Origin of the sequence: Streptomyces sp. NPDC001728, from assembly GCF_040297565.1 — a bacterium.
GTDB lineage: Bacteria > Actinomycetota > Actinomycetes > Streptomycetales > Streptomycetaceae > Streptomyces.
In genome coordinates, this window is record NZ_JBEOZK010000018.1 from 55,009 (window position 1) to 111,320 (window position 56,312).

At 73.2% G+C, this 56,312-nt stretch carries 49 protein-coding genes and 4 pseudogenes (2 of these 53 only partly in view); 33 read left to right on the plus strand and 20 right to left on the minus strand.

Annotated elements, in window-relative coordinates:
* The 13 genes in view from ABT154_RS24620 to ABT154_RS24680 are tightly spaced (at most 48 nt apart) and all read left to right on the plus strand, a layout consistent with a single transcriptional unit that may run on beyond the window.
* Window positions 1–866, plus strand: the 3' portion of a protein-coding gene (locus tag ABT154_RS24620) for an ABC transporter ATP-binding protein (RefSeq protein ID WP_351859090.1). It extends 151 nt beyond the left edge of the window; the window shows 866 of its 1,017 coding nt (coding positions 152–1,017); its start codon lies off the left edge, out of view; it ends in the stop codon at window positions 864–866.
* Complete coding sequence (locus ABT154_RS24625) at window positions 863–1,627, plus strand: MlaE family ABC transporter permease (protein ID WP_209493641.1); 765 nt, start codon at window positions 863–865, stop codon at window positions 1,625–1,627. Before ABT154_RS24620 ends, ABT154_RS24625 begins: the two co-directional genes overlap by 4 nt.
* Before the next feature lie 5 nt (window positions 1,628–1,632).
* On the plus strand, window positions 1,633–2,439 hold the full coding sequence (locus tag ABT154_RS24630) for an MlaE family ABC transporter permease (protein ID WP_056555096.1): 807 nt from the start codon (window positions 1,633–1,635) through the stop codon (window positions 2,437–2,439).
* Between the two features lies 1 nt (window position 2,440).
* Window positions 2,441–3,694, plus strand: a complete 1,254-nt coding sequence (locus ABT154_RS24635) for an MCE family protein (protein ID WP_351859093.1) — start codon at window positions 2,441–2,443, stop codon at window positions 3,692–3,694.
* Complete coding sequence (locus ABT154_RS24640; RefSeq protein ID WP_351859095.1) at window positions 3,691–4,746, plus strand: MCE family protein; 1,056 nt, start codon at window positions 3,691–3,693, stop codon at window positions 4,744–4,746. The genes ABT154_RS24635 and ABT154_RS24640 overlap by 4 nt, the downstream gene beginning before the upstream one ends.
* Window positions 4,743–5,789 carry an MCE family protein gene (locus ABT154_RS24645; RefSeq protein WP_351859097.1) on the plus strand — a complete coding sequence of 349 codons (1,047 nt, stop codon included), beginning with the start codon at window positions 4,743–4,745 and terminating at the stop codon, window positions 5,787–5,789. Before ABT154_RS24640 ends, ABT154_RS24645 begins: the two co-directional genes overlap by 4 nt.
* Complete coding sequence (locus ABT154_RS24650; RefSeq protein ID WP_332433938.1) at window positions 5,786–6,811, plus strand: MCE family protein; 1,026 nt, start codon at window positions 5,786–5,788, stop codon at window positions 6,809–6,811. The genes ABT154_RS24645 and ABT154_RS24650 overlap by 4 nt, the downstream gene beginning before the upstream one ends.
* Window positions 6,808–8,046: an MCE family protein gene (locus ABT154_RS24655; RefSeq protein WP_351859100.1), complete on the plus strand. Its 1,239-nt coding sequence runs from the start codon at window positions 6,808–6,810 to the stop codon at window positions 8,044–8,046. The genes ABT154_RS24650 and ABT154_RS24655 overlap by 4 nt, the downstream gene beginning before the upstream one ends.
* Window positions 8,043–9,317: an MCE family protein gene (locus tag ABT154_RS24660; RefSeq protein ID WP_351859102.1), complete on the plus strand. Its 1,275-nt coding sequence runs from the start codon at window positions 8,043–8,045 to the stop codon at window positions 9,315–9,317. The genes ABT154_RS24655 and ABT154_RS24660 overlap by 4 nt, the downstream gene beginning before the upstream one ends.
* On the plus strand, window positions 9,314–9,829 hold the full coding sequence (locus ABT154_RS24665) for a hypothetical protein (RefSeq protein WP_351859104.1): 516 nt from the start codon (window positions 9,314–9,316) through the stop codon (window positions 9,827–9,829). Before ABT154_RS24660 ends, ABT154_RS24665 begins: the two co-directional genes overlap by 4 nt.
* Window positions 9,826–10,521, plus strand: a complete 696-nt coding sequence (locus ABT154_RS24670) for a hypothetical protein (protein WP_351859105.1) — start codon at window positions 9,826–9,828, stop codon at window positions 10,519–10,521. The genes ABT154_RS24665 and ABT154_RS24670 overlap by 4 nt, the downstream gene beginning before the upstream one ends.
* A gap of 26 nt (window positions 10,522–10,547) precedes the next feature.
* Complete coding sequence (locus ABT154_RS24675; protein WP_351859107.1) at window positions 10,548–11,090, plus strand: Rv1363c family protein; 543 nt, start codon at window positions 10,548–10,550, stop codon at window positions 11,088–11,090.
* Between the two features lie 48 nt (window positions 11,091–11,138).
* A complete protein-coding gene (locus tag ABT154_RS24680) occupies window positions 11,139–11,936 on the plus strand; it encodes a hypothetical protein (protein ID WP_351859109.1) in 798 nt (265 codons plus the stop codon).
* A 66-nt stretch (window positions 11,937–12,002) separates the two neighbouring features.
* Here the strand turns inward: ABT154_RS24680 and ABT154_RS24685 are convergent, their stop codons facing one another.
* Together ABT154_RS24685 and ABT154_RS24690 are read right to left on the minus strand one after the other, a co-directional pair.
* A complete protein-coding gene (locus ABT154_RS24685; protein ID WP_351859111.1) occupies window positions 12,003–12,773 on the minus strand; it encodes a putative protein N(5)-glutamine methyltransferase in 771 nt (256 codons plus the stop codon).
* Window positions 12,766–13,248: a glutathione peroxidase gene (locus tag ABT154_RS24690; RefSeq protein WP_317875930.1), complete on the minus strand. Its 483-nt coding sequence runs from the start codon at window positions 13,246–13,248 to the stop codon at window positions 12,766–12,768. Before ABT154_RS24690 ends, ABT154_RS24685 begins: the two co-directional genes overlap by 8 nt.
* A gap of 36 nt (window positions 13,249–13,284) precedes the next feature.
* On the opposite strand from ABT154_RS24690, the gene ABT154_RS24695 reads away from it, so the two are divergent.
* The gene (locus ABT154_RS24695; RefSeq protein WP_351859113.1) at window positions 13,285–13,509 is read left to right on the plus strand and encodes a DUF6011 domain-containing protein; all 225 of its coding nucleotides are present in this window, start codon (window positions 13,285–13,287) and stop codon (window positions 13,507–13,509) included.
* Window positions 13,510–13,559: 50 nt separating this feature from the next.
* Entirely contained in the window at window positions 13,560–14,351 is a 792-nt protein-coding gene (locus ABT154_RS24700) for a DUF2785 domain-containing protein (protein WP_351859114.1), read from the plus strand.
* A gap of 42 nt (window positions 14,352–14,393) precedes the next feature.
* Here ABT154_RS24700 and ABT154_RS24705 read toward each other — a convergent pair whose 3' ends face one another.
* Together ABT154_RS24705 and ABT154_RS24710 are read right to left on the minus strand one after the other, a co-directional pair.
* A complete protein-coding gene (locus ABT154_RS24705; protein WP_351859116.1) occupies window positions 14,394–15,257 on the minus strand; it encodes an acyl-CoA thioesterase in 864 nt (287 codons plus the stop codon).
* A 13-nt stretch (window positions 15,258–15,270) separates the two neighbouring features.
* Window positions 15,271–17,844 (minus strand): DEAD/DEAH box helicase, encoded by a 2,574-nt coding sequence (locus ABT154_RS24710; RefSeq protein WP_351859118.1) that lies wholly within the window; start codon window positions 17,842–17,844, stop codon window positions 15,271–15,273.
* Window positions 17,845–17,914: 70 nt separating this feature from the next.
* Between ABT154_RS24710 and ABT154_RS24715 the strand changes: the two genes are divergently transcribed.
* A complete protein-coding gene (locus ABT154_RS24715) occupies window positions 17,915–18,706 on the plus strand; it encodes a metal-dependent hydrolase (protein ID WP_351859120.1) in 792 nt (263 codons plus the stop codon).
* An 81-nt stretch (window positions 18,707–18,787) separates the two neighbouring features.
* On the opposite strand, the gene ABT154_RS24720 is transcribed toward ABT154_RS24715, so the two are convergent.
* Entirely contained in the window at window positions 18,788–20,569 is a 1,782-nt protein-coding gene (locus ABT154_RS24720; RefSeq protein ID WP_351859122.1) for an ABC transporter ATP-binding protein, read from the minus strand.
* Window positions 20,566–22,371: an ABC transporter transmembrane domain-containing protein gene (locus ABT154_RS24725; protein WP_351859123.1), complete on the minus strand. Its 1,806-nt coding sequence runs from the start codon at window positions 22,369–22,371 to the stop codon at window positions 20,566–20,568. Before ABT154_RS24725 ends, ABT154_RS24720 begins: the two co-directional genes overlap by 4 nt.
* A gap of 193 nt (window positions 22,372–22,564) precedes the next feature.
* Between ABT154_RS24725 and ABT154_RS24730 the strand changes: the two genes are divergently transcribed.
* Window positions 22,565–24,172 carry a peptide-N4-asparagine amidase gene (locus ABT154_RS24730; protein ID WP_351859125.1) on the plus strand — a complete coding sequence of 536 codons (1,608 nt, stop codon included), beginning with the start codon at window positions 22,565–22,567 and terminating at the stop codon, window positions 24,170–24,172.
* Between the two features lie 46 nt (window positions 24,173–24,218).
* On the opposite strand, the gene ABT154_RS24735 is transcribed toward ABT154_RS24730, so the two are convergent.
* The 3 genes from ABT154_RS24735 to ABT154_RS24745 all read right to left on the minus strand — a co-directional run bounded on the left by ABT154_RS24735 (window position 24,219) and on the right by ABT154_RS24745 (window position 29,384).
* Entirely contained in the window at window positions 24,219–25,643 is a 1,425-nt protein-coding gene (locus ABT154_RS24735; protein WP_351859127.1) for a Gfo/Idh/MocA family protein, read from the minus strand.
* Between the two features lie 257 nt (window positions 25,644–25,900).
* Complete coding sequence (locus ABT154_RS24740; protein ID WP_351859128.1) at window positions 25,901–28,825, minus strand: FAD-binding and (Fe-S)-binding domain-containing protein; 2,925 nt, start codon at window positions 28,823–28,825, stop codon at window positions 25,901–25,903.
* Between the two features lie 79 nt (window positions 28,826–28,904).
* Window positions 28,905–29,384, minus strand: coding sequence for a MarR family winged helix-turn-helix transcriptional regulator (locus tag ABT154_RS24745; RefSeq protein ID WP_351859130.1), 480 nt, complete (start codon window positions 29,382–29,384; stop codon window positions 28,905–28,907).
* 90 nt (window positions 29,385–29,474) lie between these two features.
* Between ABT154_RS24745 and ABT154_RS24750 the strand changes: the two genes are divergently transcribed.
* Together ABT154_RS24750 and mltG are read left to right on the plus strand one after the other, a co-directional pair.
* Entirely contained in the window at window positions 29,475–31,343 is a 1,869-nt protein-coding gene (locus ABT154_RS24750; protein WP_351859252.1) for an ABC transporter ATP-binding protein, read from the plus strand.
* A 287-nt stretch (window positions 31,344–31,630) separates the two neighbouring features.
* The gene (mltG, locus tag ABT154_RS24755; protein WP_351859132.1) at window positions 31,631–32,533 is read left to right on the plus strand and encodes an endolytic transglycosylase MltG; all 903 of its coding nucleotides are present in this window, start codon (window positions 31,631–31,633) and stop codon (window positions 32,531–32,533) included.
* A gap of 12 nt (window positions 32,534–32,545) precedes the next feature.
* Here the strand turns inward: mltG and ABT154_RS24760 are convergent, their stop codons facing one another.
* Window positions 32,546–33,712, minus strand: coding sequence for an NAD(P)-binding domain-containing protein (locus ABT154_RS24760; protein WP_351859253.1), 1,167 nt, complete (start codon window positions 33,710–33,712; stop codon window positions 32,546–32,548).
* Window positions 33,713–33,815: 103 nt separating this feature from the next.
* A pseudogene (locus ABT154_RS24765) lies at window positions 33,816–34,258 on the minus strand (alkanesulfonate monooxygenase); the annotation flags it as partial.
* A gap of 465 nt (window positions 34,259–34,723) precedes the next feature.
* Between ABT154_RS24765 and ABT154_RS24770 the strand changes: the two are divergent.
* Together ABT154_RS24770 and ABT154_RS24775 are read left to right on the plus strand one after the other, a co-directional pair.
* Window positions 34,724–35,272 carry a nitrobindin family protein gene (locus tag ABT154_RS24770; protein ID WP_351859134.1) on the plus strand — a complete coding sequence of 183 codons (549 nt, stop codon included), beginning with the start codon at window positions 34,724–34,726 and terminating at the stop codon, window positions 35,270–35,272.
* Between the two features lie 4 nt (window positions 35,273–35,276).
* Window positions 35,277–37,436 carry a prolyl oligopeptidase family serine peptidase gene (locus ABT154_RS24775; protein ID WP_351859136.1) on the plus strand — a complete coding sequence of 720 codons (2,160 nt, stop codon included), beginning with the start codon at window positions 35,277–35,279 and terminating at the stop codon, window positions 37,434–37,436.
* Here ABT154_RS24775 and ABT154_RS24780 read toward each other — a convergent pair.
* Window positions 37,384–38,367 carry a helix-turn-helix transcriptional regulator gene (locus ABT154_RS24780; protein ID WP_351859138.1) on the minus strand — a complete coding sequence of 328 codons (984 nt, stop codon included), beginning with the start codon at window positions 38,365–38,367 and terminating at the stop codon, window positions 37,384–37,386. The genes ABT154_RS24775 and ABT154_RS24780 overlap by 53 nt on opposite strands.
* A 148-nt stretch (window positions 38,368–38,515) precedes the next feature.
* Between ABT154_RS24780 and ABT154_RS24785 the strand changes: the two genes are divergently transcribed.
* Together ABT154_RS24785 and ABT154_RS24790 are read left to right on the plus strand one after the other, a co-directional pair.
* Entirely contained in the window at window positions 38,516–39,928 is a 1,413-nt protein-coding gene (locus ABT154_RS24785) for an aminopeptidase P family protein (RefSeq protein WP_351859255.1), read from the plus strand.
* Window positions 39,929–40,122: 194 nt separating this feature from the next.
* The gene (locus ABT154_RS24790; protein ID WP_351859140.1) at window positions 40,123–40,617 is read left to right on the plus strand and encodes a nuclear transport factor 2 family protein; all 495 of its coding nucleotides are present in this window, start codon (window positions 40,123–40,125) and stop codon (window positions 40,615–40,617) included.
* Here the strand turns inward: ABT154_RS24790 and ABT154_RS24795 are convergent.
* A complete protein-coding gene (locus ABT154_RS24795) occupies window positions 40,540–41,076 on the minus strand; it encodes a hypothetical protein (RefSeq protein ID WP_351859141.1) in 537 nt (178 codons plus the stop codon). The genes ABT154_RS24790 and ABT154_RS24795 overlap by 78 nt on opposite strands.
* Window positions 41,072–41,643: pseudogene (locus tag ABT154_RS24800) on the minus strand (ATP-binding cassette domain-containing protein); the annotation flags it as partial. The gene ABT154_RS24795 and the pseudogene ABT154_RS24800, both read right to left, overlap by 5 nt.
* Window positions 41,644–41,850: 207 nt before the next feature.
* Here ABT154_RS24800 and ABT154_RS24805 point away from each other — a divergent pair.
* The 3 genes from ABT154_RS24805 (at window position 41,851) to ABT154_RS24815 (ending at window position 44,336) form a co-directional block, all read left to right on the plus strand.
* On the plus strand, window positions 41,851–43,032 hold the full coding sequence (locus tag ABT154_RS24805) for a sensor histidine kinase (RefSeq protein ID WP_351859143.1): 1,182 nt from the start codon (window positions 41,851–41,853) through the stop codon (window positions 43,030–43,032).
* Window positions 43,029–43,691, plus strand: a complete 663-nt coding sequence (locus ABT154_RS24810) for a response regulator (RefSeq protein ID WP_351859145.1) — start codon at window positions 43,029–43,031, stop codon at window positions 43,689–43,691. Before ABT154_RS24805 ends, ABT154_RS24810 begins: the two co-directional genes overlap by 4 nt.
* Window positions 43,692–43,925: 234 nt before the next feature.
* Window positions 43,926–44,336, plus strand: a complete 411-nt coding sequence (locus ABT154_RS24815; protein ID WP_351859147.1) for an STAS domain-containing protein — start codon at window positions 43,926–43,928, stop codon at window positions 44,334–44,336.
* Here the strand turns inward: ABT154_RS24815 and ABT154_RS24820 are convergent.
* Window positions 44,276–44,861, minus strand: a pseudogene (locus ABT154_RS24820) (response regulator); the annotation flags it as partial. The gene ABT154_RS24815 and the pseudogene ABT154_RS24820 overlap by 61 nt on opposite strands.
* Before the next feature lie 88 nt (window positions 44,862–44,949).
* On the opposite strand from ABT154_RS24820, the pseudogene ABT154_RS24825 reads away from it, so the two are divergent.
* From ABT154_RS24825 to ABT154_RS24835, 3 genes and pseudogenes are all read left to right on the plus strand, one after another.
* A pseudogene (locus tag ABT154_RS24825) lies at window positions 44,950–45,102 on the plus strand (hypothetical protein); the annotation flags it as partial.
* 643 nt (window positions 45,103–45,745) lie between these two features.
* Window positions 45,746–46,423, plus strand: coding sequence for an FtsX-like permease family protein (locus ABT154_RS24830; RefSeq protein ID WP_351859149.1), 678 nt, complete (start codon window positions 45,746–45,748; stop codon window positions 46,421–46,423).
* A 172-nt stretch (window positions 46,424–46,595) separates the two neighbouring features.
* A complete protein-coding gene (locus ABT154_RS24835; RefSeq protein ID WP_351859151.1) occupies window positions 46,596–47,015 on the plus strand; it encodes a hypothetical protein in 420 nt (139 codons plus the stop codon).
* 42 nt (window positions 47,016–47,057) lie between these two features.
* Here ABT154_RS24835 and ABT154_RS24840 read toward each other — a convergent pair whose 3' ends face one another.
* Together ABT154_RS24840 and ABT154_RS24845 are read right to left on the minus strand one after the other, a co-directional pair.
* Entirely contained in the window at window positions 47,058–47,828 is a 771-nt protein-coding gene (locus ABT154_RS24840; protein WP_351859153.1) for a hypothetical protein, read from the minus strand.
* Window positions 47,829–48,001: 173 nt separating this feature from the next.
* On the minus strand, window positions 48,002–48,655 hold the full coding sequence (locus ABT154_RS24845) for a class I SAM-dependent DNA methyltransferase (protein WP_351859155.1): 654 nt from the start codon (window positions 48,653–48,655) through the stop codon (window positions 48,002–48,004).
* Between the two features lie 87 nt (window positions 48,656–48,742).
* On the opposite strand from ABT154_RS24845, the gene ABT154_RS24850 reads away from it, so the two are divergent.
* Window positions 48,743–49,369: an isochorismatase family protein gene (locus ABT154_RS24850; RefSeq protein ID WP_351859156.1), complete on the plus strand. Its 627-nt coding sequence runs from the start codon at window positions 48,743–48,745 to the stop codon at window positions 49,367–49,369.
* Here ABT154_RS24850 and ABT154_RS24855 read toward each other — a convergent pair.
* Window positions 49,335–49,994 carry a TetR/AcrR family transcriptional regulator gene (locus ABT154_RS24855; RefSeq protein WP_351859158.1) on the minus strand — a complete coding sequence of 220 codons (660 nt, stop codon included), beginning with the start codon at window positions 49,992–49,994 and terminating at the stop codon, window positions 49,335–49,337. The two genes, ABT154_RS24850 and ABT154_RS24855, sit on opposite strands and share 35 nt — an antisense overlap.
* A 215-nt stretch (window positions 49,995–50,209) precedes the next feature.
* On the opposite strand from ABT154_RS24855, the gene ABT154_RS24860 reads away from it, so the two are divergent.
* On the plus strand, window positions 50,210–52,849 hold the full coding sequence (locus ABT154_RS24860) for an NB-ARC domain-containing protein (protein ID WP_351859160.1): 2,640 nt from the start codon (window positions 50,210–50,212) through the stop codon (window positions 52,847–52,849).
* A gap of 34 nt (window positions 52,850–52,883) precedes the next feature.
* Here the strand turns inward: ABT154_RS24860 and ABT154_RS24865 are convergent, their stop codons facing one another.
* Window positions 52,884–54,716, minus strand: coding sequence for a hypothetical protein (locus tag ABT154_RS24865; protein WP_351859257.1), 1,833 nt, complete (start codon window positions 54,714–54,716; stop codon window positions 52,884–52,886).
* Window positions 54,717–55,038: 322 nt separating this feature from the next.
* Between ABT154_RS24865 and ABT154_RS24870 the strand changes: the two genes are divergently transcribed.
* Both ABT154_RS24870 and ABT154_RS24875 read left to right on the plus strand, forming a co-directional pair.
* Window positions 55,039–55,425 (plus strand): STAS domain-containing protein, encoded by a 387-nt coding sequence (locus tag ABT154_RS24870; protein WP_351859162.1) that lies wholly within the window; start codon window positions 55,039–55,041, stop codon window positions 55,423–55,425.
* Window positions 55,426–55,528: 103 nt separating this feature from the next.
* Window positions 55,529–55,954: an ArsR/SmtB family transcription factor gene (locus ABT154_RS24875; protein WP_351859164.1), complete on the plus strand. Its 426-nt coding sequence runs from the start codon at window positions 55,529–55,531 to the stop codon at window positions 55,952–55,954.
* Between the two features lie 113 nt (window positions 55,955–56,067).
* Here the strand turns inward: ABT154_RS24875 and ABT154_RS24880 are convergent, their stop codons facing one another.
* Window positions 56,068–56,312, minus strand: partial view of a carboxymuconolactone decarboxylase family protein gene (locus ABT154_RS24880; protein WP_351859166.1) — the 3' portion only. The gene runs 298 nt beyond the window's last position; the window shows 245 of its 543 coding nt (coding positions 299–543); the start codon falls outside the window, past its right edge — the gene reads right to left on this strand; the stop codon is at window positions 56,068–56,070.

The following is a 56,312-nucleotide window of genomic DNA, read 5'->3' on the forward strand; positions in this document are numbered from 1 at the left end:
TCGGGCTGCTGAAGCCCCAGCAGGGCCGTGTCCTCATCAACGGGGTCGACATGGTCAGCAGCCCCGAACGGGACATCTACGAGACCCGGAAGCTCTTCGGCCTCATGTTCCAGGACGGAGCCCTCTTCGGCTCCATGACCCTGTTCGACAACATCGCCTTCCCGCTGCGCGAGCACACCCGCAAGCGGGAGTCGGAGATCCGCCGCATCGTCATGGAGCGCATCGAGCTCGTCGGCCTCCTCGGCGCGGAGGGCAAGCTGCCCGGCGAGATCAGCGGAGGCATGCGCAAGCGCGCCGGACTGGCCCGCGCGCTCGTCCTCGACCCGCAGATCGTCCTGTGCGACGAGCCGGACTCCGGGCTCGACCCGGTCCGCACCGCGTACCTCTCCCAGCTGCTGATCGACCTGAACGCGCGGATCGACGCGACGATGCTGATCGTCACCCACAACCTCGACATCGCCGCCACCGTCCCCGACAACATGGGGATGTTCTTCCGGCGCAACCTGGTCAGCTTCGGACCGCGCGAAGTCCTCCTCACCAGCGACGAGCCGGTGGTCACCCAGTTCCTCGCCGGCCGCCGCGAAGGACCGATCGGCATGTCCGAGGAGAAGGACGCCGCCCAGCTCGCCGCCGAGCTGGACAACCCCGCCGGCCACCCGGTCGCGCCCCGCGTCATCGTCCCGCAGCTGCAACCCTCGCCCGGCCTCCCGCCACGCGCGGCGGTCGGCCGCCGCCGGGAGCGCGTCCTCGGCATGCTCGACCGGCTGCCGCCCGCCGCCCAGGCCGCCATCCGCGACACCTACGCGAAGGACGACGCGGCGTACACCCTGCCCCAGCGGGCGCGGACCACGGGGAGCGCCTCGTGATCACCGGCGCGCTGCGGCAGACCGGCCGCCTCTTCGCCCTGGCCGCCGAGGTGAGCCGGGCCGTTTTCCGACGGCCTTTCCAGTTCCGGGAGTTCGTCGAGCAGTTCTGGTTCGTCGCGAGCGTCACGATCCTCCCGGCCGCGCTCGTCTCCATCCCCTTCGGCGCGGTGATCGCGCTCCAGGTCGGCTCGCTCACCCAGCAGCTCGGCGCCCAGTCGTTCACCGGCGGAGCCAGCGTCCTCGCCGTCATCCAGCAGGCCAGCCCGCTCATCGTCGCCCTGCTCATCGCCGGGGCCGGCGGCTCCGCCATCTGCGCCGACCTCGGCTCCCGCAAGATCAGGGAGGAGCTGGACGCGATGGAGGTCATGGGCGTCTCGCCCGTGCAGCGACTGGTCGTCCCGCGCGTCCTCGCCACCATGGCGGTCGCCGTCCTCCTCAACGGCATGGTCTCCGTCGTCGGCACGCTGGGCGGCTACTTCTTCAACATCATCCTGCAGGGCGGCACCCCGGGCGCGTACCTCTCCAGCTTCTCCGCCCTCGCCCAGCTGCCCGACCTCTACATCAGCGAACTCAAGGCCCTGATCTTCGGGTTCATCGCGGGCATCGTCGCCGCCTACCGCGGGCTCAACCCCCGCGGCGGCCCCAAGGGGGTCGGCGACGCCGTCAACCAGTCCGTCGTCATCACCTTCATGCTGCTGTTCTTCGTGAACATGGTGCTGACGGGCATCTACCTGCAGATCGTCCCGCCGAAGGGAGGCTGAGCGCGATGGCCTCCCCGTTCGTCTGGCTCGACCGGTCCGGTGACCAGCTCCTCTTCTACGTCCGCGCCCTGCTGTGGATCCCGCGCACCCTGCGCCGCTACCTCAAGGAGGTCCAACGGCTCCTCGCCGAGGTCGCCTTCGGCTCCGGCGGCCTCGGAGTCATCGGCGGCACCATCGGCGTGATGATCGCGATGACCCTGTTCACCGGAACCGTCGTCGGCCTCCAGGGCCACGCCGCCCTCGAACAGATCGGCACCGCCGCCTTCACCGGCTTCGTGTCCGCCTACTTCAACACCCGCGAGATCGCCCCGCTCGTCGCCGGGCTCGCCCTGTCCGCGACCGTCGGCGCCGGATTCACCGCCCAGCTCGGCGCCATGCGGATCAACGAGGAGGTCGACGCCCTCGAAGGTATGGGCATCCGCTCCATGCCGTACCTGGTCACCACCCGCATCATCGCGGGCGTCGTCGCCATCGTCCCGCTGTACGCGATCGGCCTCCTCTCCTCCTACCTGGCCTCCCGCTATGTGACGGTGCTGTTCAACGGCCAGTCCCAGGGCACGTACGACCACTACTTCAACCTCTTCCTCTCCCCGACGGACGTCCTCCTCTCGGTGCTCAAAGTGCTGATCTTCAGCGTGATGGTGATCATCGCCCACTGCTACTACGGCTTCCGAGCCTCCGGCGGCCCCGCCGGCGTCGGCATCGCCGTCGGCCGCTCCGTGCGCAACGCCATCGTGCTGATCAGCGTCACCGACTTCTTCCTGTCGCTGGCCCTCTGGGGCGCGACCACGACCGTGAAGGTGGCGGGGTGACATGAGCGACTCCCGTGCCGAGACCCTGCGCCGCAGGTTCGCCGGCGTCGTCTTCCTGCTGGTGCCCGCCCTGCTCGCCTGGCTGGCGGTGGCCGTCTACGACAAGAGCTTCACCGCGTCGGACCCGATCGTCGTCGAGACCGGCAGCATCGGAAACGAGATGCACCTCGGCGCCGAGGTGAAACTGCGCGGCGTCGTCATCGGCGAGGTCCGCGCGATCGACGCCGTCGACGGCGGGGCCCGCCTCACCCTCGCCATGCGCCCCGGGACCCTGGACCACGTCCCCTCCGACGTCCGCGCCCAGATGCTGCCCACCACGCTCTTCGGCGAACGCTTCGTGGCCCTCGTACCGCCCGAAAGCCCCTCGGCCGCACGGCTGGGCCCCGGCGCGGTCATCCCCGAGGACCGCTCCAGCAACGCCATCGAACTCCAGCAGGTCCTGGACAACGTCCTGCCGCTGCTCTCCGCCGTCCAGCCGCAGAAACTGTCGGCGACGCTGTCGGCCGTCTCGCGGGCCCTGGAGGGACGCGGCGACCAGCTCGGCACGACCCTCGCTCAACTCGACGCGCACCTCCGCGAGTTCAACCCCCATCTGCCCGCCCTCACCCGCGATCTGAAAGAACTCGTGAAGGTCAGCCACCTCTACGCCGACGCCGCCCCGGACATCGTCACGGCGCTCACCGACTTCACCACCACCAGCGGCACCCTCGCCGCCCAGGAGGAGCAGCTCGCCGGCACCCTCGGCGCCACCACCCGCACGGCCCAGGACCTCACCGCCTTCCTGCGGCAGAACAAGGACAACATCATCCGGCTCAGCGCCACGAGCAGGCCCACCCTGCAACTGCTCGCCGAGTACTCCCCGTCCTTCCCCTGCACCCTGCGGACCCTCGCCCAGTTCGTGCCCGCCATGGACAAGGCGCTCGGCAAGGGCACCGACCGCCCCGGACTCCACGTCGACGTCACCACCGTGCCCTCGCGCGGCGCCTACGTGCCCGGCCGCGACACCCCCTCCTACGGATCGGGCGGCGGCCCCCGCTGCTACCCCGTGCCCTACCTCGGCGTCCCCGCCGCACCCGCCGCACGGGCCTCCGCCGCGGCCGACCAGCAGCTCGGCCCCGCCAACTCCCCGCAGGAGAACGACCTCGTCAACGAACTCCTCGCCCCCGCGGCGAAGAAGCGGCCCGGCGACCTGCCGGACTGGAGCAGCCTGCTCGCCGGACCCGCGTTCCGCGGTGCGGAGGTGACCCTGCGATGACGACACGGCCCACCCACACCCGACGGCGCGGCCTGACCGGGACCGTGCTGAAGTCCCTCGCGTTCGTCCTGGTCACGGCGCTCGCCACCACCGTGCTCGGCTTCAGCATCGCCAACACCGGCGTCGGCTCCGACACCCGCTCCTACAAGGCGCTGTTCACCGATGTCACCGGGCTCGTCAAGGGCGACTCCGTGCGCATCGCGGGCGTCAAGGTCGGCGAGGTGACCGACGTCCGCGTCGTCGAACGGCGCACCGCCCAGGTCACCTTCTCGGTCCGCGAGGACCGGGAGCTGCCCAGGTCGGCCACCGCCGCCGTCAAGTACCTCAACATGGTCGGGCAGCGCTACGTCTCCCTCGGCCGGGGCAGCGGCGAGGTCACCGGCGCCCTCCGCAGCGGGGACACCATCCCGCTGGACCGCACCACCCCGGCACTCGACCTGACCCTTCTCTTCAACGGCTTCAAGCCGCTGTTCGAGGGGCTCTCGCCGGCCGACGTGAACGACCTCGCGGGCTCGCTCGTACAGGTCCTCCAGGGCGAGAGCGGAACCGTCGACAGCCTCCTGAAGCACATCGGCTCCCTCACCAAGACGGTCGCCGCGAAGGACAAGGTGGTCGGCGAGGTCGTCACCCACCTCAACACCGTCCTCACCACCCTCAACACCCGCGAGGCCGGCTTCAAGGACCTCGTCGTCACCCTCCAGAAGCTCGTCACCGGCTTCAACACCGACCGCAAACCCCTCGGCGAGGCGGTCAAGGCCGTCGGTGACCTCACCACGACGACCGCCGGGCTGTTCCAGGAGGGACGCGCCCCGCTCAAGAAGGACATCCGCGAACTCGGCCGGCTCTCCGGCACCCTCGGCGACCACACCCCCCGCATCGAGGCGTTCCTCGCCAACACCCCCGGCAAGATGACCGCCCTGGCCCGGCTGTCCTCGTACGGCTCGTGGTTCAACCTCTACCTCTGCGAGGCGCGCGTGAGCGGCGTGGGTACCTCCGACGGCTCGAAGCCGCCGACCGGGATCGCCGTGACCGAAGCGAGGTGCCGCGGATGAGCCCCCGCCTGTTCAAGCCGGTCAAGGAACGCAATCCCGTCGGCGTCGCCGTCGTCGGACTGCTCCTCATCGCCCTCGTGGCCACCCTCGCGTACAACGTGGAACGGCTCCCCCTCGTCGGCGGCGACACCGCCTACAGCGCCGACTTCACCGAGGCCGCCGGACTCGACACCGGCGACGAGGTGCGCATCGCCGGCGTCAAGGTCGGCAAGGTCACCGGCGTCGCCCTCGACGGGCCCAAGGTCAAGGTGACCTTCGAGGTCGGCGACGCCTGGATCGGCGACCGGTCCACCGCCGCCATCGCCATCAAGACCCTGCTCGGCGAGAAGTACCTGGCGCTCGACCCGCTGGGCTCGGCGCCGCAGGACCCAGGGACCCGCATCCCGCAGACCCGCACGACCTCTCCGTACGACGTCACCCAGGCCTTCCAGGACCTCAGCGGCACCGTCGACGCCATCGACACCGCGAAGCTCGCGGAGAGCTTCGAGACCATCTCCGACACCTTCAAGAACTCCCCGCCGCACGTGCGCAACGCCGCCACCGGCCTGTCCGAACTGTCGAAGACCGTCTCCAAGCGCGACACCGAACTCGCCCGGCTCCTGGAGAACAGCAAGAAGTTCACCAAGACCCTGGAGGACAAGAAGTCCAGCTTCGAGATCCTCCTGGAGGACGGCGGCTCGCTGCTCGGGGAGCTGAGGAAGCGCCGCGACGCCATCCGCGCCCTGCTCAAGGGCAGCCGGGACCTGGGCACCGAACTCAGCGGCCTCGTCGGCGACAACGACCGGCAGCTCGGCCCCACCCTGAAGGCCCTCAGCCGCGTCACCGGCGTCCTGGAGAAGAACAGCGGCCAGCTCGACAAGACGCTCGCGCTCATCGGCCCCTACTACCGGCTCGTCGGCAACACCCTCGGCAACGGCCGCTGGTTCGACAGCTACCTCTGCGGCGTCGTGCCCCGCACCTACGTGCCCGAAGCCTCGCAGCCCAAGACCGGATGCATGCCGCCGCGGACCAAGGCGACGGCCAAGGGGAGCGGTGAACGATGAACAGAGCCAGAAAGCCCCTCGTCGCCGGCCTCGCCCTCGTGGTGCTCGCCGCCTGCGGTCTCGTCGCCGTACGCGTCCTCGGCGACGACGGCACCCGCGTCACCGCCTGGTTCGACCGGGCCGTGGGCATCTACGCCGGATCCGACCTGCGCGTCCTCGGCGTACGGGTCGGGGAGGTCGAGTCCGTGGAGCCGCAGGGCACCCGGGTGCGCGTCCGGCTCCGCCTCGACGAAGGCGTACGCGTCCCCGCCGACGCGCGGGCCCTCGTCGTCGCCCCCAGCATCGTCGCCGACCGCTACGTCCAGCTCACCCCCGCCTACAGCACGGGACCCGCCCTCGCGGACGGCGCCGAGCTGCCCGCCTCCCGCAACCGCACCCCCGTCGAGATCGACCAGCTGTACGCCTCCATCACCGAACTCGGCGAGGCGCTCGGCCCCGATGGTGCCAACTCCACGGGAGCCCTCTCCGAACTCCTCGACACCGGCGCGAAGAACCTCAAGGGAAACGGCACCGCCATCGGCACCTCCATCGAGGAGTTCGGCAAGGCCGCCAAGACCCTCGACGGCAGCAGCGAGAAGCTGTTCACCACCCTCAGCCAGCTCCAGACCTTCACCACCATGCTCAAGAACAAGGACGGCGACGTCCGCACCGCGCAGGAACGCCTGGACGAGGTCGTCGGCTACTTCGCCGAGAACAAGGACGACCTCGCCGGCGCCCTCAAGGAACTCGGCAAGGCCCTCGCCCAGGTCAAGACCTTCATCAAGGACAACCGCGGCGAACTGAAGAAGAACATCGACCGGCTCGTCCCCCTCACACAGACCCTCGTCGACCAGCGCGCCTCCCTCGCCGAAGCGCTCGACGTGGCCCCGCTCGCCGCCGGGAACGTCGTCAACGTCTACAACCCGGACACCCGCACCCTCGACGGCCGCGCCAACCTCAACGAGATCAGCGCGGGCGGACCCCTGCTCCCGCTGCCGATGAGCGGCGCCGCCTCGACCAGTACCGGAAAGGGGGAGCGGTGAGACGCGCCACCCTGCCCTCCGGGAAGGCCGCCGGGGCCGGCGCCGTCGGAGTGATCGCGCTCGGCCTCGGCCTCGCCGTCGTCCTCGGCGCGCTCCCCGCCAACCCCTTCCGCTTCGACGGCATCGAGGACCTGCCGCTCCCCGGCGGCGCCGACCTCGGCTCCCACCCCTACACGGTGACCGCCGAACTCGACGACGTACTGAGCCTCGTGCCCCAGTCCGCGGTCAAGATCAACGACGTCGCCGTCGGCCGCGTCACCGCCATCGAACTGGGCGACGGCACCTGGTCCGCCCGCGTCACCCTGAAGATCAACGGCGACGTACGGCTGCCCGCCGACGCCGGCGCCCGCCTGGAGCAGTCCAGCCTCCTCGGCGAGAAGTACATCCAGCTCGTCGCCCCCCGGAAGGGCGACGGCGCGCGCCTCGCCGACGGCGGCGTCATCCCGCTGGCCCGCACCAGCCGCAACACCGAGGTCGAGGAGGTGTTCGGCGCGCTGTCCCTGCTGCTCAACGGCGGCGGCGTCAACCAGCTCAAGACCATCACCCGGGAACTCAACGCGGCCCTCGGCGGCCGGGAACCCGAGGTCCGCTCCATGCTCGACCGGGTCAACACCCTGGTGACGACCCTGGACGCGCACCGCGGCGACATCACCCGCGCCCTCGACGGCGTCAACCGGCTCTCCGCCACCCTCGCCGGCCGCAAGAAGGACGTCGACACCGTCCTCACCGGCCTCTCACCCGGCCTCAAGACCCTGGAGAACCAGCGGGGCTCCCTGCTCACCATGCTCCGCGCCCTGGACACCCTGTCCGGGGTCGCCGTCACCACCATCGACGCCAGCAAGAAGGACATGGTCGCCGACCTCAAGGCCCTCGCGCCGACCCTGACCGCCCTCGCGGACGCTGGCGCCGACCTGCCCGACTCCCTCCAGGTGCTGCTCACCTACCCCTTCACCGACGAGGTGATGAAGGGCATCAAGGGCGACTACCTCAACACCTATCTGCACCTCGCCGCCACGCCGGGGACCGAGGTCATCCCGCCCCTGGTCCCCAAGGCCGACCCCACGCCCGCCCCGACGACGCCCGCCCCCGAGGGCCGGCAGCGGCCCGCGACGGGCGGAGCCGCCCGGAGCCCGGAATCGGCCCTGCCGCTGCCCGCCGTCCCGTCGGGCAGCCCCTCCGGATCCGGTACGACCGGCCGGGCCACCCCCTCGAAGGACGGAGGCGAGAGCCGGTGATCACCCGTACCGTACGGCTGAAGAACCTCGCGTTCCTCGTCATCGCCGTGCTCGTCCTCGGCTTCGTCGGCGTCCGCTACGCCGACCTCGGCCGCTACGCCGGCGTCGCCGACCACTACACCGTCCGGGTCCATCTCGCCCGTACCGGAGGCCTGTTCACCCACTCCGACGTCACCTACCGGGGCGTCTCCGTGGGACGCGTCGGCGCCATCGACCTCACCGCCGACGGCGTCGTCGCCGAACTGCGCATCAAGAACTCGGCCCCCCTGATCCCCGCCGACGCGCGGGCCGTGGTCGCCGGACTCTCCGCCGTCGGCGAGCAGTACATCGACCTGCGCCCCGAGAGCGACGGCGCCCCCTACCTCGCCGACGGCGCCCGCATCGAGCTGGCCGACACCGAGGTGCCGGCACCCGTCACCGACGTCCTCGCCAGCATGAACGGCCTCGCCACCTCCGTACCGCTGGAATCCCTGCGCACGGTCGTCGACGAGTTCGGCAAGGCCTTCGAAGGACACGGCGACGACCTGCAGGTCCTCCTCGACAGCGGCAGCCGCTTCGTCGAGGCCGCCGACACCTCCCTGCCCGCCACCACCCGGCTCATCGACGACGGGGAGGTCGTCCTGCGCACCCAGGCCGACGAGAGCCGCGCCATCCGGGACTTCGCCACCGGCGCGCGCGACCTCGCCGCCACCCTCAAGGGCTCCGACGCCGACCTGCGCCGCCTCCTCGCCGTCGCACCCGACGCGACGGGTCAGGTCAGCGGCCTCCTGCGCGATCTCGACCCGAGCCTGAGCGTCGTCCTCGCCAACCTCCTCACCACCTCGGAGCTCGCCGTCACCCGGCAGCGCGGCATGGAGGAACTGCTCGTGAAGTACCCGGCCGCGGTCTCCGCCGGAGCCACCGCCGTCGACGGAGGACGGGTGAACTTCGGCATGGCCGTCACCTTCTTCAAGCCCCTGCCCTGCACCTCCGGATACGGAGGTACGCGCTACCGCAACGGACTCGACCTCGGGACCGCGCCCGCCCTCAACACCCGTGCCTCCTGCACGGGTTCGGCCGCCGCCGGAGTGAACGTACGCGGCTCGGCGCACGCGCCGGAGAGCGGCCCGGTACCCGAACCGGCCCGCCCCGGCTCCCTTCCCTCGGGCGGCGCCCGCACCACGGCCGGCGACCGGGCCACGCTGCCCGGCGCCCTCGCCCTGCCGGGCCAGAACGGCGGGCCGACGGACATGGCCGGGCTCCTCGGCCTGAACACCGGGAGCACTCGATGAAGCGGGCCCGGATCCTCGCCGCCGCCGCCCTCGCCGTCTCCCTGGGCTTCTGCGGGACCGGCGCGTGGACCTACGCGCAGGCCCGCACCGACCGGGAACTCGCCTTCGGCCACGAGCGGGACACCGCGCTCGCCGAGGGACGGAACCGCGTCACCGTCCTGAACACGCTCGACGCCTCGACCCGCGAGCGCGCGGAAGCGGGCATCCGGGCCTGGCGCGAGGCCTCCACCGGCCCGCTGCGCACCGAACTCGGCCGCACCGAGCCCGCGGTGGGCGCCTCCGCGCGCGCCACGGTCACCGAGGCCGCGCTCACGGCGCTCGACACCAGAGCCGGTACGGCGAAGCTCATCGCGACCGTACGCGTCGACGTCACCCCGCGCGGAGCCGCCGCCGCGACCACCGACCGCAAGCGCCTGGAGGCCGTCCTGACGCGCACCGGCGAGAACACGTGGAGGGTGGCGGCGCTGACGGCGGTCCCCGTCGCCGGGGCCCAGGAGAGCGAGGACGAGTGACGCGACTGCCGCGCGGGACGACCGACCGGACCCTTGAGACGGACGAGGAGCCGACGCCCGCCACGACCGACGAGGCCTCCGGCACCCCGGACCAGGCTTCCGAGACACCTCACCAGGCCTCCGGCACCGCCGACGACCCGACCGGAGCCACGGACGACGCCCCCGCGCGCGGCAACGGCCGATTCGCCCTCACCGGCAAGTGGCGCCGCGCCGCCCTCGCCACCGGCGTCGTCGCCCTGCTCATCGGCGGGAGCGCCTTCTTCTACGGCGCCCACCAGCTCCGGTCCACCCCCTCGGCACGCAACCAGGCGCTCACCGACGCGGCGGCCACCGCCCGTGTCGGCGGCGACGTCGGAGAGGGCCTCGCCCGGATCTTCTCCTACACCCCCGCGCGAACCGACGCCGCGGAACGCTCCGCGAGCAACGTGCTGGCGGGACGCGCCGCCCGGCAGTACGAGGAGCTGTTCGCCCGGATCCGCGCGAGTCTGGTCGAGCAGAAGCTCACCCTCAGCACCCAGGCCGTCCGCACCGGAGTGATCGAACTCGACGGGAACACCGCGCGCCTGCTCGTGTTCCTCGACCAGACCTCGCGGCGGGACAAGGCCGCCGCCACCTCCGCCGCGGCCCAGCTCACCGTCACCGCGGAGTTCCGGGGCGACCGGTGGCTGATCGTCGACATCAAGGCCCGCTGAGCATGAGCGGGAGACGGGAGCACCCCATGACACGCGCGGTCCGCACCCCGGCGGGCATCCGCCCGGCCCTGGCCGTGGCCCTCGTGCTCACCCTCGTCGCGGGCGGGTTCGCGGCCTGGGCCGGCCGGGACTGGTACGCCGCGGCGCACGACGACTCCGCCGCGTACGCCCTGCAACGCGACCGGGCGCTCGAAGCGGGGGAGCAGGCCGTACAGAACCTCAACACGCTCGACCACCGGCGCGTGGACCAGGGGATCGACCTCTGGGAGTCCTCCACGACCGGCGAGCTGCACAAGCAACTGGTCGAAGGACGGACCGAGTTCACCAACCAGGTCAGGACGGCGAAGACGGTGACCACGGCGCGGGTGCTGTCCGGGGCCGTCACGGAGCTCGACGACCGCGCGGGACGGGCCCGGCTGCTCGTCGCCCTGCGGATCACGGTCACCACGCCCGACAGCAAGAGCACGGAGAAGGACAGCCGGATGCTGGGCGAACTCACCCGCGCCGACGGCCAGTGGAAGCTCAGTGGTCTGGGGCAGGCCCCCGTGGGCGGCACGTCGACCGGTTGATTCCGGCCGCACCGCGAGAGCCGCCCGCCCCCGAAAGGACACCGCACGATGCCGACACCCCGCCACCACCTCAACCGCCAGCGCCGCCGCCAGGCCCTCGCAGACCAGTCGGCCGCCGCACCCGCCGCCACCCAAGCCGTGTCCGAGGACGCCGCTTCCCGGCCGTCGGCCGGTGGCAGGTCCCGTACGGTGCTCCTCGCCGAGCCCGCCCCCCGGACCCGCACCCGCCCGTCGGTCGCCCCCGCACAGGCCACGGCCGACGAGCCGAAGCGGGACACCGCCACGGGCACGCGCCCCCGTCCCCTCGTCCCGCTCGTCGTCCTGTGCGTCCTGACGCTCCTCCTCGGCGGCTTCGCCGGACTGGCGTACAGCAGGGCGGAGGCGCTCCGCGACGACCCGGTGCGCGGCAACACGGCCCTCACCGACCTGGCCCGTACCAGCGAGATCAAGGGGCAGACCGCCGCGGCCGTGGCCGCGCTCTTCTCCTACGACCACGCCGACCCGGCCCCCTTCGAACGGGCCGGGAAGACCCTCCTCACCGGGAAGGCCGTCGCCCAGCACCGGACGCTGCTCGGCGGGGTCCTCGCCAAGGCCGCCCAGCGGAAGCCGGTGATCACCACCGTGGTCACGGACAGCGCGGTCGAGCGGATCGACGGCGACCGCGCCCGGGTCCTGGTCTACGCCGACCAGAGCAGCGTCAGTACGGCCGGGACCGGCAAGGCCGCCGGAGGGAAGCAGCCGAAGGCGCAGGACCAGGGGGTCTACGCGGGAGCCATGTTCGCCGTGGACGTCGTGCTCCGCGACGGGCGCTGGCTCATCGAGAACATCGACACCTTCGGCCGCTGATCCGCCGGGAGAGCCGAGAGGGCGGGGAGAGCGGGGAGGGGGCCGGGACGGGACCGAGGTGTCCCGTCACCCCCGCCAGGTCGCGACGAGCACCGTCGCGTACTTCTCCTCGCAGCCGACGATCCGGGCCTCCAGGCCGTACGCGGAGACCGCCTCAAGCGCCGGACCGGTCTGCCGCTCGCTCGTCTCGACCAGCAGGTGTCCGCCCGGCGCCAGCCAACGCGGCGCCTCGGCGGCCACCCGGCGCAGCACGTCCAGTCCGTCCGGGCCGCCGTCCAGGGCGACCAGCGGCTCGTGCTCGCGCGCCTCGGGCGGCAGCAGACCGACCTCCTCGGTCGGCACGTACGGCACATTGGCGACGAGGACCTCGACCCGGCCCCGCAGACCCCCGGGCAGCGCGGCGAAGAGGTCGCCCCCGTACACCCGGCCGCCGCGCGGCTCGACGTTCCGCCGGGCGCAGCGCACCGCCGCCGGCTCGATGTCCGAGGCGTGCACCTCCGCGCCCTCGATCCGGTCGAGGAACACCGCGCCCGCCGCGCCGGAGCCGCAGCACAGGTCGAGGCAGACGGCGCCCGGCCGGGCCAGACCCACCGCGTGCTCGACGAGGAACTCCGTACGCCGCCGGGGGACGAACACCCCGGCGTCGACCTCGATCCGCAGCCCGGCGAACTCCGCCCAGCCCACGACGTGCTCCAGCGGCAGGCCCGAGGCCCGCCTCTCGACCATCAGGTCGAGTTCGTCGGCGTCGGCCGACGCCGCCAGCAGCATCTCCGCCTCTTCCTCGGCGAAGACACAGCCCGCGGCGCGCAGCCGCTCGACGACGCCTATGTCAGACAAGCTGGGCCTCGATCGCGGACACGACCTCGGGGGCGTCGGGCTCGGTGCGCGGCCGGAAGCGGGTGACCAGGCCGTCGCGGCCGATCAGGAACTTCTCGAAGTTCCACTGCACGTCACCGGCTTCGCCGTCGGCGTCGGCGACCTTCACCAGCTCCGCGTAGAGCGGGTGGCGGGCCTCGCCGTTGACGTCCGTCTTCTCCAGGAGAGGGAAGGACACGCCGTACGTCGTCGAGCAGAACGTCCGGATCTCCTCGGCGCTGCCGGGCTCCTGGCCCGCGAACTGGTTGCAGGGCACTCCGAGCACGGTGAAGCCGCGCTCGCCGTACTCCTTCTGCAGCCGCTCCAGACCCACGTACTGCGGGGTGAGGCCGCACTTGGAGGCGACGTTCACGACGAGGACCGCGCGGTCCCGGTAGTCGGCGAGGGAGACCGGCTCTCCGGTCAGGGTCTTCAGGGGGATGTCGTACAGGCTCATGGACAGCTCCTCGGGGGAATAGGGTTTGATCTCAGCATGGGAGACGAACCACTGGCAATCCCGATCGATTCCGCGCCCGGTGCGGCAGCCCGCCCGGTGCGCTGCCGGCTCTGCGGGCGGCCCCTCACGGGGGCCGGCTCCCGTCGCACCGGCCTCGGCCCGACCTGCGACGCCAAACTGCACCCGCCGGCCCCGGACATCCGGACCCGCCGCCACGAGGTCGAACAGGACACCCTCCCGGGCATCGACCAGACCTCGTAGCGGACATAATTCGCGGGCGCGCGGCAGGGACGGCGACCTAGTCTGCCGTCATGATCGACTGGAAGAGCGTCGAGGCCGCCGACTGTGCCGTGCCCGCCGACCCGCCCATGGACGACCTCGTCCGTGAACTGTCCCGCGCCCTGGCGGACCCCGATCCCCGGATCCGGGACGGCGAGCCCTACGGCGTGCTCGACACCTGGATCGCGCGCGGGACGATCCCGGCGCCCCGGCGGCTGGAGCTGGGCGACGAGATGGCCGCCCGGTTCACCGACCCGCGGGTCGAGGCCCGCACCTTCGCGCCCCTCGTGCTCGACATGCTGGTGTCGGCGGGGGACTTCAGGGCCGGCTGGGTGGACGCGTTCGAGCGCTGGTACCCGGCGGAGCGGGATCTGCGCGGCCACGACGGGACGCTCGGCTGGCTGCACGCGGTGGCGCACGGCGCGGATCTGCTCGGCACCTTCGGCCGCCACTCCGAGGTGGCGCCGGTGCGGATGCTGGACCTCGCCGCCGCGCGGCTGACGGCGCCCACCGACCACGTCTACGACCAGCTGGAGGACGACCGCCTGGCACGGGCGGTCGCCCGGGTCCTCACCCGCGCCGACCTCAGCGAGCGCGACTCCGTCGACTGGCTCGACCCGATCGCCGACCGCTTCGGCGCCGACCGGGTCAGCACCCCCGTGCCCGCGCACCTCAGCAACGCCCTGCGCACCCTGCGCCTGCTGTACGTCCTCGCCGACCGGGGCGTGCGCCCCACCAGCGAGCTGCCCCCGGAACCCCTCCACCACCGCGAGGCGGTCAAGTCCGGCGTCGCCGCCGTCCTCGACCGGATCGTCAAGCGCTGACCGAAGCGGGACCGTGACCGTCCGTCCCCGCCCCGGCGCCGCTCACAGCTTGCGGAACAGGCCCTCCTGGACCACCGACACCAGCAGCCGGCCCTCGCGGTCGTAGATCCGGCCCCGCGCGAGTCCCCGGCCGCCCGTGGCGATCGGGGACTCCTGGTCGTACAGGAACCACTCGTCGGCGCGGAACGGCCGGTGGAACCACATCGCGTGGTCCAGCGAGGCCATGTCGAAGCCGCGCGGCCCCCACAGCGGCTCGACGGGGATCCGTACCGCGTCGAGCAGCGTCATGTCAGAGGCGTACGTCAGGGCGCAGGTGTGGACCAGCGGGTCGTCGCCCAGCGGCCCCACGGCCCGCATCCACACCGCGGAGCGCGGGTCCGCGCCCTTGACCTCGTCCTTGGTCCAGCGCAGCCGCTCCACGTACCGGATGTCGAAGGGCTGGCGGCGGGCCATCCGCTCCAGCGCCTCCGGCAGCGCCCCGAGGTGGTCGCGGATCTCGTCCGCGAGCCTCGGCAGGCTCTCCGGGTCCGTCATGTGCCTCGGCGGCAGCTGGTGCTCGAAGGCACCCTCCTCCGGCAGGTGGAAGGAGGCCGTCAGGTTGAAGATCGTCCGGCCCTCCTGCACCGCCGTGACCCGCCGGGTCGTGAACGTGCGCCCGTCCCGAATCCGCTCGACCTGGTAGACGATCGGCACCCCCGGTCGGCCCGGCCGCAGGAAGTAGGCGTGCAGCGAGTGCACCGGCCGGTCGCCGTCCGTGGTGCGGCCGGCCGCCACCAGGGCCTGCCCGGCGACCTGCCCGCCGAACACCCGCTGCAATGACTCCTGCGGGCTCCGCCCACGGAAGATGTCGACCTCGATCCGCTCCAGGTCGAGCAGGTCGACCAGGCTCTCGGCGGGATTGGTCACGGCGCGTACTCCTCTACAGCTGTCCGACGGCCGTCACACGGAGCACCGCGCGGCCCTCCTCGTCGGAGGCCGAGAGATCCACCTCCGCGCTGATGCCCCAGTCATGGTCGCCGTTCGGGTCGGCGAAGGTCTGCCGGACGCGCCACAGCCCGTGCGCCGCGTCCTCCTCGATGCTGAGCAGCTTCGGGCCGCGCGCGTCCGGACCGGTACCGAGGTCGTCGTACTCGTCCCAGTACGCGTCCATCGCCTCGCCCCACGCGTCGGCGTCCCAGCCGGCCTCGCCGTCCAGCTCGCCCAGCGCGGACAGGTTGTCGAGCGCGGCCAGCTCCACCCGGCGGAACATCGCGTTGCGCACGAGGACCCGGAAGGCGCGGGCGTTGGCCGTGACCGGCTTGACCTGGTCGGCCTTCTCCTGGGCCTCCTCGGCGGTCTGCACCTCCGGGTTGGCCAGCTGCTCCCACTCGTCGAGCAGCGAGGAGTCCACCTGGCGCACCATCTCGCCCAGCCAGGCGATCAGGTCCTCCAGGTCCTCGGTCTTGAGGTCGTCGGGGATGGTGTGGTCGAGCGCCTTGTACGCGCTCGCGAGATAGCGCAGCACGATGCCCTCGGTCCGCGCCAGCTCGTACCAGGAGGTGAACTCGGTGAAGGTCAGCGCCCGTTCGTACATGTCACGGATGACCGACTTCGGCGACACCGGGTGGTCACCGACCCACGGGTGCGACTTCCGGTAGACGTCGTAGGCGTGCCAGAGCAGCTCACCCAGCGGCTTCGGGTACGAGATCTCCTGGAGCCGCTCCATCCGCTCCTCGTACTCGACGCCGTCCGCCTTCATCTGCCCGACGGCCTCGCCACGCGCCTTGTTCTGCATGGCGGCGAGGATCTGGCGCGGGTCGTCGAGCGTCGACTCGACGACGGACACCATGTCCAGGGCGTACGAGGGGGACTCCGGGTCGAGCAGGTCGAAGGCGGCGAGCGCGAACGTCGACAGCGGCTGGTTCAGAGCGAAGTCCTGCTGGAGGTCGACCGTCAGCCGGATCGTGCGGCCCTCGGCGTCCGGGGTGTCCAGCTGCTCCACCACACCGCCGTCGAGCAGCGAGCGGTAGATCGCGATGGCCCGGCGGATGTGCCGCAGCTGGGCCTTGCGCGGCTCGTGGTTGTCCTCCAGGAGCTTGCGCATCGCGTCGAAGGCGTTGCCCGGCCGTGCGATCACCGAGAGCAGCATGATGTTGGTGACCTTGAAGCGGGAGGTCAGCGGCTCGGGCTCGGCGGAGATCAGCCGCTCGAAGGTGGTGTCGCTCCAGGCGACGAAGCCCTCGGGGGCCTTCTTGCGGACCACCTTGCGGCGCTTCTTCGGGTCGTCGCCGGCCTTGGCGAGCGCCTTCTCGTTCTCGATGACGTGCTCGGGGGCCTGCGCCACCACATAGCCGGCGGTGTCGAAGCCCGCCCGGCCCGCCCGGCCCGCGATCTGGTGGAACTCACGGGCCCGCAGGGTGCGCACCCGGTTGCCGTCGTACTTGGTCAGGGCGGTGAAGAGCACCGTACGGATCGGCACGTTCACGCCGACGCCGAGCGTGTCCGTCCCGCAGATCACCTTCAGCAGACCGGCCTGCGCCAGCTTCTCGACGAGCCGCCGGTACTTCGGCAGCATGCCCGCGTGGTGCACGCCGATGCCGTGGCGGACGTAACGCGAGAGGTTCTGGCCGAACTTGGTGGTGAAGCGGAAGTTGCCGATCAGCTCGGCGATCTTGTCCTTCTCCTCGCGCGTGCACATGTTGATGCTCATCAGCGACTGCGCCCGCTCGACCGCCTGCGCCTGCGTGAAGTGCACGATGTAGACCGGTGCCTGCTTGGTCTCCAGGAGCTCGGTCAGCGTCTCCGTGATGGGGGTCAGCACGTACTCGTACGAGAGCGGCACCGGCCGGGTCGCCGAGCGGACCACCGAGGTCGGCTTGCCCGTGCGCCGGGTCAGGTCCTTCTCGAACATCGACATGTCGCCGAGCGTCGCCGACATGAGAACGAACTGCGCCTGGGGGAGTTCCAGGATCGGGATCTGCCACGCCCAGCCGCGGTCCTGCTCGGCGTAGAAGTGGAACTCGTCCATGACGACCTGGCCGATGTCGGCGTACTTGCCGTCCCGCAGCGCGATGGAGGCCAGCACCTCCGCCGTGCAGCAGATCACCGGGGCGTCCGCGTTCACGGAGGCGTCGCCGGTCAGCATGCCGACGTTCTCGGTGCCGAAGAGCTTGCACAGGTCGAAGAACTTCTCCGACACCAGCGCCTTGATCGGCGCGGTGTAGAAGGTCACCTGGTCGTTCGCGAGCGCGGTGAAGTGCGCCCCCGCCGCGACCAGCGACTTTCCCGATCCGGTGGGCGTGGAAAGGATCACGTTGGCCCCGGAGACGACCTCGATCAGCGCCTCTTCCTGGGCCGGGTAGAGCGTGATGCCCCGGTCCTCGGCCCAGGAGGAGAAGGCCTCGAAGAGGGCGTCGGGGTCGGCGGTCGGCGGCAGCTGATCGATAAGGGTCACGCCCCCATCTTGCCCGCATTCCGCTCGGATGAGGGAACCGGCCACCGGATCGAAGATCACGAACGATAGGCTCGTCCGTCGACCGGTCGTCAACTGAGCGCCGGCACGGGAGAAACGGGGCGGGCCAACCATGATGGGACCGGCGCATTCGCTGTCCGGAGCGGCGGCCTGGCTGGGTGTCGGAGCGGCGGCGGCTGCCTTCGACCACCCGATGCCCTGGCCGGTTCTCGTCGTCGGCGCGCTCATCTGCGCGGGCGCCGCCCTCGCCCCGGACCTGGACCACAAGTCGGCGACCATCTCGCGCGCCTTCGGCCCGGTCTCCAAGGGCCTGTGCGAGATCGTCGACAAGCTGTCGTACGCCGTCTACAAGGCGACCCGCTCCTCGGCCGACCCCCGCAGGTCCGGCGGCCACCGGACCCTCACCCACACCTGGCTCTGGGCGGTCCTGATCGGCGGCGGTGCCTCCGTCGCGGCCGTCACCGGCGGTCGCTGGGCGGTCCTGGCGATCCTCTTCGTCCATCTGGTGCTGGCCGTGGAAGGCCTGCTGTGGCGGGCCGCCCGGATGTCCAGCGACGTGCTCGTGTGGCTGCTCGGCGCCACCAGCGCCTGGATCCTCGCGGGCGTCCTCGACAAGCCCGGCAACGGCTCCGACTGGTTCTTCACCGGCCCCGGCCAGGAGTACCTGTGGCTGGGCCTGCCGATCGTGCTCGGCGCGCTCGTCCACGACATCGGCGACGCCCTGACCGTCTCGGGCTGCCCGATCCTCTGGCCCATCCCGGTCGGCCGCAGGCGCTGGTACCCGATCGGCCCGCCGAAGGGCATGCGCTTCCGGGCGGGCAGCTGGGTCGAGCTGAAGGTCCTGATGCCCGTGTTCATGCTCCTGGGCGGGGTGGGCGGGGCCTCCGCGCTCGGGGTCTTCTAGAGATGCGGCACAGGAAGGGGGCCCGCACCGGACATCCGGTGCGGGCCCCCTTCCTCGTACGCCCTCTTGGGCCCTCGTACGTCAGCCGTGCCAGGACCGCCACAGCGCCGCGTACGCCCCGTCCGCGGCGACCAGCTCCTCGTGGCTGCCCAGCTCGCTGATCCTGCCCTCCTCGACCACCGCGATCAGATCGGCGTCGTGCGCGGTGTGCAGCCGGTGCGCGATGGCCACGACCGTCCGCCCGTCCAGGACCCGGGCCAGCGAGCGTTCCAGGTGCCGGGCCGCGCGCGGGTCGAGCAGCGAGGTCGCCTCGTCCAGGACCAGGGTGTGCGGGTCCGCGAGGACCAGCCGGGCCAGCGCGATCTGCTGGGCCTGCGCCGGGGTCAGCGACCGGCCGCCCGAACCGACCTCCGTGTCCAGGCCCTCGTCGAGGCCCCGGGCCCAGACCTCCGCGTCCACCGCCGTGAGCGCGGCCCACAGCTCGGTGTCGGTGGCGCCGGTCCTGGCCAGGAGGAGGTTGTCGCGGAGCGAGCCCACGAAGACATGGTGCTCCTGGTTGACCAGGGCCACGTGCTCGCGGACCCGCTCGGCGGGCATCCGGGCCAGTTCGGCGGCGCCGAGGGTGACCGTGCCCGTCCTCGGGGCGTAGATCCCCGCGAGCAGCCGGCCGAGGGTGGACTTGCCCGCGCCGGACGGGCCGACCAGGGCGAGCCGGGTGCCCGGAGCCACCGTCAGGGTCACCTCGTGCAGCACGTCGGCGCCCTCGCGGTAGCCGAACCGGACCTCGTCCGCGCGGACCGCCCGGCCCTCCGGCCGTACCTCCGCGTCGCCCGCCTCCGGCTCGATGTCCCGGACGCCGACGAGCCGGGCCAGCGACACCTGCGCGACCTGGAGCTCGTCGTACCAGCGCAGCACGATCCCGATCGGGTCGACCAGCATCTGCGAGAGCAGCGCGCCCGTGGTCAGCTGCCCCACGTCGATCCAGCCCTGGAGCACGAACACCCCGCCGAACAGCAGCACCGCGCACAGCACCGTCGTATGGGTGAGGTTGACGACGGGGAAGAGCACCGAGCGCAGGAACAACGTGTACCTTTCCCACGCCACCCATTCCGAGATCCGGCGGTCCGAGAGCGCGATCCGGCGGGCGCCGAGGCGGTGGCTCTCCACCGTGCGGCCCGCGTCGACCGTCTCGGCGAGCGCGGCGGCCACCGCCGCGTATCCCGCGGACTCCGAGCGGTAGGCGGACGGCGCCCGCTTGAAGTACCACCGGGCGCCCACGATCAGCAGAGGCGCGGCGAGCAGCGCGGCCAGCGCCAGCGGCGGCGCCGTCACGGCGAGGCCGCCGAGCAGCAGCCCCGCCCAGACGACGCCGATGGCCAGCTGCGGCACGGCCTCGCGCATCGCGTTGGAGAGCCGGTCGACGTCCGTGGTGATCCGGGAGAGCAGATCGCCGGTCCCGGCCCGTTCGAGCACGCCCGGCGGCAGTCCGACCGCGCGGACGAGGAAGTCCTCGCGCAGGTCCGCGAGCATCTCCTCACCCAGCATCGCCCCGCGCAGCCGGACCAGCCGCACGAACACGGTCTGGACGAGCAGGGCGACCGCGAACAGCGCGACCGTACGCTCCAGATGGAGGTCACGCGCCCCGTCCGCGAGGCCGTCCACCACCGATCCCAGCAGGTACGGGCCGGCCATCGAGGCGATCACGGAGACCGCGTTCACCCCGATGAGCAGAGCGAACGCCCGGCGGTGCCGGCGCAGCAGCTCGCGGACGTAGCCGCGGACGGTGGCGGCCCTCGCGACGGGCAGCGTCGTCGCCGTCTTCGGGGCCGCCGGGTCGTACTCCGGAGGCACCAGGCCGATCATGCCGATTCCCCTTCCAGTGCTTCGAGTTCGCCCGCGCCGCGGGCCGCGGTGGCGAGCTCCTCCTCGGTCTCGCGGGTGACGACGGCGCGGTAGCGGGGCTCCGCGGCGAGCAGCGCCCGGTGGGTGCCGACGGCGACCGCCTGCCCCTCGTGCACCAGGACCACCCGGTCGGCGCGGTCCAGGAGCAGCGGCGAGGAGGCGAGGACCACGGTGGTCCTGGTCCTGCGCAGCTCCCTGATGCCGGTGGCGACGGCGGCCTCGGTGTGGGCGTCGACCGCCGAGGTGGGTTCGTCGAGGACGAGCACCTCCGGGTCGGCCACCAGGGACCGGGCGAGCGCGAGACGCTGGCGCTGGCCGCCGGAAAGCGACCGGCCGCGCTCGGTGATGCGGGTGCGCATAGGGTCCCCGTCGGTGTCCACGGAGGCCTGGGCGAGGGCGTCGAGGACGTCCTCGCACCGGGCGGCGGCGAGCGCCGCCCCAGCCGTGACGCCGCCCGAGGCGGGCACGTCGAGCAGTTCGCGCAGGGTGCCCGAGAGCAGCACCGGGTCCTTGTCCTGGACGAGGACGACGGTACGGGCGTCCGTCAGCGGCAGTTCGTCGAGCGGCACCCCACCGAGCAGCACCGAGGTGTGGTCGGCGTCCGGTTCGGCGGGGTGCCCGCCGAGCCGGTCCGCGAGCCTTCCGGCCACGTCCGGATCGCCGCAGACCACGGCCGTGAGGAGGCCGGCCGGGGCACGCAGCCCGGTCAGCGGGTCGTACAGGTCGCCGCTCGCCTTCCGCTCCCCGTCCCCGATCGTGGCGGTGCTCGTACGGCCGAGGGCGAGCACCCGGGCGGCCCGCTTCGCGGAGGGCCGAGAGAAGGAGTACGCCATCGCGATCTCCTCGAAGTTGCGCAGAGCGTGATGGGTGAGGGCCACGGCGCTGTAGACCGTGACCAGCTCGCCGACCCCGATCCGCCCGTCGAGCGCGAGCCGGGTCCCGTACGCCACCACGCCGATCATCAGCAGGCCCGGCAGCACGACCTGGACGGCGGCGATCAGCGCCCACATCCGGGCGCTGTGCACGGCCGCCGCGCGGACCTCCTGGGAGGCGGCGCGGTAGCGGCCGAGGAACAGCTCCTCGCCGCCGATGCCGCGCAGCACCCGGAGCCCGGCGACGGTGTCGGAGGCCAGCTCGGTGGCCTTGCCCGCCTTCTCGCGCTGGACGTCCGCCCGGCGGGTCGCGCGGGGGAGCAGCGGCAGCACGGCGAGCGCGATGACGGGGAGGCCGACGGCGACCAGGATTCCCAGGGCCGGCTGGTAGACGACGAGGCCCACACAGATGACCACCAGGACGACGGCTGCCGCGGCGAAGCGGGACAGGGCCTCGACGAACCACCCGATCTTCTCGACGTCGCCGGTGGAGACGGCCACCACCTCGCCCGCGGCGACCCGCCGGGTCAGCACGGAGCCCAGTTCGGCGGTCTTGCGGGAGAGGAGCTGCTGCACCCGGGCGGCGGCGGTGATCCAGTTGGTGATGGCGGTGCGGTGCAGCATCACGTCGCCGAGGGAGATGGCGGCCCCGAGCGCCACGAGCAGCACCCCGGCGAGCGCGAGCCGTCCGCCGTCGCGGTCGACGACGGCCTGGACGGCGATGCCGATGCCGAGCGGAAGACCGGCGATGCCCAGATGGTGCAGCAGCCCCCAGAGCAGGGACTTCACCTGCCCGCCGAGCTGCTGACGGCCGAGCCAGACGAGGAACCGGCTGCCCGAACGGACATCGGGGACCCCTGGGTCGGCATAGGGAAGATCTCGAATCTGCATGGCGTCCCAGGGTCTCCGGGTCTCGTCTGGGGGAACGCGCGCCGGGGGTGTGCGACGGCGGTGTGGAAACCGTGCAAGGTTCGCGGTTTCCTCGGGGACCGGCAATCGATTTTCCCCAAGAGGGAACAGATCGCGCCATGTCCGCTCATCGTCCTCTGGACCGCGCCGCACGACCGCGCTTCACTTCCGCCCCATGAGATCACTCAAGATCATGAGCATGCTCGGCGGCCTGGTCCTCGCCGCCGGGGCCCTGCTCGGCGCGCACCCGGCCGCCGCCGAGGGCCCGAACGGCCCGACGCCCCCGGCCGAGTTCACCAGCGACTGGCACGACCCGGTCACCGCCGCCCCGCCCGTCGGCGCCCCCGGAACCCGTAGCTGCGAGGTCACCCTCGCCGCCGCACAGTTCCGCGACTTCACCCCCTACCAGGGGAGTTACACCCCGCCCAAGGAGTGCGGCACCCGCTGGAACAAGGTCGTCCTCCGTCTGGAAGGAAAGGTGAAGGGCCGCCAGTACGACCGGCTCGGCCACCTCTCCGTCGGCGGCGTGGAGATCCTCCGCACCTCCACGCCCCAGCCCTCGCCCGACGGCATCGCCTGGTCGGTCGAGAAGGACGTCACCCGCTACCGCGACACCCTCAGCCGTCCGGGGCCCGTCGAGATGCTCATCGGCAATGTCGTGAACGAGACCTACACCGGGGTCATCGACGTCCGCGTCACCCTCACCTTCCACACCGCCCAGGGCCGGGTGAGGCCCGCCGCCGGCACCCCCGACCGGGTCGTCCCGCTCACCGGCTCCACCCTCATCACCCCGCGCAACACCGAACGCGTCCTCGCCGAGGTGTACGCCACCGGCTCCGGCGGCGGCTGCGAGGAGTACTGGTACCTCTCCGTCCCCGACGCCGCCCCCTACTCCTGCCGGGCGACCGGCGGACCGCACCGGGAGGTCCGCGTCTCCGTCGACGGACGTCTCGCCGGCATCGCCGCCCCCTTCCCCACCGTCTGGACCGGCGGCTGGTCCAACCCCTTTCTCTGGTACGTCACCCCCGGGCCGCGCGCCTTCGACGTCCAGCCGATCGTCTACGACCTGACCCCGTTCGCCGCGCTCCTCAACGACGGGAACGCCCACCGCGTGGAGGTCGCCGTCGCCGGGGTCCCGGCGGACCTCGCCGGCTGGTCCACCCCGACCAACGTGCTGCTCTGGCAGGACGAGGGCAGCGAGGTCGTCACCGGCGGCCTCGACCGCCACGAGGAGAGCGACCCGAGCAACTCGTCCGTGTACACGGCGGGTTCGCCGCACCGGGTCGACACGGCGGCGAGCCACCGGCTCACCGTCGGGGGCCACCTGAACACCTCGCACGGCCGGGTCGACACCACCGTGAGCCGGACCGTCACCAGTGACTCCGTCCACCGCTGGGGCCCGGACGAGAACCCGGACGCGTTCACCGCGCGCTGGACCGACCGGGAGACCGTGACCTCGGGCAGGACCGTCACCCGCACCGACCGGACGTACACCATGGACGGCGAGACCACGATCGGCGCCGGTGACCGGCTGCGGACGGTCCTCACCCTCGGGGACCGCGCCGACACCGCCGTCGTGCGCGACGGGCGACGCCTCTCCTGGTCGCGGCTCGACGACACGTACACCGGGGACGCGACGTACACCACGGGCGTACCGCGCGACCAGCGGCACGCGGTCGGCACCACCACCGAGCGCTACCGGCTGTACGGCTCGGCGGGCTGCTACGACCGGAGCCTGACGGCCGTTCAGGGGACGCTCACCGAGGACCTGCGGCGCTGCTGAACACGATGGTGCCCGGCCCCCGGCGGGGAGCCGGGCACCGCACACCTCAGGCGGGCCGCGCCGAGTCCATCCCCGCGCGGGCCTTGCGCCACTCGCCCCGGGTGAAGTCGGGGATCTCCTGCGGCGCGCCCTTCGCCTTGATCGAGGCGTGGCTGAGCGGCACCGGAGCCGTCCAGGTGGCCGCGTCGTAGACGTCGAAGTCCGGTACGAGCCCCAGTTGCACGCACTGCATCAGGCGGTAGACCATGATGTAGTCCATGCCGCCGTGGCCGCCCGGCGGGTTGGCGTGGTCCTTCCACAGCCAGTGGTCGAACTCGCCGGCGTACGCCGAGAAGTCACCCCACTGGTCGTTCCGGTGGTCGGGCTCGATGTAGATCCGCTCCGGATAGTCCTCGAACACGCCCCGCGTGCCGCCCAGGCTGTTGATCCTGCTGTACGGGTGCGGGGTGGAGACGTCGTGCTCCAGGCGGATCACCCGGCCCATGGCCGTCTGGACCAGACTGATCGTCCGGTCGCTCTCGATATATGTCTCCTTCCAGCTCGGGTCGCCGGACGGCATGTGCTCCGCCCGGTACTCGGCGAGGCCGAGCGCCGGGGTGCCGAAGCTGCTGATGCTCACCACCCGGTCGCCCCGGTTGACGTCCATGTAGTTGGCGACCGGACCGAAGCCGTGGTTGGGGTACAGGTCCCCGCGCAGCCTGGTGTGCCAGAGGCGGCGCCACGGGCCCTCGTAGTACGTGGGGGAGAACATCAGCCCCCGCAGGTCGTGGTTGTACGCCCCCGCCCCGTGCAGCAGCCGGCCGAACTTCCCGGCGTGCGCCATCCGCAGCACCCGCAGCTCGTTCCGGCCGTAGCAGCAGTTCTCCAGCTGCATGCAGTGGCGGCGGGTCTGCTCCGAGAGGTCCACCAGCTCCCACAGCTCTTCGAGCCGCATCGCGATCGGACACTCCACGCCGACGTGCTTGCCGTTCAGCATCGCGGCCCGCGCGATGGCGAAGTGACTGTCCCAGGGGGTGGCCACATGGACGAAGTCGATGTCGGAGCGGGCGCAGAGGTTCTCGTAGTCCTCCTCGCCGTGGGTGTACACGGCGGGCGCGGGCTGCCCCGCGGCGACGACCTTCGCGGCGGCACGCTCGGCCTTCTCGCGCACCGGGTCGCAGACGGCGACCACCCGCACCCACGGGAGGGCGAGATAGAGGCCGATCATGCCGTTGCCCCGGTTGCCGAGGCCGATCAGTCCGACACGGACGGTGGAACGGCCCTCGAAGGGCACCCCGGCCATGGTGGCACCCCGGCGGCTGGGGACGGTGGCCGATCCGGCGGCGGTCTCCGGTGGCGCCGCCGGGGCCGCCGCGGCGGCGGTCTGGGCGTCGATGCCGCCGAGGGCGCCGATACCGAGGCCCGTGCCGGCCGCGGCGGTGCTCCTGAGGACCTTGCGGCGGCTCGGGACGTGCGGACTCTGCTCGTTCATGGAACCTCCCGGACGGTGTGCACGGCTGTTTCATGAATCCCGCACAGGACCCTGGCCCTGGTGTCCGACGGCGCGCAAGGGCGCCGACAGGACTCTCGTGACGGGTAGTTGGACTTTACTGTTCCGGATCTCCCGTCGAGCCGTAGCGAACGCCGACCGTCACCCGAACATACGAAGGGCTCCTCACCGGCCGGGGTGAGGAGCCCTTCGTCCTGGGCTTTGTGACGTACGGTCAGGGCTGAGCCGCTGACGTACGGTCAGGGGCGCGTCGCGCGCTCCAGGGCCAGCAGCACCGATCCGTACGTGCGGCCCGTCGCCCGGTCCATCCCGATCTCGCACATCCGGTTGGCCGAGAGATGCGCGTCGAACGGGCGGGAGGTGACCTCGGCCGCCTCCCTGGCCGTCGCCGACTCCGTCAGCTCCGGGTGCAGCATCCCCCGGTCACCCGCGAAGGCGCAGCAGCCGGCGTCGACGGGTACGACGACCTCCTCCGCGCAGGCCCCGGCCAGCTCGGTCAGCCGGTCCTCGTCGCCCAGATGCCGCATCGAGCAGGTCGGATGGACCACGGCGGACGCGACCCGGCGGCGTACGTCGAGCCGCGGGAGCAGCTCGTCCGCCGCCCACACCAGCGAGTCCAGCACGGTCAGCTCGGCGTGCAGCTCCCGGTTGTCCGCCGTCAGGTACGGCACCACCTCGTGCGCGATGCCGAGCGTGCACGAGGAGGCGTCCACCACCAGCGGCAGCTTGCCGCCGGCCGTCCAGCCCCAGGCCGCCTCGACGATCCGGTTGGCCATCACCTCGTTGCCCCGCTGGTACCCCTTGGAGTGCCAGATCGTCGCGCAGCAGGTTCCGGCCACGTCCTCGGGGATCCACACCGGCCGCCCGGCCCGCGCCGACACCGCGACCACGGCCTCGGGCAGCGAAGGGCCCGGCTCGCCCTCCGGACCGCCGAAGATGCGGTTCACACAGGCCGGGTAGTAGACGGCGGAGGCCGAAGGCCGGTGCGTGCGGGGCAGCCGCCGCGCCGCCGCCCCGGGGATCTCCGGCAGCCACTCCGGTACCAGGTCGGGGCGGACGGCCCTGCGGGCCAGGCCCGTCACCGATTCCAGGACCCGGTCGCCGATCCGGTCGGCGGCGCCGACCGCGAGCCGGGCGGCGGCCTCCACCGCCCGGAAGTTCTTCGCGGCCAGGGCGGCGACCCGCTCCTCGCGCGGCGAGTGCCGCTCGTACCGGAACTCCTTCATCAGCGCCCCGGTGTCGATGCCCACCGGGCAGGCCAGCTTGCAGGTGGAGTCCCCGGCGCAGGTGTCGACGGCGTCGTAGCCGTACGACTCCAGGAGGCGGGCCTCGACGGGGGAGCGGTCGGCCTGCCGCATCATCTCCCGGCGCAGCACGATCCGCTGGCGCGGAGTGGTCGTCAGGTCATGGCTGGGGCAGGTCGGTTCGCAGAAGCCGCACTCGATGCAGGGATCGGCGATCGGCTCCACCGCCGGGATCGTCTTCAGACCGCGCAGATGGGCCTGCGGGTCCCGGTCGAGGACGATCCTCGGGGCGAGCACCCCGCCGGGGTCGATCGCCTCCTTGACCCGCCACATCAGCTCGGTCGCCTTCGTGCCCCACTCCAGCTCCAGGAAGGGAGCGATGTTGCGCCCGGTGGCGTGCTCCGCCTTCAGCGAGCCGTCGAAGCGCTCCACGGTCACCTTGCAGAACTCGTCCATGAAGGCCGCGTACCGCTCGACGTCGGAGGGGTCGGCCGCGTCGAAGGCCAGCAGGAAGTGGAGGTTGCCGTGCGCGGCGTGACCGGCCACGGCCGCGTCGAATCCGTGCCGCGACTGGAGTTCGAGCAGGGTCGCGCAGGCCTCCGCCAGGCGGGCGGGGGGCACCGCGAAGTCCTCGGTGATCAGGGTGGTGCCGGAGGGCCGCGAACCGCCGACGGCCGTCACGAAGGCCTTGCGGGCCTTCCAGTAGCCGGAGATCTTCCCCGGGTCTCGGGTGAACGCGTTCTCCACGGAGGCCACCGGGGCCACCAGGTCGAGCCCGGTGAGGACCCCGGCCGCCGCCCGCTCGTACGCCTCGCGCGCCGCCGCGTCCGGCGCCCGGAACTCGACCAGCAGCGCCGCCGTCTCCTTGGGCAGCTCCGCCCAGTCCGCCGGGACGCCCGCCACGCTCACCGAGGCCCGCAGCGTGTTGCCGTCCATCAGCTCCACGGCGAGCGCCCCGGCCTCGTTGAACAGGGGCACGGCCTCCGCCGCCGCCGGCAGCGAGGGGAAGAAGAGCAGCGCCGTGGACACCTCGCGGTCCAGCGGCAGCGTGTCGAAGACGACCTCCGAGATGAAGCCGAAGGTGCCCTCGGAGCCGACCATGAGGCCCCGCAGGATCTCGGTGGGCGTCGCGCCGTCGAGGAAGGCGTCGAGCCGGTAGCCGTTGGTGTTCTTGATGGCGTACTTGGCCCGGATCCGGGCGGTCAGCCCGGCGTCCGCCTCGATCTCCGCCTTGAGCGCCGCCAGCTCCGCGCACAGTCGGGGCTCGGCGCGCGCCAGCTCCTCGTCGGCGTCCGGGTCGGCGGTGTCCACCACGGTCCCGCTCGGCAGCACCACGGTGAGCGAGGAGACGGTCCGGTACGAGTTCCGGGTCGTGCCCGCGGTCATGCCCGAGGCGTTGTTGGCGACGACCCCGCCGATCGTGCAGGCGATGGCGCTCGCCGGGTCGGGCCCCAGGACCCGCCCGTGCGGGGCGAGCGAGGCGTTGGCCCTTACGACGGTGGTGCCGGGACGGATCCGGGCGCGCGCACCGCCGTCCAGGACCTCGACGCCCACCCAGTGGCGGCGCACGTCGACGAGGATGTCCTCGCCCTGCGCCTGGCCGTTGAGGCTGGTCCCCGCCGCCCGGAAGACGACCTCGCGGCCCTTGCCGTGCGCGTACGACAGGACGGCGGAGATGTCGTCGATGTCCTCGGCGACCACGACGACCTGCGGGACGAAGCGGTAGGGGCTGGCGTCCGAGGCGTAGCGGACCAGGTCGGAGATCTTCGACAGGACCTTCTCCGGGCCGAGCAGCTCGGTCAGCTCCTCGCGCAGCCGCCTGGGCGTGCCCCGGGCCTGGAGCTCCGGCACGCGGTCCGGGGCCGGGGTCCGCTTCGTCCCGGGGCGCAGGGCCTGCGGGTTCGGCTCAAGCAGCGGCATGTCACGGCTCCCCTTCGGCGCGCGGGCCCCCGGCTCCCGGGGAATGCCCCTGCCGGTGCGGGCAGGACACCCCCGGGGGTCAGCAGCCGCCCTCCGGGCCCGGGTCGACCAGGGCGGACAGCAGACCTCCGAGTTCCTCGCGCTGTTCGACGGTCAATGGAGCAAGGATGTCCTCTGCGGCCGCCCGGCGCGCGCTGCGCAGCTCACGCAGCGTGGCGCGCCCCTCGTCGGTGAGCTCGATCCGGACCACCCGGCGGCTGTTCGGGTCGGGCACCCGGCGGACCCGGCCGACGGCCTCCAGACCGTCGACGAGACTGGTCACCGCGCGCGGGACGACTTCGAGGCGGGCCGCGAGGTCGGCCATCCGGGGCGGTTCGCCGAAGTGCGCGACGGTCCGCAGCAGCCGTGACTGGGCGGGTGTGATGCCGACCGGTTCGAGGTGGCGCTTCTGGATGCGGTGCAGGCGCCGGGTGAGCCGGAGGAGCTGCTCGGCGAGGAGGCCGTCGGCGTCGGGTTCCCCCGGACGGTCGAATACGGTCGGGACGGCGGAGGTGCTCATACGGGAACAATATCAGGACCCTGCTCATTGTGAGTATAGGTAACAATGAGCTATGCTCTCATCGGCATCACCGCACCCTCGAAGGAGCCCATGCGCCCCCACGACCAGTCCGACTGGACGCCCCCGCCCCGCGACTCCGCCCAGCCCAAGGAGCCCGCGCAGCTGCGGCGCATCCTCGGGCTCTTCCGCCCCTACCGCGCGCGCCTCGTGCTCGTCGGCCTCCTGGTCGGCGCCGCCTCGCTCGTCTCGGTCGCCTCGCCCTTCCTGCTCAGGGAGATCCTGGACACCGCGATCCCCCAGGGCCGCACCGGGCTGCTCAGCCTGCTCGCCCTCGGCATGATCGCCACCGCCGTCCTGACCAGCGTCTTCGGCGTGCTCCAGACCCTGATCTCCACCACCGTCGGCCAGCGCGTCATGCACGACCTGCGCACCGGGGTGTACGAGCAGCTCCAGCGGATGCCGCTGGCCTTCTTCACCCGGACCCGCACCGGCGAGGTCCAGTCCCGCATCGCCAACGACATCGGCGGCATGCAGGCGACGGTGACCTCCACGGCCACCTCCCTCGTCTCCAACCTCACCGCCGTCGTCGCGACCGTCGTCGCCATGCTCGCCCTCGACTGGCGCCTCACCGTCGTCTCGCTGCTCCTGCTGCCCGTCTTCGTCTGGATCAGCCGGCGCGTGGGCCGCGAGCGCAAGCGGATCACCACCCAGCGCCAGAAGCAGATGGCGGCCATGGCCGCGACCGTCACCGAGTCCCTCTCGGTCAGCGGCATCCTGCTCGGCCGCACCATGGGCCGCGCCGACTCGCTGAGCAAGTCCTTCGCCGAGGAGTCCGAGCGGCTCGTCGGCCTCGAAGTGCGCTCCTCCATGGCCGGACGGTGGCGGATGTCCACCATCGGCATCGTCATGGCCGCGATGCCCGCCCTGATCTACTGGGCCGCCGGCATCGCCCTCGGCTCGGGCGGCACCGCGATCTCGCTCGGCACGCTGGTCGCCTTCGTCTCGCTCCAGCAGGGCCTGTTCCGGCCCGCCGTCAGCCTGCTCTCCACCGGTGTGCAGATGCAGACCTCCCTCGCGCTCTTCCAGCGCATCTTCGAGTACCTCGACCTGCCCGTGGACATCACCGAGCCCGCCGAGCCCGTCCGGCTCCCCGAGGTCCGGGGCGAGGTCTCCTTCGAGAAGGTCGTGTTCCGTTACGACCCCGAGGGCGCGGGCCGCGCCACCCTCGACGGCATCGACCTGACCGTCCCCGCCGGGGGCAGCCTGGCCGTCGTCGGCCCCACCGGCTCCGGCAAGTCGACCCTCAGCTATCTGGTGCCCCGGCTGTACGACGTGACCGACGGCCGCGTCACGCTCGACGGCGTCGACGTGCGCGACCTGGACTTCGAGACGCTGGCCCGCGCGGTGGGCGTCGTCTCCCAGGAGACGTACCTGTTCCACGCCTCCGTCGCCGACAACCTCCGCTTCGCCAAGCCGGACGCCACCGACGAGGAGATCGAGGCCGCCGCGCGTGCCGCCCAGATCCATGAGCACATCGCCTCCCTGCCCGACGGGTACGACACCCTGGTCGGCGAGCGCGGCTACCGCTTCTCGGGCGGCGAGAAGCAGCGCCTGGCCATCGCCCGGACCATCCTGCGCGACCCGCCGGTGCTGATCCTCGACGAGGCGACCAGCGCCCTCGACACCCGTACGGAACACGCCGTGCAGCAGGCCATCGACGCCCTGTCGGCCGGCCGCACCACGATCACCATCGCCCACCGGCTCTCCACCGTCCGCGACGCCGACCAGATCGTCGTCCTGGAGGCGGGCCGGATCGCCGAGCGCGGCACCCATGAGGAACTGCTCGCGCGTGACGGGCGGTACGCGGCGCTGGTCCGCCGGGACGCGCGGAGCGTCCTGGACACCACGAGCGGTGGCGAACAAACGAACGTGGGAGCGGTTGTTCCCCAGAACGTGTGATCGTTCCGGGATTCGTTGCCCAACTCCCTTACGGCATCGGAAGATTGCGTTGTGCGATCGACGGGCTGCAGACCGTGACCGCGCAGTCCCACTGATGTACCTGTACGAGGAGAAGCACCACCATGAACGTCATCACCAACCTGCTCGCCGGCGTCCTCCACTTCCTGGGATGGCTCGTCTGACGATCGCAGTGCCCGGCGCCGTCGGTCCCCCGTCCCAGGGGGTCGGCGGCGCCGCCGCGTGCGCGGTTCCCCGGATTCCGGTTCGAGCCGGGTTAGCGTGCGGCCATGACGTACCGGCCGCCGTCACCGTACGCACCCCCACGCCGCCGCTCCCGGCTCCCGTCCCTGCCCCGGGGGCCCCGTCCGCCCCGCCGCCCCCGCCTCACCCGGCGCGGCCGGCTGGCACTGCTCCTCGGGGCCGTCCTCGCCGTCGCCGCCGCGATCACCGTTCCGCTGCTCCTGACGCAGGACGAACCGGCCGTCGAGCAGCCCCGTACGCTCCTCGTCCCCGAGGGCTGGCGGGCCGGCCAGGTCTACACGGCCGTCGACCGGGCCCTCGGACTGCCCGAGGGGACCGCGCGGAAGACCGCGACCGCTCCCGGCACCTCCCTGGCACTGCCCCCGGCCGCCGGCGGCAACCCCGAGGGCTATCTGTTCCCCGCGACGTATCCCGTGCTCGGCGCCACCACCCCCCAGGGGCTGCTGCGCTTCATGGTGGACACGGCGGCCAAGCGGTTCGGGGCGGCGCGGATCGTCGAGGGGGCGAAGGCACACGGCCTCAGCGTCTACCAGACGGTGATCGCGGCCAGCGTCGTGCAGGCCGAGGCCGACAATCCGGAGGACATGGCGAAGGTCGCCCGCGTCGTTCACAACCGGCTGGCCCGGGGCATGGCCCTCCAGATGGACTCGACCCTCAACTACGCGCTGGGCCGCAGCACCGTGGACACGACGTACGAGGACACCCGGAGCACGAGCCCGTACAACACCTACGAACGCAAGGGCCTGCCGCCGACGCCGATCGGCAACCCGGGCGACGAGGCGCTCGACGCGGTGATCCGCCCGGCGGACGGCGACTGGCTCTACTTCGTCACGGTGGCCCCCGGCGACACCCGCTTCACGGCCGACTACGCGGCCCACCAGGCGAACGTGGCCGAGTTCAACGCGAACCGGGGCGCGGAGAAGAGCTGAGACGGAGGCCGGTCAGAGGGCGGCCGGGACGACCCGGTCGACCGGGCCGGTCGGGTCGACCCCGGCGGTCGGGTCGACCGCGCCGGTCCGATCGGGGGCGGCGTCCGCCGTCGTGGGGCGCGCGGTGCGGCCGTCCAGGAGGCGGCGGATGTCGGAGACCGCCGCCCGGCCCGCCCGGTTGGCGCCGATCGTCGAGGCCGAGGGTCCGTACCCGACGAGGTGCACGCGCTCGTCCCGTACCGCACGCGTACCGTCGACCCGGATGCCGCCGCCCGGTTCGCGCAGCCGCAGCGGGGTCAGATGGTCGATCGCCGCCCGGAAGCCCGTCGCCCACAGGATCACGTCCACGTCGACCGTCCGGCCGTCGTCCCAGGCCGCCCCGGTCGGGGTGATCCGGTCGAACATCGGCAGCCGGTCCAGGACCCCGCCCGCGCGGGCCGCGCGGATCGCGTCGTTGAGGGGGAGCCCGGTGACCGAGACGACACTCTGCGGCGGCAGCCCGCGCCGTACCCGCTCCTCCACGAGCGCGACGGCCGCCCGGCCCTCCATCTCGCCGAAGGGGCCCTCCCGGAAGACGGGCTCCCGACGGGTCACCCAGAACGTCTCGGCGGCGACCTCCGCGATCTCCATCAGGTGCTGGGTCCCCGAGGCGCCGCCGCCCACGACGAGCACCCGCTTCCCCGCGAACTCCTCCGGGCCGGGGTAGCCGGAGGTGTGCAGCTGGCGTCCCCGGAAGGTCTCCTGGCCCGGGTAGCGGGGCCAGAACGGGCGGTCCCAGGTGCCGGTGGCGTTGATCAGGGCACGGGTCGCGTAGGTGCCCTCGGAGGTCTCGACCCGCAGTCGGCCGCCCTCGCCCTCCCGGACGGCGGTGACGTCGACCGGGCGGTGCACCCGCAGGCCGAAGGTCCGCTCATAGGTGTCGAAGTACGTCCCGATCACCTCGGACGAGGGGCGCGCCGGATCGGCGCCGGTCAGCTCCATCCCGGGCAGCGCGTGCATCCCGTGGACCTTGCCGTACGTCAGCGAGGGCCAGCGGAACTGCCAGGCGCCGCCCGGGCGCGGGGCGTGGTCGAGGACGACGAAGTCGCGGTCCGGCTCCAGGCCGGACCGGGACAGATGGAAGGCGGCCGAGAGCCCCGCCTGTCCGGCGCCGATGACGACGACCTCCACGGCGCGCACCGCTGCCGCCGCGACCTCTTGTGCCCCGAAAACGTTCACGGTTCTACCAACCGGGACGGGGGCCCGGATCTTCCCGTCCGCCGCCCGCGACTGCCGCCCGCGTCTACCGTCCGCCGGGCACCAGCAGTGGCGCCCCCCGGTGCCGAGGCCGGACGGCCGTTCACGGCCGGGACGCCGAGGAGCGGGGAGACCGGGGGCGCCGGCAGCAGCCCACACGCCGCGAGCTCCGGCCGCACGCCCTCGCCGAACCAGTACGCCTCCTCCAGATGCGGGTGGCCGGACAGCACGAAGTGCTCCACGCCCAGGTCGTGGTACTCCTCGATCCGGCCCGCGACCCCGGCGTGGCCGCCGACCAGCGCGGTGCCCGCCCCGCCCCCGCACCAGACCCACGCCCGCCCAGAGGTTCGGCGAGATCTCCAGCTGGTCGCGGCCGAGGGAGCCGTCCCGGTGGAGCGCCGGCATCCGGTGCCGGCCCACCGACTCGCTCCGGCCGAGCACCCGCTGCGCGGCGGCGACCGCCTCCGCGTCGAGATCGGATGTCCGGCGGCAGGTCAGCCCGCCCTCGATCCGGAAGCGCTCGCCCTGGAAGTCGAACGGCCGGCCGGACAGCAGGGCCAGCGCGATGCCGACGGCCCCGCCGAACAGCAGCCCCGTGGCGACCCGCCGCAAGGAGACGCCCCTCGCGGTCGGCAGCGTCCCGTGGTGAGCAGGGCTGTACGCAACATGGCGCGAAGGCAGCGGCGCCGACGCGCCGGGTCAACGGGCGTCTCGCCCCATGGACGGGAGCGGCGGGCGGGTGGCGGGTCGGTGGCGGGTCGCCCGGCGCGGGGGAGCGGGGCCGGGCGCGCGGCGCCCGCTGATCATCGGTGCGCTGCCCAGGGCGGCGAGACGGCGCGCCGGCAAGCAGCCCGGCGCCCGCGCCGCAGCTCCCGGCCCCGGGCCCCCCGCCCGACCTGCCGCCCACCGCCTAAGCTGCCCACCGGCACACGTCCCGACCCAGGAGCGCAGCGCATGTCCGACCGCGACCGGAAGTTCCCCTACCCCGACGCCCTCCGGGCGGACGAGGCGCCCGCGCCGCACGAGCTGCTCGCGCCGGTGACCGGACTCCTCGGAGTGTGGACCGGCCGGGGGCGCGGTGGGTACCCGACGCTCGCCGAGGAGTTCACGTACGCCCAGGAGGTCACCTTCAGTCACGACGGGCGGCCCTTCCTGCACTACGACGCCCGCGCCTGGCTGGTCGACGCCGACGGGACCCCGCTGCGGCCCGCCGCACGTGAGAGCGGCTGGTGGCGGCTCAAGCCGGAGGGTCACATCGAGGCGCTGATCACCCAGCCCACCGGGATCGCGGAGATCCTGGTAGGCCGGGCCGAGGACGGCGCGATCGACCTCACCAGCCATGAGGTCGCCCTCGCCCCCACCGCCAAGCGGGTCGACGCCAGCCGCCGGCGCTACACCCTCACGGACGGCGGCACGCTCGACTTCTTCCACGACCTCGCGGCGGTCGGCAGGCCCCTGGGGCACCACCTCGCGGCCCGGCTGCGGCGCGCGGGTGGACAGTAGAGCCATGGACAAGGCGAACGGGGACGACCCGTACCTGTGGCTGGAGGACATCTCCGGCGAGGCGGCGCTCGCATGGGTGGCCGAGCGGAACGCCGAGACCGCGCGTGACGTGGCCGGTGACGCCGGGTTCGACGCACTGAAGGCACGGCTGCGCGAGGTGCTCGACGCCTCGGACCGGATTCCCTACCCCGTGCGGCGGGGCGCGTACCTCTACAACTTCTGGCGGGACGCCGAGCACGTACGAGGTGTGTGGCGGCGCACCACCCTGGAGCGGTACCAGGACGACGAGCCCGAGTGGGAGGTCCTCCTCGACGTCGACGCGCTCGCCGCTGCGGAGGGCGAGAAGTGGGTCTGGGACGGGGCGCGGGTGCGGCGGCCCGACTTCGAGCGGGCCCTCGTCAGGCTCTCGCGCGACGGCGGCGACGCCGTCGTGGTCCGTGAATTCGACCTCCTCACCGGGGAGTTCATCGAGGACGGGTTCCGGCTGCCCGAGGCCAAGACGCGGATCTCCTGGGTCGACGCCGACACCGTCCTGGTCGGTACGGAACTCGGTCCTGGCTCGCTCACCGACTCCGGCTACCCGCGCACGGTCCGCAGATGGCGGCGCGGGACTCCCGTGGAGGACGCCGAACTCGTCTTCGAGGCCGAGCGGGGCGACGTGGCGGCCTGGGGCTACCGCGACACCACACCCGGCTTCGAGCGGGAGTTCGTCGGGCGCTCGGTGGACTTCTTCCGCAGCGAGACCCACCTGCTGCGGCCCGACGGCACCCGCGTACGCATCGACGTGCCCGACGACGCCGTCGCCTACGCGCACCGCGAGCACCTGATCGTCACCCTGAAGTCCGCGTGGCTGGACCGGCCCACGGGCTCCCTGCTCGCCTTCGACCTCGACGGGTTCCTGGCGGGGGACCGCACCCACGAGGTGCTGTTCACGCCGGACGCGCGGACCGCCCTCGCCGGACACACCTGGACCCGGAACCACCTGGTCCTGGAGACGATGCGGGACGTCAGCACCCATGTCGAGGTGCTCACCCCCGCCGACGGCGGCGGCTGGACGCGCGACCCGCTCGCCGGGGTCCCCGCCCTGTCGGCGGTCAGCGTCTTCGGCACGGACCCGGACGTCTCCGACGAGTACTTCCTCGACGTGTCCGGCTTCCTCCAGCCCTCCACGCTCCGCTTCGGGCGCATCGGAGCCGGTTCCGAGGTGATCAAGCGGGCCCCTGAGCGATTCGACACCGGCGGCCTCGCCGTCGAGCAGCACTTCGCCACCTCCCGGGACGGCACCCGGGTCCCGTACTTCGTCATCGGACCCGACCGCACCGCCACCGGCCCCGGCCCCACCCTGCTCTACGGGTACGGCGGCTTCGAGGTCTCCCTCACCCCGTTCTACGGGGCGGTCACGGGCCGGGCCTGGCTGGAGCGCGGCGGCACCCATGTCATCGCCAACATCCGGGGCGGCGGCGAGTACGGCCCCGACTGGCACCAGGCGGCCCTGCGCGCCGAACGGCCCCGGGCCTTCGAGGACTTCGCGGCCGTCGCCGAGGACCTCGTCGCACGGGGAATCACCACCCCGGCCATGCTGGGCGCGAAGGGCGGCAGCAACGGCGGCCTGCTCATGGGCGCCATGCTCACCCGTCATCCCGAGCTGTTCGGCGCGATCGTCGCCCAGGTGCCGCTGCTGGACATGACCCGCTTCCACAAGCTCCTCGCGGGCGCGTCGTGGATCGCCGAGTACGGCGACCCGGACGACGAGGCCGACCGGCCGCACCTCCACGATCTCTCCCCGTACCACCGGCTGGCGGCGGACCGCGCCTACCCGCCGGTCCTGCTGATGACCTCCACCCGCGACGACCGGGTGCACCCCGGGCACGCCCGGAAGACGGCGGCGCGGCTGCGGGAGCTGGGCCACCCGGTGCTGTTCCACGAGAACACGGGCGGCGGCCACGCGGGCGCGGGCGACAACGAGCAGGCGGCGCACAACAGCGCGCTCGTCCACACCTATCTGTGGCAGCGGCTCGCCCGCCCCGCCCCGGGGGGCGTACTCGCGGGCGAGGCGGAGGCCACCGCCCCGGAGGGCGTACCCGCAGGGGAACCGGCGGTCGCCGGGCCGCTCACAGCCACCCCGAGCGCTGTGCCTGCAGCGCCATCTGGAAGCGGCTCGTAGCGCCGAGGCGGGCCATCAGGATCTGCACCCGGCGGAACAGCGTGCGGCGGCTGACCCCGATCTCCCGCGCGATCACCTCGTCGCTCGCTCCGGCCGCGAGGAGCCGGAGCAGGCGACGGTCCGCCGGGAGCAGCGCGGCGGGCCGGGCCGTGCGGCCGTGCAGGGGCAGCGCGCTCTGCCAGCCCTGCTCGAACAGCGCCACGAGCGCCGAGAGCAGCCCGCACGGCTGCACGACCAGCATGGTGTTGTAGACGTCCGTCTCCCTGATCGCCAGGGCGACCAGGGCGTACGCGTCGTCGATGATCAGCAGCTTGACCGGCACCGAGGGCAGCACCCGGGCCTGTTCGCCGGCCTCCACGCACGGCTCGATGGCGTTCTCCAGCTGCCCCGGGTACTCCAGCGACTCGCGCGAGTACACGACCCGCTGCGTCACCCCCCGCGCGAGGGTGGCCAGCGCGTCGTCGGTGGCGCCTTCGAGCGGGAAGTACGGCGGCGAGTCGAACTGCCGGATCTGCTCCCGCGCGCTCGCCCAGGCCTGGCGCATCCGCAGTCCGATGGCGTCGCCGGTGACGACCTCCACGAGCGGGTCGTGGTACCCGGCGAGCCGGTGCCGTCGGAACGAGTCGAAGGCGCCCCCGACCGTGATCCGGGACTCGTCCAGCTCGGCCGCCCGCCGCCGCCCGAGGATCTCCAGACCGGCGGCCGGCGGCACCGGGGCCACCACGTCCCGGCCCTCCTCGGCGGTGCTCGCCAGACCGGAGTCGACGAGTTCGCGGTACGCCTCCGCCAGCGCGGCCCCTTCGAGACCGGCGGCGGTGCCGACCGCGCTCAGGGGCGCGGGCCCCATGTCGAGCAGCCTGCCGTAGACCCGGACGGCCTCCGGACCGATCCCCAGCAGCCGCAGGGCCTCACCGAGCTTCTCGTTCGCCATGACGCCATTATCGGTCCGCCCGCTCTCCGGCCGTGGCCGATTCGTGCCACTGGCGGTCCTGGGCACCCGGGGCGGCCGGAGAGCGGTACTTTCCGGGTGCCGCCGCCGACCGGTGGCCGAGGAACCCATGCGGAAGAAGGAGCAGGACGTGGCGAAGGGTCGCAAGAACGGCCTCTACGGAGGAGTCTCCGAGGAACTCTCCACCCTGATGAGGACCGGGTGGGCGGACACCGAGCGGCACGATCTCGAACCCGCCGAGCAGGCCCCGTACGCGGCCCAGCGCCGTGCCGAGCTCTCCGCGCGCTTCCCCGGCGAGCGCCTGGTGATCCCCTCCGGCAACCTGAAGACCCGCTCCAACGACGACACCTACCCCTTCCGCGCGTACTCCGGCTACGTCCACATGACCGGGGACAAGGCCCGCGACAGCGCCCTGGTCCTCGAACCCCGCGCCGACGGCGGCCACGACGCGTACTGCTACGTGCTGCCCCGCGACAGCCGGGACAACGACGAGTTCTGGATCGGCTACACGGCCGAGCTGTGGATGGGCCGCCGCCCCTCCCTCGCCGAGTACGAGACGGTCCTCGGCCTGCCCTGCCGCGACGTCCGCTCGCTGGCGACGGACCTCGCCGCCGGCGAGGGCGTGCCGACCCGTATCGTCCGCGGCCACGACCCCGTCCTCGAAGCCGCCGTCACCACCGACGAGGAGCGTGACATCGAGCTGGACGGCACGCTCAGCGACCTCCGGCTCGTCAAGGACGCGTGGGAGCTCGGCGAGATGCGCAAGGCGGTGGACTCCACCGTCCGCGGCTTCACCGACTGTGTCGGTGAGCTCTCCCGGGCGGTCGCCACCTCCGAGCGCTGGATCGAGGGCACCTTCTTCCGCCGGGCGCGCCTGGAGGGCAACGCCCTCGGCTACGGCTCGATCTGCGCCGCCGGCGACCACGCGACGATCATGCACTGGACGGAGAACGACGGACCGGTCCGCCCCGGCGAGCTGCTGCTGCTCGACGCCGGTGTGGAGACCCACTCCCTCTACACCGCCGACGTCACCCGCACCCTCCCCATCAGCGGCACCTTCACCGACGTGCAGCGCAAGGTCTACGACGCGGTGTACGAGTCCCAGGAGGCCGGCATCGCGGCCGTGAAGCCGGGCGCCGCCTACCGCGACTTCCACGAGGCGTGTCAGCGCCACCTGGCGGAGCGGCTCGTCGAGTGGGGCTTCATCGAGGGCCCCGCGGACCGCGCGTACGAGCTGGGTCTCCAGCGTCGCTTCACCATGGCGGGCACCGGCCACATGCTCGGCCTCGACGTCCACGACTGCGCGCAGGCGCGCACGGAGGAGTACGTCGACGGCGTCCTGGAGCCGGGCATGGTCCTCACCGTCGAGCCGGGTCTCTACTTCCAGCCCGACGACCTGACCGTGCCGGAGGAGTGGCGCGGCATCGGTGTCCGGATCGAGGACGACCTGGTCGTGACGGAGGACGGCAACGAGAACCTGTCCGCCGGTCTGCCGCGCTCCTCGGACGAGGTCGAGGCGTGGATGGCGAGGTTCGCGGGCTGAGCCGCGATTGAGCCGGGCGGGCGGTCGGGGCGACTGAGGGAGGTCTGCCCCGGCCGCCCGTCCTTCTTTCGTGGCGGCGGCCGGAACCCGCCGATCGTGGCGTCGGCCGGAACCCGCCGCCCCCTGGACGGCGAAGCGGCCATGCGGTTAGCTACATCTGCACCTAATCAAAAAGTTGCCTATGGAGCCGCATCATGCACCCGTTCCGTCAGGCCGTGGAGCACCGCGACCACGCCGCCATCGAGGCCATGCTCGCCGAGGACGTCGTCTTCACCAGCCCGGTGGCCTTCCGCCCGTACCCCGGCAAGGCCATCACCGCGGCCATCCTGCGCGGGGTCGTCCGCGTCTTCACCGACTTCCGGTACGTCCGCGAGATCGAGAGCGCGGACGGCCGCGACCACGCGCTCGTCTTCACCGCGAAGGTCGGGGACAAGGAGATCAACGGCTGCGACTTCCTCCACTTCGACGAGGAGGGGAGGATCGACGACTTCACGGTCATGGTCAGGCCCCTCTCCGCGGCCCAGGCGCTGTCCGCCGCCATGGGCGCCCAGTTCGACCGCATCGCCGCGGAGGCCCTCGCGGCGAGCGGCGGTACGGGCGAGGGCAACCGTTCACACGTCCCGGCGCCGAACGACGACCACGGCGAGGGCGACGGCGATCAGCGGCCAGAGGGCGTACACGGTCCATGAGCCGGGGACGGTGGCGCTGTAGGCGAGCGAATCCGGATCCGGCGTCCAGGTCTGCACGAGACGCTTCCCTGCCGTGACCGGCATCGCATGGCTCACGGCGGCGGACCAGCGTGTGCTCTGCGAGAAGATCGGCGGCAGCGTCACCGGGAGGAAGGCGCTGGAGACCAGGGTGGCGGCGCTGTGCCTGATCAGCGCTCCGAGGCCGAGGCCGGTCAGTGCGCAGACCGGGGCCAGCAGGGCGGAGGCCGCCAGCGCCCGGAGCACTCCGGGACGTTGAGCGGAACCCCGGCCCGCTGCGTGTCCAGGACCGCCGGACACGAGGAAGCCACCCGTGGAGACGACCGCCCCGACCGCGGTCCAGAGCGCGGCGGTGACGCCCGCCTTGGCCAGCACCACCGCACCCCGGGCGGGGACGGCCACGGTCGTCATGCGGATCAGGCCGCTGCTGTACTCGCTCACGACGGTGAGCGAGATGGCTGGAGAGGAAGACCGTACGGCCCTCGGCCGCGAGACGCCGGAAGAGACGGCGCATCCAGAGCACGCCCTCCGGGTCCATGCCGTCGACCGGCTCGTCGAACATCAGCACCGGCGGGTCGCCGAGCAGCGCGGTGGCGATCCCCAGACGCTGCTTCATGCCGAGCGAGAAGCCGCCGATGCGGCGCCGCGCGGCCTCGGACAGGCCCACCTCGTGCAGCACCTCGTCCACCCGGCGCGGGGAGATCCCGTTGCTGTGGGCCAGGGCGGACAGATGGGCCGCGGCCGTGCGCCCGCCGTGGACCTGGCCCGCGTCCAGGAGGGCGCCGACGTGCCGCAGTCCGCGCGGGCGGCTGCGGAAGGGACTCCGCTGACGGTGGCGGCGCCGCCGGTCGGCGCGTCCAGACCGAGGATCATCCGCAGGGTGGTGGTCTTGCCCGCCCCGTTGGGGCCGAGGAATCCGGTGACCCGGCCCGGTCGCACGGTGAAGGACAGCTGGTCGACGGCGGTCTTCCCGCCGTAGCGCTCGGTGAGTTCGTTGACTTCGAACACAGGCCCAACCCTGCCGGGAGGGCCCCGCCCGAGCATGGGGCCGCGGACGGCAATCGACCCCCCGGGTTCGCCCGCGGGTGTAAGTCCGTGGGCGGATTCCCGCGGGGCGGCGGCTGGATAGTGTCGCGGGATGAACGCCGTACCGACCACCCCGTCGCCCGCGCGCCTCGCCCACCGAGGCGCCCCTCATGAGGGGCCGCACCGCCGATGACCGGAACGAAGCCCACGGCCTGGGCGGGAGGCGCCCTCTACCTCCTCGCGGTGGGCCTGCTCGTGGGAGGTGCGCCCCGCGCCTCGGGCACGGTCCACGGCGTCGGCGCCCTGCTCGCCGCGAGCCTGCTCGTCGGCGTGCTGCGCCGCGCGCCGCTCCTGGCCCTGTGCCTGGCGCTCCTCGGGGCCACCGCCGTGGTGGTCGGCGTCCCGGGCTCCGGCCGTGCGAGCCTGTCGGCCGCGTACCAGGGCCAGTTCCTGTCCTACCTCGCGGTGGACCTCGTCCTGGGCTTCGTCGTCGCCACCCGCGCGCGGCGGACCTCGATCCTCGCCGCGGCCGGGTCCCTCCTCCTCCAGCTGCTGGTCATCGGCGGCTTCTCGCACGGGGACAACCTGACCGTCAACGTCGTCATCGCCCTCCTGGCGACGGCCGCGGCCTGCACGGGCGGACTGCTGATCCACGAGCGCGGCGAGCACGCGGCGGCGCTGCGCGCACAGGAGCTCGCCGAGGCCGTCACCGCCGAACGGCTGCGTATCGCACGGGAGTTGCACGACATGGTCGCCCACAGCATCGGCATCATCGCCATCCAGGCCGGGGCGGCGAGCCAGGTCATCCGGACCCGGCCCACGGAGGCCGGCGAGGCGCTGCGGGCCATCGAGACCACCAGCAGGGAGACCCTGTCGGGCCTTCGGCGCACCTTGACGGCGCTCCGCAGGACGGCCCCGGGCGCGGAGGCCGCGGGGGGCGATGGCGGCCTCGCGCCCTCGCCGGGCCTCGCGGACATCGACCGGCTGGCGGCGGCCACGGCCGACGCGGGCGTACGGGTGGACGTCCGCCGCAGCGGGCGGGAGGGGCCCCTGCCGGCCGATGTCGACCTGTCCGCCTTCCGTATCGTTCAGGAGGGGCTGACCAACGTGGTCCGCCACGCGGGCACCGGACACTGCCGGGTGCTCATCGCCTACGGGGACGAGGAGCTGACCGTGGAGGTCGTCGACGACGGGCGCGGGGCCATCGGGGAGTACGGCGCGGCCCACGGTTTCGGCCTCGTGGGCATGCGGGAGCGGGTCGCCCTGCTGTCCGGTGAGTTCAGCGCCGGGCCGCGCGCCGAGGGCGGATTCCGGGTGGCGGCCCGACTGCCGCTGTCCGACGGCGCCCGCGTTCCCCTGGAGGCCCGATGACCACGGCTCCCCTCCGCATCGTGCTCGCCGACGACCAGCCACTGGTCCGGTCCGGCCTGCGCCTGGTCATGGCCGATCACCCCGATCTGGAGGTCGTCGGCGAGGCCGCGACCGGGGCCGAGGCGGTCCAGCTGGTCAGGGACGTCGACCCCGACGTCGTGGTGATGGACATCCGGATGCCCGGCATGGACGGGATCGAGGCCACTCGGCTGATCACCGCCGGGCCGACCGCGACGCGTGTCCTCGTCCTGACCACCTTCGACGAGGACGACCACGTCTACGGCGCGCTGCGGGCCGGGGCGAGCGGCTTCGTCGTCAAGGACATGGCCCTGAACGACATCCTCGCGGCCGTCCGGGTGGTCGCCACCGGCGACGCGTTGATCGCGCCCGGGGTCACGCGCCGGCTGATCGCGGACTTCGTCGGGCGCCCCACGCGGCGCTCCCCACAGCCGGTCGAGGGCATCACCGAGCGGGAACGGGAGGTCCTGACCCTCATCGGGCGCGGTCTGACGAACACCGAGATCGCGGAGGAGCTGTTCATCACGGTGGCCACCGCCAAGTCGCATGTGTCGCGCCTCCTCACCAAACTGGGCGCCCGGGACCGGGTGCAGCTGGTGATCACCGCGTACGAGACGGGGCTCGTGACGTTGCCCGGCTGAACGAGCCGGATACGGATACGGATACGGATACGGATACGGGGGCGGGCGCGGTCAGGGAACGGAGACGGGGACGGGCGCGTATCGGCATCGTGTGCGCACATCGACCGTCCGTACGAGGAGATGCGGGCCCCATATTCACCGATTCAGGTGATAGCGGCAGAGGCGAAACGTCCCTCCCGGAACGGGGGCGGTCACGCTCGGAGCGACACATGGAGCCACCCTGTGGAGCGTCCGATGCAGCTGATCCCCCGTCATGACCCGTACCTCGTCGTCCGATCGGACGGCGGTCACACCATCGCGGCCCTCCAGGGCGAACTCGACCTCGTCCTGGTGCGGCACCTGCGGCCCGAGCTCGACGCCCTCGTCAGGGAGTCCGACGCCCTGACGGTCGACATCAGGGGCCTCGCCTTCTGCGACGCCACCGGACTCGGCCTCCTCGCCCACTGCGCCGGGCGCATGCACCGGCGTGGGGCGCCCTGGCGGCTCGTGTGCGACCAGCCGTGGATCCTGCGGCTGATCCGCCTCACGGAACTGGGCGACCTGCTGCGCCCGGAGGCCGGGCTTCCGGACGGGGTCGGCCCCCCTCACCCGGGGCCGGCGGCCCCCCGCCCCTCCGCGCCGGGCGAGACGAGCCCCGTCTCATAGGCGGCGATCACGGCCTGGGCCCGGTCGCGCAGCCGGAGCTTCGACAGGATCCGGGCCACATGGGTCTTCACCGTCGCCTCGCTCAGCCCGAACCGAACGGCCAGCTCGGCGTTGCTGTGGCCGCGCGCGAGGGCCTCGAGCACCTCCAGCTCGCGCGGGGTGAGGGTGGCCAGCTCACGGTGCGGTGCGGCCGGAGTCCCGGCGGAGGCCGCGAAGCGCTCCACCAGGCGGGCGGGTGATCGCCGGGGCCGGCAGCGCGTCGCCCGAGCGGACGAGACGGACCGCCGCCGTGAGGTGCTCCGGGGTCACGTCCTTGAGCAGGAAGCCGCTCGCGCCCGCGCCGAGCGCCGCGTACACGTACCGGTCGAGGTCGTACGTGGTGAGGACGACGATCCTCGGCGGCGCCGACTCGCCCGCGAGGATGCGCCGGGTGGCCTCCAGACCGTCGGTCCCCGGCATCCGGATGTCCATCAGGACCACGTCCGGCCGGGTGCGCCGTACCGCTGCCACCGCCGCGTCCCCGTCGGGTGAGCGGCGCGGTGGGAGCGGCCACCCGTCGGTCGGGATCCTCAAGGCCCTCGGGTTCACCCCGCTCCAGGTCGGCAGGGCGTACATGGCCCAGGCCCTGATCCCGAGCTCCGTGGGCGCCGTGCTCGGTGTCGCCCTCGGCAGCGCCCTCGCCGTCCCCCTCATGGCCGAGGTGGCGGAGACGTACGGGACGGCGGTCGTGCGCGTCCCCCTCCGGGTGGACCTCACGGTGGCCGCGGGCGCCCTCGCGCTGGTGGCCGGCACCGCGTTCGGCCCATCGCTGCGCGCGGCCCGGCTCCCGACGGCGACGGTCCTCCGTCTCGGCCCGGCCACCGGCGGTGGACGGGGGAGCCGTGCCCGCGGGCTGTTCGGGCGGCTGCCGCTGCCCCGCCCGGTCACCCTCGGTCTCGCCGCACCCCTCGCCCGCCCGGCCCGTACGGCGAGCACGGCCGCCGCGGTCGCCTTCGGGGCCCTCGCGGTGACCTTCGCCGTGGGGCTCGGCAGCACGCTGACCGCGGTCAGGTCCGACGGGGACCCGGACCGGGGCGGCGATGTCACCGTCCATACGGTGGGCCGGCCGCACGGAGCACCGGGCGACGGCCCCGGGGCCCGGCCGATGCCCGGCGGGCCGGCGGACCCGGCCGCAGTGGCGGCGGCGGTCGCCGCACTCCCCGGCACCGGTTCCGTCTACCGGGCGGCGGAGACCCGGCTGGAGGTCGCGGGGCTCAAGGGCGGTGCCCAGGTCGTCGCGTACGAGGGGGACACCGCCCGCAGCCGCCACAGGATGGTCTCCGGGCGCTGGTTCGCGGCCCCCGGCGAGGCGGTGGCCCCGACACGGTTCCTGCGGGCCGCGGGCCGCGGGCGTCGGTGTGGGGGACTCGGTGGCCCTGTCCGAACAGGGGCGCACGGTCCGGGTGCGGATCGTCGGCGAGGTCTTCGACCTGGGCGGCAAGGGCATGACGCTGCGGACGACGGTGGCGTCCCTGGCGGCGCTGAGGGCCCGCTACCTGCCGCCGGACTTCGCCGTCACCGTCGCCACGGGCACGGACCCCGCGCGGTACGCCGAACTGCTCGACGCGGAGGTGTCGCCGCTCGGGGCCGAGGCCGCCGTCACCGAGACGGGCAAGTCGAGCGTGATCACCGCGATGCAGGCGCTCGTCACCATGCTCACGGTGATGCTGGTGGTCGTCGCGGGACTCGGGGTGTTCAACACGGTGGTCCTCGACACCCGCGACCGGATCCACGACCTCGGGGTGTTCAAGTCCCTCGGCATGGCGCCCTGGCAGACGGTCGCCCAGGTCCTCACCTCCGTGGGCGCCGTCGGCGCCGTGGCGGGCGCGGTCGGCGTCCCGCTGGGGGTGCTGCTCCACCGCCGGGTGATGCCGGCGATGGGCCGTGCGGTCGGCACCACGATCCCGCCCGCCGACATCGACGCGTACGGCCCGCCGCTGCTCGTGCTGCTGGCGACGGCGGGGGTGGTGATCGCGACGGCGGGCGCACTGCCCCCGGCGGTCCGCGCGGCGCGCACGGCGACGGCGCGGGCGCTGCGGGCGGAGTAGCGCGGGGGCGGGCCGCCGTCCGGGGCCGTCGCGGTGGTCGGCCTGGGCGTGCTGGGGAATCACGAACTCCTTCGAAGGCAGTGGGAGTTCGCGGAGATGCCGACAAGCGACACACCCGGGCTCGGGCCCGCCGCCGGAGCCGACACATGAGTCCTCCGCATAGGGTGGCCGCATGTCACTGGGTCAGATAGTTCTCTCGTCCGGTCGCTGGGTCCGGCTCACCGAACTGCGGATGTCCTCGACCTACGCGGGGATGCTGGAGGGCTACCCGTGCAAGCGAGTCAACGACCGGAAGGTCGACTGGCTCCAGCGGGACGCCGAACGCGTGTATGCCTCCAAGCCGTTCTCTTTCGTTCCGCCCTCCCGCGCGTACCCGGACGAGACCGCCGGCGTCTTCGGCCCCGTCGAGGTGCTGCCTTCCGTGTTCTGTATCGGTGCCTTCCACTCCGCGCCGCTCGACCCGGCGATGGACGGTTCTTCCCTCGTCGTCGCCTGGTTCCAGCCCGCCCCTGAGGTACCGGCTGGTGAGGATGCCGATCCTGCGCTTCGCGGCGTCCGCTGGGAGGAGCTGGCCCAGGACTACGAGCTGTAGCGACGGGATTCCGCGCGTACCGCCCGGGGTGGCCGCCGCCGGTCAGCCCTGGTAGGTGATCGAGCCCAGCGGCGGGCAGGGGACGAGCGCGGTGCCGGCGCCGGGGCGTTCGACGAAGGCCCGGCCCTCGGCCGCCCGTTGGCGCCGGGAATCCAGGTCGTCGGCGTGCCGGGCGTCGCGCAGGGCGCGGGAGTCGTCCCACAAGCCGTCGATGAGATCGAGGCTGGTGTTGCCGGAGCTGCGCTGGAAGTCCAGCTTCAGCGCGACCCGTCGGAGCGCGGTCTGGACCGCGGCGAGATCGATGCGGGTGATCAGGACGCCGGCGGTGTTCGGCTCGCGCGTCGGCAGGGGCGCCTGGGGGAGCAGCGACCCCCCGTTGTCGAGGCGTCCGATGTTGTCGACGGCCGCGCTCTGGGCGTCCTGCGACATGAGCTGCATCTCCTGGTGCAGCCAGAAGAACTCGTCGAGGTCGGCCGCGGTGATGCGCATCCGCTGGTACGGCGCTCGGAAACGCGGATCGTGGTGCAGCGGACGCAGGGGACCGACGTGGAGTGCCACGCAGTCGTTGTAGCCGGCTGTCACGGCGGCGTCGAAGTGGAAGACGGCCAGGTCCGTCTGTCCGTGCAGGCAGGCCAGTTCGCCCAGGCTCGCATGGCCCGCGGCGGCGAGCCACGTGCCCTCGGGGCCGAGCGCCGTGGCACGCGCGACGACGTCGTGGAAGCCCGCGGTGCCCACCGCGCCGGGACCCTCGGTCATGATCGCCACCTGCAGTTCGTGAACACGGGCGGCGAGTGAGCTGACGGTGTCGACCATGGATCTCCTCGTACCTCGGTGGTGAAGAGCACAGGGTGTCGAGTCTGTCGCGACCCCGGTGGAGAGGGGGGCGGACGCGATGGGCGGTTCCTGCCCGGGCCGGGGCGTGACCACGAGCGAGCGGCATCGGCCTCCGGGCGGGGCTGCGGTCGGAGACGGGTGACTCGCCCGGACTACGCCTTGCGAGCCAGGAGTTGGATCTCGCGGAACTGGCGGCGGTCCGTGGGCTTCGGCTCGAACCGGAGGCGGGCCGCCTCCTCCAGGCCGTGTGCGCGGAGGAGCGCGGCGAGGTGGTCGGGGGACCAGCGGTAGGCCGTCGCCACCGTGTGGTCGTAGGACCGCGTCTTCTCGTCGGGGCCGTCCGTGGCCGGGAAGGCGATCAACAGGTGACCGCCGGGGGCCAGTACCCGGGCGAACTCGGCCAGGACCCCCGGCACGTCCCGCGGCGGGGTGTGGATGACGGACCACCGTGCGAGCACCCCACCGAGCGTGCCGTCCTCGATGTCCAGCGCCGCCATCGAGCCGACCTCGAACCGGATCCCCGGGTGGGCCCGGCGCGCGAGCCCGACCATCACGGGAGAGGCGTCGACTCCGAGGACGTCCAGGCCGAGACCGTGGAGATGAGCCGTGATGCCGCCGGGCCCGCAGCCGAGATCCGCGACCGGGCCGTGGCCGTCGCCGCTCGCCCGTACCAGCTCCGCGAACGCGCTCAGGAGGGCCCGCTCCAGCGGCCGGTCGCGGAGCTGGTCGTGGAACATCTCGGCGTACGTGGGGGCGATGGCGTCGTAGGCCTCGCGGGTGACGTGCAGGGTGTCGGGTTCGGTCATCCGGAGACCCTAGCGGGAGGACCGGGCGCGCGCCCGGCCGGGCGAAACTCCGTGGCGACAGGGGCCGAGGGGACTGATGATGACCGGATGACCTCGTACGCGCCCCCGCCCGCACCCGTACCCGCGCCCCCGCACGCCCCGCCCGTCGAGGCCCTGATCGTCGTGGACGTCCAGTCGGCCTTCGTCACCGGTGCCGGAGCCGTGCCCGCCGCCGCCCGGCTCGTCGACCGTACGACCGACCTGATCGCGCGGGCCCGCCGGGCCGGCGCGCTCGTCGTCCACCTCCAGAACGACGGACCTCCCGGCGCGGAGGACGAACCTCACACGCCGGGCTGGGAACTCCACCACCCCGTGGTGCCCGGCCCCCGCGAGACCGTGATCCGTAAGCCGCGCGACGACGGCTTCGAGGAGACCCCGTTGGGCGGCGTGCTCGCCGACGCGGGAGTACGCGCGCTCGCCGTCTGCGGCGTGATGTCCGAGATGTGCGTCCAGGCGACGGCCCGTACCGCCCTGGCGCGCGGCTACCGGGTCGTCGTCCCCCATGACGCCCATGCCACGCAGGACGTTCCGGCCGCGCCCGGGATCGGCGACGCGATTCCCGCCGCTATCGTCTCCCGCGTCGCGGCGTACGCCCTGGGAAGCGACGCGGAGGTCACCGTACCGGCCGCCGACGTCACCTTCACGGCTCCCGCCGCGGACCGGGCGGGCGCGTAGGAGGAGGGGAAACAGATCGCGGGACCGGTCGGCCGTCGGCCGGGGACGAGGGGGTGCCAGACGCGGTCCGGCAGGACCCGGGCCGCCTGGGCGAGATCCACGTCCTCCTCGCCTGCCGGCGCCGCACGGTCTCCGCGGCCGGTCCGACGACCAGCGCCCCGATGACCGGCTCGGGAACCGCCGCGATCTCGCCCGTCTCGACGAACGGCCGCGCCCAGACGCCGATCGCCGCGAGGAGCGGCTCCCCGGCCGTCCCCACCCGTCCGGCGTCCGCGCCGCGTCCCGGGCACGCGCGGGAGTGGAGGAACAGCGCCGCGTCCCGCTGCTCCCCGGCGAACCGGAGGTACGCGGTGACCACGGCCCGCACCCCCGCGTGACCGGTCCTCGTCGGGGCCAGGGCGATGACGACCTCGCCGTGCAGGCGTTCCGCGCACCGGAAGTACAGCGCGGCGGCGAGCCCGTCGAAACTGCCGAAGTGGTGGTACGGACTGCCGAGGCTGACCCCGCCCGCCGCAGTCACCGCCGTCACGGTGAACCCCTGCGGACCGCACTCCTCGTACGCCCTCAGCGCCGTCGTCAGCAGGCGCCCGACCGTGGCTTCGCCACGCTGCTGCTTCGGGGACATGGGCACCCTAGTGGACCCGTTATGGGAGGAAATCGTTCCTGCGGCGGCGGTACGGGGGAGGCGAGCGACGGCGCCCGGCGGGCGGAACGCGCCACGGGACGCCTCGGCGCGACGGCGAGCGGGCTGTTCAAAGCCTCGCCGATCTCTCTACGGTGGTCACGGGGCGTCCCGTCGACGCACCGGCGCGAGGCGATGCGCGACAGGATGGGGGAGCGGTGGAAGAGCTGGCGGCGCTTGCCATGTCGGGGGTGACGACCGTGTTCGGGCTCGTCGTCTCGGACGTCTGGGAGCAGGCCAAGGCGCGCGACTGGCGCCTGTTCCGCCGCCGGGGCGGAGGCGTGGAGGGCGACCGGCCCGACGCCGCCGGTACGGCCGTGGGCTCGGGCGGCGGTGACCGGGACGGTCAGGACACCGGCCGCGTCGTCGGTGAACTGGAGGCCGCAGGACGCGAGGTGGCGGCAGCGCGGGCCGCCGGGGACGAGACCGCCGCCCGCGCCATCGAGGCGCACTGGAGCGAACGGCTCCTCCGGGTGCTCCGCGACGACCCGGCCGCCGTGGCGGAACTCCAGGAACTCATCGCCGCCTTCGGGCCTCCGGCCACCACCGCGTACCACTTCGGCGGGGTGAACCACGGCCCGGCCTTCCAGGGTTCGCGGATCCACGGCGATATCAACGTGACCGTGCACCAGCATCGTGACCCCGCCGCCTCCGGCCCCGTACCTTCCGGCCCCGTGCGCTCCGGTCCGCGTCCCGACCAGGTACCCGCCCTGACGGCCGCGTTCGTCAACCGCACCGCCGACCTGTCCGAACTGGACCGCTGGTTCGGCCCGCCGGCAGCGCGCACCGGTACGGCGGGCGGGGCGACGGTGGCCGGGACCGCGCCGGGCGCGACCACGTCCGCCGCCCCCGCGCCGGCCCGGACCGCGTCCGCCCCCGTCGGCATCGGCGTCCTCCACGGGCTGCCCGGTGTCGGCAAGACGGCGACCGCCTGGCACTGGGCCGCCACCGCCCGGGACCAGTTCCCCGACGGACAGCTGTACGTGGACTTCGCCGCCCTCCGCGGACAGACCGGCGGTGACGTCTCCGAGGCCGTCGCCATGTGCCTGCGCGGTCTCGGCGTGACCGACACCTACATGCCCGGCTCGCTCCAGGAACGCGCCGCGCTCTTCCGCTCCCGCACCGCCGACCGGCGGCTCCTCGTCGTCCTCGACGACGTCGGCGAGCCCGCCCAGGTCCGCCCGCTCGTCCCCAAGGGCCCCGGCAGCGCCGTCCTCGTCACCAGTCAGTCGCCGCTCGGCGAACTCGTCCTCGACGGGGCCCGGACCCTCGCCCTCCGCCCGCTGGACCGGGACGGCGCCCTGCGGCTGCTCGCCGAACGGTGCGGCGCGGACACCGTCGCCGCCGATCCGGCCGCCGCCGAACACCTCGTCGCGCTCTGCGGCGGTCTGCCCGTCGCCCTGCGGATCGCCGCCGCCCGCCTCCTCACCGACCCCTCGCTCACCACGGCCGCCCTGGCCGGGGAACTCGCGGACGAGAACCGCAGGCTCGACGCCCTGTCCCTGGGGCCGCTGGGAGGAGACCACTCCATGTCCGCCGTCCTCAACCCCACGTACCGCCTGCTGCCGACGGGAGCGGCCCGCCTCTACCGGTACCTCGGCTGGCACCCCTGCCGCACCCACGACGCCGACACCTCCGCCGCCGCGCTCGGCGCCACACCCGCCGAGACGGCCCCGCTGCTCGGCCGGCTCGCCGCCGACGGACTGCTCGAACGGACCACCGACGGCCGCTACCACATGCACGACCTCGTCCGCCTGCACGCGCGCGCGTGCGCCGACGCCGAGGAGCCCGCCACCGGCGAGGCCGCGCTCGTCGCCCGTGTCCTCACCCACTTCCTCGTCCTCACGGCACTCGCCGACCGCGCCGTCCGGGCCGACCGGCTGCGCGTCGCCGACCTCGGCGTACTCCTGAACGGGGTACGGGACCCCTTCGCGGCACCCGGCGGACCCGCACCGCTCACCTGGCTGGAGAGCCGCAGCGCGGACCTCCTCGCCGTGCTGCGCGCCGGCGCCGCCACGGGCGGCCTCGACACCCCCGTATGGCAACTGGCGGAGGCCTACGGCGTGCTCTTCCTCCACCAGCGGACCCTGGGCCCCTGGCGGGAATCGCTCGAACTGGGAGCCGCTGCCGCCGCGTCGGCCCTGGCGCCGGCGGCCGAGGCCCGGCTGCGCAGCCTGCTCTCCAGGCCCCTGCTCGACCTCGGCGAGGACGACCGGGCGCGCGCCGCCCTGGACCGCGCCCTCGCCTGCGCCGAGGTCGCCGGGCACGCCGTGCTCAGCGCCTCCGTGCGCGAGTTCGACGGCCGGTACTGGGACCGGCACGATCCGGCTCGCGCCATCGCCGCCTACCGGGCCTCCCTGGAGCTCAACACCCGGGCCGGGGAGGCGCGCGGCGCGGCCATCGCCACCTACTTCCTCGGCTGCGCCCAGGACGCGGCTGGCGAGCCCGCGACCGCCCTGGAGACCCTGCGCACCGCCCACCGGTCGCTGACCGACTGCCGGGACCGGCGCATGGCGGCCCGCGCCACCGCCGCGCTCGGCATCGTCCACGACCACCTCGGCGACACCGAGGCGGCGATGCGCGACCTGGAGGACGCCGCCACCACCCTCGGCGCGGAGCGCGCCACGCACTACGAGGCCCAGGCCCTCGTCGCCCTCGCGGACATCGCGCAGCGCACGGGCGTGCGTACGGCGGAGACCCCCGAGTGGCTGACCAGGGCGGCGGACGTCCACGAGGCCGGCGGCAGCCCTCTGGCCCCGGTCCTGCGGGAGCGTCTGAGGGTGCTTGGGGCGGAGTGAGGACGGGGGTTCCGCGTCCGGGGAGGGGCGGGGCTCAGCCGGTGGTCGGGCCCCGGTCGGGTGCGGTGACGGTGCGCAGGACCAGGACCGGGCCCGCCGCGCCGGGTGCGTCGCCGTACGGGGACCCTTCAACGTGCGGAGAGCGCCTCGCGCGCACGGACCACAGCCCACCGTCCGGGGAGCGCCCCGCACGCACGGACGCCGGGCCGTCCAGGGGGAGTCCGGCGCGCAGGCACGCGTAGACCGCCGTCGCCGGAAGGTGCGGGCCGGTGAAGGAGCCGCGCTGCGTCACCTCGACGACCCGGCCGTCCCGGAGCCCCACCAGATGGCCGCCCGCGTCGAGCGAGGTCGCCGCCACGAGGCAGCCCGGCCGGGCCCCGAGCGTTGCGTCGATCCAGTCGAGCGCGGCCGTGGCGGTCGCGGCCGGCGCCGTGCTCAGGACGACCGACGCGCTCTCCACGATCCCCAGGTCCAGTTCCGCGTCCGTGCAGGTGAGAGGCGAGAACAGCTCGACGGCGGGGGATCCCGCACCCGGCACCCCGTCCGGCGACGCTTCCGGCACTCCGTCCGCCACGGCGGACGGGAACCGTTCCACCTCGACCACCACGGCCGCAGTCCCGGAGTCCCGGTTCACGCGCGCGCGTGACCGCCAGGACGTGACGGGCTCCGCCGGTACACGGACCGGGGCGAGGGCGCGCACCGGAGGCGGACCGGACGGCGGCTCCGGCAGGCGCAGGAGGTCGTACAGGACCGTACGCAGCCTGCCGAGCGCGCGTCCCGGTTCGCTGAACGCCCGGTCCGCCACCTCCGCGTATCCCGCGCGCGCCGCCGGTTCGAACGCGGCCTCCACCTGTTCGCGAGGGTCCCGCCCCGGGTCGAGGCGTGGCGCGTGCCGCCCCAGTACCTCCGCCGCCGTACCGGGTACGGAGTCGCTCCCGAACGCCGAGAGCAGCACCGGCCGGCCGAGTGCCGCGCCGTACAGGGTCACCGAGCCGTGGTCCCCGACCACCAGGTCCGACGCGAGGAGCACGGAACGCCACGCGTGCACCGGCGGGACCAGCAGCAGGCCCGCGTCCAGCGCGGCGGCGAGATGGCGGCGGAGCTGCCAGGAGCCGTGCGCCGCCCACACGTTGGGGTGGACGACGGCCGCCACGCGGTAGTCGTCGTACGGGAGCGCGCCGAGCAGCCGCGCCGGAAGCCCGGGGCGCTCGCCGAGCAGCGAGGTCGGCCCCCACGTCGAACTGACCACCACGAGCCGCTGGCGCGCGCCGACGCCGAGCGCCGCGCGGTACGCGGGCCGCAGCGGCGCGCTGGCCAGCAGCTCGTCGAAGCACGGGTCGCCCACCAGGAGCGTGCGGCCCGCCGCCTCGGGGTGCGTGGAGAGCAGTTGTTCGCGCTGGTCCGGATGGGAGGTCGCGAGCCAGGCGCGGCCCGCCTCCAGGAGCGCGTCGGGCACGAGACCGGAGAGCCGCACCCGGTCGGCGCGCGAGTCCGGGACGTACTTCTGGAAGCCGATGCCGTGGGGGAGGACGAGGACGGGGTACGCGCCCTCGGGGACGTCGATGTTCTCGCTGGCGGTCAGGACGAGGTCCGGGGCGAGGTCACGGAGCTGCGACCAGGGCATCACGCGGCAGCCGGAGTCGTGCAGCAGGTCGAGGACGCCGTCGTTGAAGGCGGAGGTGGGGTCGTACGCGAAGACGACGCTCACCCGGGTGTCGTCGCGCAGGACGGCGGGGAGGCACTCCAGGACCCGGGTGGTGGAGACGACGGTACGCGCGGCGACCACGAGGGTCCGCTCACCGGGGAAGGTCCGCCACCGCTCGGCGTCCGGCCCGACGGGGACGCGGAGGGGCCGATCAACGTACATGGCCACCCCGCCAACGTACGCCCCGCTCACCCGTTACGCGGCTCGCGGCTCGCGGCTCGCGGCTCGCGGCTCGCGGCTCGCGGCTCGCGGCTCGCGGCCATCGTCCTGGTACCTCAATTTCTCGGGGAAGACAACGGTTCCGCGGCCCGGTCGCGGGCCGACCGTCACCCTATCCGTTCGCACCGGCCGGGCGTCCGGCCGGAACCTGAGAATTCAGCGAATTGCATCGTTATGCAAATAAGTGGGATCCTGGTCCGGCCAACCGATGACCGGGCCCTCCGTGCTTCCGCTGTGAGCCCGCACGAGAGGGACGACGACGTAGATGACCATCGAATGGCGTTACACCGTCCAGCGGGACCTGGGTGTCCTGTCCCTGGCCGGATTCCTCGGATCCGACGCCGTGGGACGCTTCACCGGGGCCGTGGGGTGGGCGGTCGCGCGCGGCACCGGTCCGGTCGTCCTCGACCTGACCAGGCTGCGGGGCTGGTCCGTGGGCGGGCAACTCGCCGTCGCGGAGGCGGCCGTACGGCTCCGCGCCGCCGGCCGGGTCCTCGAACTGGCCGCGATCCCGGCCGACGGCTCCCTCGTGCCGCCCGGTGACGGCCCCGCCGTCCAGGTCCACCGCGACCTGGCCGCCGCCCTCGCGGCCCACCGCGGCGCGGGCGCGGAGCAGCGGGAGTGGCGCAGCGATGCGTGGCCGAGCGCCTGAACGGCCCGAAGTTCCCGTCCGGTACGCCCCCGGCCCCCGTTCGCGCGAGGATAGGCGGCATGGTGCAGAGTGCTGGGTCGACGCGACGCGCGGGGTGGATACGATGAGCGCGCCGCTCTACCAACTGAAGGCGGAGTTCTTCAAGACGCTGGGGCATCCCGTGCGCATCCGCGTCCTGGAGCTGTTGAGCGAGCGTGAGCACGGCGTCGCCGAGATGCTGCGCGACACCGGGGTCGAACCGGCCTACCTCTCGCAGCAGTTGGCCGTGCTGCGGCGGGCGAACCTGGTCTCCGCCCGGCGTGAGGGAACGGCCGTGTACTACGTCCTGACGACTCCTCAGGTCGCGGAGCTGCTGCGGACCGCCCGCACGATCCTCTCGGGCGTCCTGACGGGCCAGGCCGAACTGCTGGCCGACCTCCGGGCCGCACCGCCGGCCCATACGTCCCGGGACGCGGCCCGCGTGGCCCCGGACGGGCATCGGGCGGCGTGCGAGGCGGCCCCCGAGGGCGAGCGGGCCGTCCTGTCCTGACCCTCCGGGCCGTCCTGACCTGACGGCTCTGCGGGCCGGTCGGTCACCCCGAGTTCCCACCGGTCCCGCGGCCGTCCACCCCTCGTCCTCCCGCCTCCCGTCCCCGCTTTACCTCACCCCTCCTCCTTCTCCGCCTCCTCCGGCTGGATGCCCGCGAGCAGGTTGAAGGCTCCCGTCAGCAGGTTCAGGGTGACCACGCCGACCACCTCCGCGATCACCCGGTCGCTCCAGCCGTGGGCCCGTACCTCCGCGACGTCCTCGTCGCCCAGTGAGCCCGGCTCGGCGAGGACGCGGAGCGCGAGGCCGATCAGCGCGGCCTCGCGGGGGTCGGTCGACGTGCCCTGGCGGGCCAGCTCGA

What these genes read in the sequence shown, in the direction of transcription:
- ABT154_RS24630 (WP_056555096.1), top strand. Translation starts at nt 1,633, where the DNA reads ATGGCCTCCCCGTTCGTCTGGCTCGACCGGTCCGGTGACCAGCTCCTC.
- ABT154_RS24635 (WP_351859093.1), top strand. Translation starts at nt 2,441, where the DNA reads ATGAGCGACTCCCGTGCCGAGACCCTGCGCCGCAGGTTCGCCGGCGTC.
- ABT154_RS24640 (WP_351859095.1), top strand. Translation starts at nt 3,691, where the DNA reads ATGACGACACGGCCCACCCACACCCGACGGCGCGGCCTGACCGGGACC.
- ABT154_RS24645 (WP_351859097.1), top strand. Translation starts at nt 4,743, where the DNA reads ATGAGCCCCCGCCTGTTCAAGCCGGTCAAGGAACGCAATCCCGTCGGC.
- ABT154_RS24650 (WP_332433938.1), top strand. Translation starts at nt 5,786, where the DNA reads ATGAACAGAGCCAGAAAGCCCCTCGTCGCCGGCCTCGCCCTCGTGGTG.
- ABT154_RS24665 (WP_351859104.1), top strand. Translation starts at nt 9,314, where the DNA reads ATGAAGCGGGCCCGGATCCTCGCCGCCGCCGCCCTCGCCGTCTCCCTG.
- ABT154_RS24675 (WP_351859107.1), top strand. Translation starts at nt 10,548, where the DNA reads ATGACACGCGCGGTCCGCACCCCGGCGGGCATCCGCCCGGCCCTGGCC.
- ABT154_RS24680 (WP_351859109.1), top strand. Translation starts at nt 11,139, where the DNA reads ATGCCGACACCCCGCCACCACCTCAACCGCCAGCGCCGCCGCCAGGCC.
- ABT154_RS24690 (WP_317875930.1), bottom strand. Translation starts at nt 13,248, where the DNA reads ATGAGCCTGTACGACATCCCCCTGAAGACCCTGACCGGAGAGCCGGTC.
- ABT154_RS24695 (WP_351859113.1), top strand. Translation starts at nt 13,285, where the DNA reads ATGGGAGACGAACCACTGGCAATCCCGATCGATTCCGCGCCCGGTGCG.
- ABT154_RS24700 (WP_351859114.1), top strand. Translation starts at nt 13,560, where the DNA reads ATGATCGACTGGAAGAGCGTCGAGGCCGCCGACTGTGCCGTGCCCGCC.
- ABT154_RS24715 (WP_351859120.1), top strand. Translation starts at nt 17,915, where the DNA reads ATGATGGGACCGGCGCATTCGCTGTCCGGAGCGGCGGCCTGGCTGGGT.
- ABT154_RS24720 (WP_351859122.1), bottom strand. Translation starts at nt 20,569, where the DNA reads ATGATCGGCCTGGTGCCTCCGGAGTACGACCCGGCGGCCCCGAAGACG.
- ABT154_RS24725 (WP_351859123.1), bottom strand. Translation starts at nt 22,371, where the DNA reads ATGCAGATTCGAGATCTTCCCTATGCCGACCCAGGGGTCCCCGATGTC.
- ABT154_RS24730 (WP_351859125.1), top strand. Translation starts at nt 22,565, where the DNA reads ATGAGATCACTCAAGATCATGAGCATGCTCGGCGGCCTGGTCCTCGCC.
- ABT154_RS24735 (WP_351859127.1), bottom strand. Translation starts at nt 25,643, where the DNA reads ATGAACGAGCAGAGTCCGCACGTCCCGAGCCGCCGCAAGGTCCTCAGG.
- ABT154_RS24740 (WP_351859128.1), bottom strand. Translation starts at nt 28,825, where the DNA reads ATGCCGCTGCTTGAGCCGAACCCGCAGGCCCTGCGCCCCGGGACGAAG.
- ABT154_RS24745 (WP_351859130.1), bottom strand. Translation starts at nt 29,384, where the DNA reads ATGAGCACCTCCGCCGTCCCGACCGTATTCGACCGTCCGGGGGAACCC.
- ABT154_RS24750 (WP_351859252.1), top strand. Translation starts at nt 29,475, where the DNA reads ATGCGCCCCCACGACCAGTCCGACTGGACGCCCCCGCCCCGCGACTCC.
- mltG (WP_351859132.1), top strand. Translation starts at nt 31,631, where the DNA reads ATGACGTACCGGCCGCCGTCACCGTACGCACCCCCACGCCGCCGCTCC.
- ABT154_RS24770 (WP_351859134.1), top strand. Translation starts at nt 34,724, where the DNA reads ATGTCCGACCGCGACCGGAAGTTCCCCTACCCCGACGCCCTCCGGGCG.
- ABT154_RS24775 (WP_351859136.1), top strand. Translation starts at nt 35,277, where the DNA reads ATGGACAAGGCGAACGGGGACGACCCGTACCTGTGGCTGGAGGACATC.
- ABT154_RS24780 (WP_351859138.1), bottom strand. Translation starts at nt 38,367, where the DNA reads ATGGCGAACGAGAAGCTCGGTGAGGCCCTGCGGCTGCTGGGGATCGGT.
- ABT154_RS24790 (WP_351859140.1), top strand. Translation starts at nt 40,123, where the DNA reads ATGCACCCGTTCCGTCAGGCCGTGGAGCACCGCGACCACGCCGCCATC.
- ABT154_RS24805 (WP_351859143.1), top strand. Translation starts at nt 41,851, where the DNA reads ATGACCGGAACGAAGCCCACGGCCTGGGCGGGAGGCGCCCTCTACCTC.
- ABT154_RS24810 (WP_351859145.1), top strand. Translation starts at nt 43,029, where the DNA reads ATGACCACGGCTCCCCTCCGCATCGTGCTCGCCGACGACCAGCCACTG.
- ABT154_RS24815 (WP_351859147.1), top strand. Translation starts at nt 43,926, where the DNA reads ATGCAGCTGATCCCCCGTCATGACCCGTACCTCGTCGTCCGATCGGAC.
- ABT154_RS24835 (WP_351859151.1), top strand. Translation starts at nt 46,596, where the DNA reads ATGTCACTGGGTCAGATAGTTCTCTCGTCCGGTCGCTGGGTCCGGCTC.
- ABT154_RS24840 (WP_351859153.1), bottom strand. Translation starts at nt 47,828, where the DNA reads ATGGTCGACACCGTCAGCTCACTCGCCGCCCGTGTTCACGAACTGCAG.
- ABT154_RS24845 (WP_351859155.1), bottom strand. Translation starts at nt 48,655, where the DNA reads ATGACCGAACCCGACACCCTGCACGTCACCCGCGAGGCCTACGACGCC.
- ABT154_RS24850 (WP_351859156.1), top strand. Translation starts at nt 48,743, where the DNA reads ATGACCTCGTACGCGCCCCCGCCCGCACCCGTACCCGCGCCCCCGCAC.
- ABT154_RS24855 (WP_351859158.1), bottom strand. Translation starts at nt 49,994, where the DNA reads ATGTCCCCGAAGCAGCAGCGTGGCGAAGCCACGGTCGGGCGCCTGCTG.
- ABT154_RS24865 (WP_351859257.1), bottom strand. Translation starts at nt 54,716, where the DNA reads ATGTACGTTGATCGGCCCCTCCGCGTCCCCGTCGGGCCGGACGCCGAG.
- ABT154_RS24870 (WP_351859162.1), top strand. Translation starts at nt 55,039, where the DNA reads ATGACCATCGAATGGCGTTACACCGTCCAGCGGGACCTGGGTGTCCTG.
- ABT154_RS24875 (WP_351859164.1), top strand. Translation starts at nt 55,529, where the DNA reads ATGAGCGCGCCGCTCTACCAACTGAAGGCGGAGTTCTTCAAGACGCTG.